The 40,552-nt window shown below is 45.5% G+C and carries 42 protein-coding genes, 1 pseudogene and 1 CRISPR repeat array; of the genes and pseudogenes, 21 read left to right on the top strand and 22 right to left on the bottom strand.

Features of this window, described 5'->3' with window-relative positions:
* Positions 1 to 282 precede the first annotated feature (282 nt).
* From PN466_RS08660 to PN466_RS08645, 4 genes are all read right to left on the bottom strand, one after another.
* Positions 283 to 1,311 carry a hypothetical protein gene (locus PN466_RS08660; RefSeq protein ID WP_271938731.1) on the bottom strand — a complete coding sequence of 343 codons (1,029 nt, stop codon included), beginning with the start codon at positions 1,309 to 1,311 and terminating at the stop codon, positions 283 to 285.
* 310 nt (positions 1,312 to 1,621) lie between these two features.
* The gene (locus PN466_RS08655; RefSeq protein ID WP_271938728.1) at positions 1,622 to 2,209 is read right to left on the bottom strand and encodes a hypothetical protein; all 588 of its coding nucleotides are present in this window, start codon (positions 2,207 to 2,209) and stop codon (positions 1,622 to 1,624) included.
* A gap of 220 nt (positions 2,210 to 2,429) precedes the next feature.
* Entirely contained in the window at positions 2,430 to 3,308 is an 879-nt protein-coding gene (locus PN466_RS08650; RefSeq protein ID WP_271938726.1) for an RICIN domain-containing protein, read from the bottom strand.
* A 37-nt stretch (positions 3,309 to 3,345) separates the two neighbouring features.
* The gene (locus PN466_RS08645) at positions 3,346 to 3,714 is read right to left on the bottom strand and encodes a hypothetical protein (protein WP_271938723.1); all 369 of its coding nucleotides are present in this window, start codon (positions 3,712 to 3,714) and stop codon (positions 3,346 to 3,348) included.
* Between the two features lie 68 nt (positions 3,715 to 3,782).
* On the opposite strand from PN466_RS08645, the gene PN466_RS08640 reads away from it, so the two are divergent.
* Positions 3,783 to 7,502, top strand: coding sequence for a WD40 domain-containing protein (locus tag PN466_RS08640; protein WP_271938721.1), 3,720 nt, complete (start codon positions 3,783 to 3,785; stop codon positions 7,500 to 7,502).
* A gap of 59 nt (positions 7,503 to 7,561) precedes the next feature.
* Here the strand turns inward: PN466_RS08640 and proC are convergent, their stop codons facing one another.
* The 6 genes from proC to PN466_RS08610 all read right to left on the bottom strand — a co-directional run bounded on the left by proC (position 7,562) and on the right by PN466_RS08610 (position 11,671).
* The gene (proC, locus tag PN466_RS08635; RefSeq protein WP_390889983.1) at positions 7,562 to 8,359 is read right to left on the bottom strand and encodes a pyrroline-5-carboxylate reductase; all 798 of its coding nucleotides are present in this window, start codon (positions 8,357 to 8,359) and stop codon (positions 7,562 to 7,564) included.
* A gap of 130 nt (positions 8,360 to 8,489) precedes the next feature.
* Positions 8,490 to 9,080 carry a cell division protein SepF gene (locus PN466_RS08630; protein ID WP_271938718.1) on the bottom strand — a complete coding sequence of 197 codons (591 nt, stop codon included), beginning with the start codon at positions 9,078 to 9,080 and terminating at the stop codon, positions 8,490 to 8,492.
* 40 nt (positions 9,081 to 9,120) lie between these two features.
* The gene (locus PN466_RS08625; RefSeq protein WP_271938717.1) at positions 9,121 to 9,267 is read right to left on the bottom strand and encodes a hypothetical protein; all 147 of its coding nucleotides are present in this window, start codon (positions 9,265 to 9,267) and stop codon (positions 9,121 to 9,123) included.
* 177 nt (positions 9,268 to 9,444) lie between these two features.
* Positions 9,445 to 10,125, bottom strand: a complete 681-nt coding sequence (locus PN466_RS08620) for a YggS family pyridoxal phosphate-dependent enzyme (RefSeq protein ID WP_271938716.1) — start codon at positions 10,123 to 10,125, stop codon at positions 9,445 to 9,447.
* Positions 10,122 to 10,391 carry a transcriptional coactivator PipX gene (gene pipX / locus PN466_RS08615; protein ID WP_271938714.1) on the bottom strand — a complete coding sequence of 90 codons (270 nt, stop codon included), beginning with the start codon at positions 10,389 to 10,391 and terminating at the stop codon, positions 10,122 to 10,124. Before pipX ends, PN466_RS08620 begins: the two co-directional genes overlap by 4 nt.
* Before the next feature lie 389 nt (positions 10,392 to 10,780).
* Positions 10,781 to 11,671 (bottom strand): energy-coupling factor transporter transmembrane component T family protein, encoded by an 891-nt coding sequence (locus PN466_RS08610; protein WP_271938712.1) that lies wholly within the window; start codon positions 11,669 to 11,671, stop codon positions 10,781 to 10,783.
* Positions 11,672 to 12,003: 332 nt separating this feature from the next.
* Here PN466_RS08610 and PN466_RS08605 point away from each other — a divergent pair, with 332 nt between their 5' ends.
* The 6 genes and pseudogenes from PN466_RS08605 (at position 12,004) to PN466_RS08580 (ending at position 13,780) form a co-directional block, all read left to right on the top strand.
* Positions 12,004 to 12,291, top strand: a complete 288-nt coding sequence (locus PN466_RS08605; protein WP_271938711.1) for a hypothetical protein — start codon at positions 12,004 to 12,006, stop codon at positions 12,289 to 12,291.
* Positions 12,288 to 12,515: pseudogene (locus tag PN466_RS08600) on the top strand (Uma2 family endonuclease); the annotation flags it as partial. The gene PN466_RS08605 and the pseudogene PN466_RS08600, both read left to right, overlap by 4 nt.
* A gap of 222 nt (positions 12,516 to 12,737) precedes the next feature.
* Positions 12,738 to 13,064, top strand: a complete 327-nt coding sequence (locus PN466_RS08595; protein WP_271938709.1) for a DUF6883 domain-containing protein — start codon at positions 12,738 to 12,740, stop codon at positions 13,062 to 13,064.
* A gap of 4 nt (positions 13,065 to 13,068) precedes the next feature.
* Positions 13,069 to 13,317 (top strand): DUF4926 domain-containing protein, encoded by a 249-nt coding sequence (locus PN466_RS08590; RefSeq protein ID WP_271938707.1) that lies wholly within the window; start codon positions 13,069 to 13,071, stop codon positions 13,315 to 13,317.
* Complete coding sequence (locus tag PN466_RS08585; RefSeq protein WP_271938705.1) at positions 13,314 to 13,523, top strand: hypothetical protein; 210 nt, start codon at positions 13,314 to 13,316, stop codon at positions 13,521 to 13,523. The genes PN466_RS08590 and PN466_RS08585 overlap by 4 nt, the downstream gene beginning before the upstream one ends.
* Positions 13,484 to 13,780: a hypothetical protein gene (locus PN466_RS08580; protein WP_271938703.1), complete on the top strand. Its 297-nt coding sequence runs from the start codon at positions 13,484 to 13,486 to the stop codon at positions 13,778 to 13,780. Before PN466_RS08585 ends, PN466_RS08580 begins: the two co-directional genes overlap by 40 nt.
* 91 nt (positions 13,781 to 13,871) lie before the next feature.
* On the opposite strand, the gene der is transcribed toward PN466_RS08580, so the two are convergent.
* The 3 genes from der to PN466_RS08565 form a co-directional block, all read right to left on the bottom strand.
* A complete protein-coding gene (gene der / locus PN466_RS08575; RefSeq protein WP_271938700.1) occupies positions 13,872 to 15,233 on the bottom strand; it encodes a ribosome biogenesis GTPase Der in 1,362 nt (453 codons plus the stop codon).
* 107 nt (positions 15,234 to 15,340) lie between these two features.
* On the bottom strand, positions 15,341 to 15,685 hold the full coding sequence (locus PN466_RS08570) for an element excision factor XisI family protein (RefSeq protein WP_271938698.1): 345 nt from the start codon (positions 15,683 to 15,685) through the stop codon (positions 15,341 to 15,343).
* Positions 15,673 to 16,086, bottom strand: coding sequence for an element excision factor XisH family protein (locus PN466_RS08565; RefSeq protein WP_271938696.1), 414 nt, complete (start codon positions 16,084 to 16,086; stop codon positions 15,673 to 15,675). The genes PN466_RS08570 and PN466_RS08565 overlap by 13 nt, the downstream gene beginning before the upstream one ends.
* 48 nt (positions 16,087 to 16,134) lie before the next feature.
* On the opposite strand from PN466_RS08565, the gene PN466_RS08560 reads away from it, so the two are divergent.
* Entirely contained in the window at positions 16,135 to 17,352 is a 1,218-nt protein-coding gene (locus PN466_RS08560; RefSeq protein ID WP_271938693.1) for a NupC/NupG family nucleoside CNT transporter, read from the top strand.
* 464 nt (positions 17,353 to 17,816) lie between these two features.
* The gene (gene phnD, locus PN466_RS08555; RefSeq protein WP_271938692.1) at positions 17,817 to 18,854 is read left to right on the top strand and encodes a phosphate/phosphite/phosphonate ABC transporter substrate-binding protein; all 1,038 of its coding nucleotides are present in this window, start codon (positions 17,817 to 17,819) and stop codon (positions 18,852 to 18,854) included.
* Between the two features lie 59 nt (positions 18,855 to 18,913).
* Here the strand turns inward: phnD and PN466_RS08550 are convergent, their stop codons facing one another.
* The gene (locus tag PN466_RS08550; RefSeq protein WP_271938690.1) at positions 18,914 to 22,468 is read right to left on the bottom strand and encodes a Calx-beta domain-containing protein; all 3,555 of its coding nucleotides are present in this window, start codon (positions 22,466 to 22,468) and stop codon (positions 18,914 to 18,916) included.
* Positions 22,469 to 22,686: 218 nt separating this feature from the next.
* On the bottom strand, positions 22,687 to 23,796 hold the full coding sequence (locus tag PN466_RS08545; RefSeq protein ID WP_271938688.1) for a TIGR03032 family protein: 1,110 nt from the start codon (positions 23,794 to 23,796) through the stop codon (positions 22,687 to 22,689).
* 104 nt (positions 23,797 to 23,900) lie between these two features.
* On the opposite strand from PN466_RS08545, the gene PN466_RS08540 reads away from it, so the two are divergent.
* Positions 23,901 to 25,475, top strand: a complete 1,575-nt coding sequence (locus tag PN466_RS08540; RefSeq protein WP_271938685.1) for a B12-binding domain-containing radical SAM protein — start codon at positions 23,901 to 23,903, stop codon at positions 25,473 to 25,475.
* A gap of 380 nt (positions 25,476 to 25,855) precedes the next feature.
* On the opposite strand, the gene PN466_RS08535 is transcribed toward PN466_RS08540, so the two are convergent.
* The 3 genes from PN466_RS08535 to PN466_RS08525 all read right to left on the bottom strand — a co-directional run bounded on the left by PN466_RS08535 (position 25,856) and on the right by PN466_RS08525 (position 29,974).
* Entirely contained in the window at positions 25,856 to 27,328 is a 1,473-nt protein-coding gene (locus PN466_RS08535) for a carotenoid oxygenase family protein (protein WP_271938683.1), read from the bottom strand.
* A gap of 100 nt (positions 27,329 to 27,428) precedes the next feature.
* The gene (locus PN466_RS08530) at positions 27,429 to 27,716 is read right to left on the bottom strand and encodes a DUF2470 domain-containing protein (protein WP_271938682.1); all 288 of its coding nucleotides are present in this window, start codon (positions 27,714 to 27,716) and stop codon (positions 27,429 to 27,431) included.
* 145 nt (positions 27,717 to 27,861) lie between these two features.
* Positions 27,862 to 28,627: a CRISPR direct-repeat array (repeat unit 37 nt; unit sequence GTTTCAATCCCTAATAGGGATTTAGGTCGATTTCAAC).
* 318 nt (positions 28,628 to 28,945) lie between these two features.
* Positions 28,946 to 29,974 carry a hypothetical protein gene (locus PN466_RS08525; RefSeq protein WP_313898562.1) on the bottom strand — a complete coding sequence of 343 codons (1,029 nt, stop codon included), beginning with the start codon at positions 29,972 to 29,974 and terminating at the stop codon, positions 28,946 to 28,948.
* A 111-nt stretch (positions 29,975 to 30,085) separates the two neighbouring features.
* Between PN466_RS08525 and PN466_RS08520 the strand changes: the two genes are divergently transcribed.
* The 4 genes from PN466_RS08520 (at position 30,086) to PN466_RS08505 (ending at position 32,660) form a co-directional block, all read left to right on the top strand.
* Positions 30,086 to 31,027 (top strand): hypothetical protein, encoded by a 942-nt coding sequence (locus PN466_RS08520; RefSeq protein ID WP_271938678.1) that lies wholly within the window; start codon positions 30,086 to 30,088, stop codon positions 31,025 to 31,027.
* 62 nt (positions 31,028 to 31,089) lie between these two features.
* Positions 31,090 to 31,320 (top strand): hypothetical protein, encoded by a 231-nt coding sequence (locus PN466_RS08515; protein ID WP_271938675.1) that lies wholly within the window; start codon positions 31,090 to 31,092, stop codon positions 31,318 to 31,320.
* 105 nt (positions 31,321 to 31,425) lie between these two features.
* Positions 31,426 to 32,004: a Uma2 family endonuclease gene (locus PN466_RS08510; RefSeq protein WP_271938674.1), complete on the top strand. Its 579-nt coding sequence runs from the start codon at positions 31,426 to 31,428 to the stop codon at positions 32,002 to 32,004.
* A 29-nt stretch (positions 32,005 to 32,033) separates the two neighbouring features.
* Entirely contained in the window at positions 32,034 to 32,660 is a 627-nt protein-coding gene (locus PN466_RS08505) for a hypothetical protein (protein ID WP_271938672.1), read from the top strand.
* A gap of 18 nt (positions 32,661 to 32,678) precedes the next feature.
* Here PN466_RS08505 and PN466_RS08500 read toward each other — a convergent pair whose 3' ends face one another.
* Positions 32,679 to 34,208 (bottom strand): DUF3084 domain-containing protein, encoded by a 1,530-nt coding sequence (locus tag PN466_RS08500; RefSeq protein ID WP_271938670.1) that lies wholly within the window; start codon positions 34,206 to 34,208, stop codon positions 32,679 to 32,681.
* Between the two features lie 94 nt (positions 34,209 to 34,302).
* The gene (gene ntcA, locus PN466_RS08495; RefSeq protein WP_271938669.1) at positions 34,303 to 34,974 is read right to left on the bottom strand and encodes a global nitrogen regulator NtcA; all 672 of its coding nucleotides are present in this window, start codon (positions 34,972 to 34,974) and stop codon (positions 34,303 to 34,305) included.
* Between the two features lie 339 nt (positions 34,975 to 35,313).
* Here ntcA and fabI point away from each other — a divergent pair, with 339 nt between their 5' ends.
* From fabI to petG, 7 genes are all read left to right on the top strand, one after another.
* A complete protein-coding gene (gene fabI / locus PN466_RS08490) occupies positions 35,314 to 36,090 on the top strand; it encodes an enoyl-ACP reductase FabI (protein ID WP_271938667.1) in 777 nt (258 codons plus the stop codon).
* A gap of 194 nt (positions 36,091 to 36,284) precedes the next feature.
* Positions 36,285 to 37,013, top strand: coding sequence for a tRNA-dependent cyclodipeptide synthase (locus PN466_RS08485; protein ID WP_271938665.1), 729 nt, complete (start codon positions 36,285 to 36,287; stop codon positions 37,011 to 37,013).
* Between the two features lie 68 nt (positions 37,014 to 37,081).
* Complete coding sequence (locus PN466_RS08480) at positions 37,082 to 37,567, top strand: TerB family tellurite resistance protein (protein WP_271938663.1); 486 nt, start codon at positions 37,082 to 37,084, stop codon at positions 37,565 to 37,567.
* 22 nt (positions 37,568 to 37,589) lie between these two features.
* A complete protein-coding gene (gene hisB, locus PN466_RS08475) occupies positions 37,590 to 38,195 on the top strand; it encodes an imidazoleglycerol-phosphate dehydratase HisB (protein WP_271938661.1) in 606 nt (201 codons plus the stop codon).
* Between the two features lie 101 nt (positions 38,196 to 38,296).
* A complete protein-coding gene (locus PN466_RS08470; protein WP_271938660.1) occupies positions 38,297 to 38,560 on the top strand; it encodes a hypothetical protein in 264 nt (87 codons plus the stop codon).
* Positions 38,561 to 38,568: 8 nt separating this feature from the next.
* Positions 38,569 to 39,732 (top strand): murein transglycosylase A, encoded by a 1,164-nt coding sequence (mltA, locus tag PN466_RS08465; protein ID WP_271938659.1) that lies wholly within the window; start codon positions 38,569 to 38,571, stop codon positions 39,730 to 39,732.
* 52 nt (positions 39,733 to 39,784) lie between these two features.
* A complete protein-coding gene (gene petG, locus PN466_RS08460) occupies positions 39,785 to 39,895 on the top strand; it encodes a cytochrome b6-f complex subunit V (protein ID WP_271938657.1) in 111 nt (36 codons plus the stop codon).
* A 107-nt stretch (positions 39,896 to 40,002) separates the two neighbouring features.
* Here petG and PN466_RS08455 read toward each other — a convergent pair whose 3' ends face one another.
* Positions 40,003 to 40,365, bottom strand: a complete 363-nt coding sequence (locus PN466_RS08455) for a SpoIIAA family protein (protein WP_271938655.1) — start codon at positions 40,363 to 40,365, stop codon at positions 40,003 to 40,005.
* 65 nt (positions 40,366 to 40,430) lie between these two features.
* Positions 40,431 to 40,552, bottom strand: a 122-nt coding sequence (locus PN466_RS08450; protein ID WP_271938734.1) for a transposase, incomplete at its 5' end; no start/stop codon positions are given.

Raw genomic sequence — 40,552 nt, 5'->3', positions numbered from 1 at the left:
TCGATCAGCTAGAAGAAGTGTTGTACCAGCGCTGCCAAACCTTATTGAAACAGCCAGAATTAATTGGAGGGTTAACCGATTTTTACGGGTGGAGTGAACTCACTGCTATATCACAACTTATTCAACGGACTTGATATTAGAGGATTGGTTGGCAACCTTGCCATGATGCGATCGCACCTGCACAGTCAAGAAAAAGACCGCATCCTGATGGGTTCAGAATGCGATCTCGTGTCTCCAATTCAATTTCTGCTGCTAGACTCAAGTCAATTGGCGATCATCTCTTCATTCAATCCAATCAACGTCTACATCAAAGTTGACCGTATAACATCCATCGGGACAACTGCTTCTGATACTGTGGCTACCCGCTCCCCAATTTCTACTACCAGCAAATCTGGCGTTCACTTCCCCTAATGGATCGTCTTCATCAATCCAACCGGCATCTCTATCAACGCCATTCACAAAAATACTCAGAGTATCTTCTTTTGATAAAGTGGTTTGAAACTGCTTATTAACGGAATAGCTGCTTCCTGTACTCGCATTAGAATTGCTCCAAGTTTGCGTCTGACTGTTCACTCGAAAGGTAAAGTCAACTTCTGCTGAACCTGCTGGATCGGCATCATCTTCAATATAAACCGATCGGAAATTTACGGTTACTCTCGCTTGAGTTGGTTCAGCACGGGTATGAATGACGTGGATGCTATAGATGTCTTGGTTATTATTCTTGAGAATAATGCGATCGATGACTTTTAGTAAATTTCCTGAAATTCCATTCTGACCTAAATTAATCGATACATCAAACTGACCTCCAGCTAGTTCCCGATTAATCACTTTCAGAGAATCAGGATTATCTATATTTGCCTCTCTAGCAGCACTAGCATTCAACTCTGCAATAATCTGTAAACGGTTAGGATCGAGATAATAGCCATAAAATTCAATGGAAGCAGTTTGGGGCTGGTTTCCCTTTAATTGGATTTCTCCAGGTACGGCATTACAAATCACTGGTGTTGGTGCGGGAATAGTACGAGCAGACACTCCCAGAGATTGGGCTAACTCATTTCTTTTTTGGAGGATTTTTTTCTGAACTTCATATCCAGTATACTCATTAATGAATGTCGCATTACAGCGCATTTCTGCACCCGCAGCATTAATGGTGTTTTCCGCAAAATCCGTCAGTTCGCCACTAATGGTTTCTTGAGTTGAGGCTTGTAAATCTTGCACAACTTTACGCCAATTAGCTGATTCATTTTCCAGACTGTTAATGGCGCGATCGAATTCAGCTAGAGTGTTGTTAATTGGATTGCTGACTCCCATACAAGAAGACACCAGCAGAGGGAGGATACAAATTGTACTTGATCTTGAGATTAATCGCAAAAACTTTAGTGTTCTCATGATTTTGGGAAGCGAACTAAATCTTGATTTTTAATGACTTACTTTTTTAACATCTAAACACACATCACTTGATAAATTTGTTAATATCTTCTGGAGTTTTGAAGCGATCGCCCTCCGGACACCCAGAAAGGCGATCGCGTGTCTCCAATTCAATTTAACGGGCTTTTTGTAGGATTTGCTAAATCTGAGAGTTGGAAGTGCAGTTCAACAAAAAATCACATAATTCAATATTTTATTCAACATAAATAGGAATATCAAAGTCACCTTGTTGGAATTCTACAACCCTTCCTCCAAATCCAATTTTACAAATAAGACGAGATCTAGAGCCAGATTTAATTTGCGTTAATTCCCCTACGTGATAACCATTCAAGTGATAAACACCACATGCACTTTTGCCGCGATGGATAGGTACCCATCTTAGTTTTCTATTACCGACTTGATTTTGGAGTTGTCTTATTCCTGCTGTATCACGCCGCCAAAAAACTTGATGGTCTTCATCAATTGCAACGCGATAATGAGATGTTCGTTCTTCTGAACCATTCAATGGATAATTGCAATATCCATCATGTAGCTTGCCGACAAAAAAGTGTGTTGAAAAATGTCCTGAATAAGATTGGTTGCCTCTGGGTATATAGTTTCTCATTATAGATCCAAAACAGAGTTTTACGCCGTAGTAATTGACAAGATTACCCGTAGGTAGATTGTTGACAGAAGCATCTCTTGCCTGTAATTTAGCTTGAGCCGGTTTCGGTAGCAAGAATGAACTTAGTAGCAAGGGTAAAACAATCAATAATTTGTGCAAAAAATTTGGCTTTTGCATGAGTTGATAATGTGGATTATTGTGTACAAAAGATTATTTTGGTTGTCGAGATCGCCTCCTCGACACCCAGAAAGGCGATCGCATTTCTTCAGTTCTTTCACTGAGATCGGCTACTTGAAGTCCTAGGAGCTTTGGCGAACAGCAAACTGCTTCTTTTTAGAGAACTGTTGGTATTCAATGAAGCCGAAGGTCGTTAAGAGTTGCTTGAACCCGAAGATCTTTAACGAGAAACAAATTCCCATCGCTGATCGCTCCGACCTCCACCAGACTCACCAGACAATTCACACCTAGTTAGTTGGACATTTGTACCGTTATTTACTCCAGGCGATCCAGCAACATCAATGCATCTACCTGAGACCATGTTTCGGAGATAACCTCCTCGTAAAAGTTCCCAGCGTTGATCTGTCCGAGCGCCACCAGCATAACCAGAAAACTCACAGAGACCTAATGCAATATTAGCTCCGTTGTGAGTTCCTGGTGCGCCAACTACATCTAGGCAGTGCCCTGAATTTTTTTCAATTAAGTATCCTCGTGAGTTTAATACCCAAACATGATCGTCTTGTTGAGGATTATCGTATGAACAATCCCATATTTGGGCATTACTACCAGCATTACCACCAAGTCTTGCTGGACCAGCATCTCCTGGACGACCTGCAATATCCAAACATCTACCGGATAATTTATTGCGCAGAAATCCTTCAGTGGATTGAGAAGGTCTACTAGAACTTTGAGAGCGCTCTACTCGTTCTACTATGGGTTCAATAAAGCGACGATTAGCCCTAACAAAACAAGGAGAACCATCTCGCGCCTCAACCAGTAGCCAAGGTAATCCTCTTCCATCGTTACGAATAGAAGGAGAACCAATTGTTCTCCTAAGAACAGCGCCTGGCCGTTTAACCTCTAGAACAACAAACCTAGTTCCCGGACGAGATCGGCAGTTTAGACCCTCTGAATCTACAACCCGCCAGCGATCTGCTTCTCTTACATAGGTATAGTCACCATTTTTATCGGGTCTAGGTATTGAAGGAGCAGCGAGTACAATGCTAGAAGAAATAGCAATTGTAGAAAACAAACTTATGCCTAGTAATTTCTTCAACATTTCAAATATCACCTCTAGAAAAAATTAACGTATGAAATTACCGTCCTTGTAAGACTTGCTGAATCTGCTGGTAGGCTTCGGTATTGCCTTGTTTTTGGAACAAACTGGCGGCAGTTTGCAGATCGGAAACAGCACCGGATTTATCACCCAATTGAGCGCGAGCTACACCTCGACCCGCATAGGCTTCAGCATATTCCGAGTACATTTCAATCGCCTGATTAAAATGATTCATTGCTCCTTGAAAATCTTGTTCCTCTAGAGCAGATTCTCCGGCAGTGTAAGACGTTTCTGCCAGCATTTTCATCACATCTCCCATTAGCTGCTGAAGCTCTGGTGCCTCCTCCAATTGAGTGAAGTCCAGTTCCTTGGTTGAGGTTTGTGCTACTTGGTAATTTCCTGTCGCCAAAGAGCTATCAGCGCGAACGATTTCAGGAATGATTCCAGTTACAGATTTTCCACTATAAGCCGGAGTTGGTGAATATTCCCTACCTGAACAACTTCCAGAGTATTAGTGCCGAGGCGTTTGAGGAAAAATGCGATCGCCTCTCCACCCAAGAAAAACCCGTATTGCAGCAGTTCCTCCAGAACCAAACGGATGAAGAAATTGCCGCCTTCCTGGACAAAAATCCCGGAACCATTCGCAAACAGATCCGCAACATCTATCACAAATTCGGCATTCGCGGTAATAGCACGACCCAACGATATTACCTGATCTCCATCTTCTTCACATGCAAACCGGAATTAGTCAAGATACCTCCCCTAACCCACCCAGATGTAGGGGCGGGTTCTGTAGGTATGGGTTCTGTAAGGGCGGGTTCACAAAGATCTGGGTGGGAAAGCGAAAATGTTGGTGAACCCGCCCCTACCTGGGAAACCGAAAATATGGGTGAAATTGTCCCTACTAACAAACAAGACTGGGGAGAAGCGCCCGATGTGTCCATTTTTCACGGACGCAATGATGAATTGGAGACTCTGAAACAATGGATGATTCGAGATCGCTGTCGGGTGGTTGTCCTCTTGGGAATTGGTGGAATTGGGAAAACGGCGCTCTCGGTGAAACTCGCTCAGGAAGTCGCTGGGGACTTTGAAGCGATTATTTGGCGCTCCTTGCGGGAAGCTCCCCCCCTGAGCGAGATGCTCGACGAGATTAACCAGGTGTTAAGCCATGAAGCCGACAACCCAGGGGAATTACCGATCCATCGCCGCATTACCCAACTGATTGATTATCTCAAGGAACATCGTTGCGCGATCGTGTTTGATAATGTGGAAGCAATTTTGCAACCGCAGACGACATCGGGACGCTATCGCCCAGGGTATGAGGATTATGGCGACTTCCTGACGCGGTTGGGGGAAACGTACCATCAAGGGTGCTTAATGCTCACCAGTCGGGAAAAACCGAAGACAATCAATGCGCTGCAAGGAACAAAATTGCCGGTGAGGGTGTGGAAAGTGCAGGGGTTGGATGAGGATGCGGTTGCCGAGATTCTGAAGGAAAAGGGTTTAGACGCAAGCGCAGAAATTGATCGCCAACTCACCGAGTCGTGTAATGGTAATCCCCTGGTGCTGAAACTGATTGCCACTCGCATTCAAGAGCTGTATGGGGGCAATGTGGCAGACTACTTAAACCGTGGGGAGGCGATCGCCATTGGGGATGTCTGCGAAGTCCTCGATCGCCAATGGCAGCGCCTCTCCCTGGCAGAACAGCATATCCTCTATTGGTTAGCCATCAACCGGGAACCCGTCACCCCAGAAACCCTGCAAGAAGACATGATGGCGCAACCTCTACAGCCTGATCGCCAGCAAACGATTGAGATTCTATACTCTTTAGTGGGGCGATCGCTGATTGAATCCATTTCCAGCAGCCTTACCCCCATCACCACCACCCTGCAAAACGTAGTGATGGAATATCTCACCAACCGCTTCATCCAAGAAATCTCCACCGAACTGCACACCGGAAACCTCAACCTCTTCAACAGCCACGCCCTGATCAAAGCCACCGCCAAAGACTACGTGCGCGAAAGCCAAATCCGCCTCATTCTCCAACCCATTGCCGATCGCCTCCTAACCCTCATCGATCCCCAAAATCCCCACCCTTGGGTCGAACACTTTTTACACAAATTGCGAAATTCCGCCCCATCCCCCAACCCCAAATTCCTCGGATATGCCGCTGGCAACCTGATCAACCTCCTCTGTCAACTGAATATTAATCTCTCCCATACCAACTTTTCCCAACTCCCCATCCGCCAAGCCTACCTCAAAGGACGCAGCCTCAACCACACCGACTTTAGCCGATGTTACTTTATCGGTTCCGTATTTACCGATATCTTCGGCCCCGTCTTCTGTCTCGCCGTTAGCCCTAAGGAACGATTAGTCGCCATTGGCGATGGCTACGGGGCAATTCGCCTCTGGGGATTCGATGACAGTCAGCCCTTTTTAACCCTTCAAGCTCATCAAGGTTGGGTGCGCTCCATTGCCTTCAGTCCCGATGGTAACCTTTTAGCCAGTGGAAGCGCTGACCAAACCGTAAAACTCTGGAATCTGGCCAATGGAAACTGTTTAGCCACCTTACAAGACCATCAGGAAACCGTGCGCTCGGTCGTCTTCAGTCCCGACGGTCAACGTCTGGCAACAGGAGCCGCCGATCGCCTGGTAAAAATCTGGAGCCTTGAAAACTTAGACACTCCCCAATGTCTGCATACGTTAACCGGTCATACAGAAGGGGTGTATTGCGTAGCCTTTAGTCCCCATAGTGAACGGATTGCCAGTAGCAGTAATGACATGACCATCCGCCTGTGGGATCTAGAAACCGGTGAAGTGCAAGTTTTGCCCGGTCACGACAACTGGGTCTGGTCAGTGGCGTTTAGCCCCAATGGTCATCTTTTAGCTAGCAGCAGTGATGATTGTACTGTTAAGCTTTGGGAGGTGGACACGGGGGAGTGCCTGCAAACGCTACACCGACATCAGAATGGGGTGCATTCCGTAGCCTTCAGTCCCAATGGTAATCTTTTAGCCAGTGGCAGTGATGATAAGACCATCGTCGTGTGGGATGTGGGTACGGGGGAAATGTTGAATGTTTTATACGGTCATAACAATTGGATTTGGGACGTGGTCTTTAATCCCCACGATGGGGGGAAAACCCTAGCGAGTAGCAGCGTAAATAATTTTGTGAAATTATGGGATGTGAGGACAGGAAAGTGTCAAAAAACTTGGCAGGGATATACCAATTGGATGTGGGGAGTTGCCTTGAGTCCCGACGGGAAACAATTAGCGAGTGGCAGTCTCGATCGCCGGGTACGACTCTGGTGCGTGGAAACCGGAAAATGCCTGAAAACTTTGGAAGGTCACACTTCTACGGTACAGTCGGTTGATTTTAGTCCAGATGGTCAGGTTGTCGCCAGTTCGAGCGGCGATCGCACGGTAAAGTTATGGGAGGCAAGTACTGGGGAGATACTCCGGACGCTAACCGGTCATGAAGATGCTATTTGGTGCGTTCGCTTTAGTCCAGATGGCACCTTGGTCGCCACAGGAAGCGGCGACCAAACGGCTAAGGTTTGGAGTGTTAGTACGGGTGAGTGTTTGTATACGTTTACAGACCATACTCGTCCGACTCGCACAGTGGCGTTCAGTGGTAATGGGGAACTCCTGGCGACGGGAAGCGACGATATGAGCATTTGTCTCTGGAATCTGCAAACGGGGGAATGCGTGAGAATTTTAACGGGTCATCAGGATTGGGTGGGTTCGCTAGCTACGAGTTTGCAAGGCTCAATTTTAGCCAGTGGGAGTGATGATACTACGGTACGGCTCTGGAATATGGAAACGGGAGAGTGTTTGCACACTATACCGGCTCATTATCATTGGGTTCATGCGTTGACAATGAGCCACAACGGGGAGATTGTAGCCAGTGGAAGTAGCGATCGCACCATCAAAATCTGGAATACGAGTACGGGGGACTGCTTGCATACCTTAACTGGACATAACGAAGGGGTGCGATCGATTTCCTTAAGTGCCGATGCTCAAATCTTAGCCAGTGGGAGCGAAGATGAGACCATTAAACTCTGGGATGTTTATCAGGGAGCATTGATCAAAACCCTGCGGGTCGAACCTCCCTATGCAGAGATGAATATTTCTGAAATTGAAGGCTTAACTCAAGCAGCGATCTCCACCCTCAAGGCCAATGGAGCGATTGTAATATAGCGCTTCGCGCTGGGTAATCGGTAATCGGTAATAGAGGATCTCCATCTCCCCATCTCCCTCTATCGTCCCAGATCTTGGGAACGCTCATAGGACGCTAAAACGGCCTCCATTAAAGCCGATCGCAGGCCGCCTAACTCCAGTTGCCGGACTCCGGCGATCGTGGTTCCTCCAGGACTGGTCACCCGATCCTTAAGTTCTCCGGGATGTAAATTGGTTTCTTGGAGCATCCGTGCTGTCCCGAAAACCGTTTGTACAGCTAGTTTCGTCGCGATCGCCCTTGGCAGTCCGGCGGCTACTCCACCATCTGATAACGCCTCAATAGTCAAGGCTACAAAGGCGGGCCCGGAACCCGAAAGTCCAGTTACTGCATCCATCAAGGTTTCCGGCACTTCTACCACTTCCCCCACGGCTGATAATAGGATTTTGGTCTGCTCTAACTGAGCGGGGGTGATGTGGGAACCCGAGGCGATCGCACTCATCCCCGCGCCCACCGTGGCCGGAGCATTGGGCATAACACGAATAACACCCGTATCCAGAAACGCCGCTTCCAGGCGACTTATGGGAACTCCAGCCAAAATAGAAACCAACAACGGCATTTTTACCCCGGACAACTCCGTAGCGATTTTGTCAAACACTTGGGGTTTAATGGCTAACAGCACCATCTCCGTTGCTTCTGTCACCGCCCGATTATTATCCGTCACCTGCACTCCATAACGCTCTACTAACTCCTGACGGCGATCGGATCTCGGTTCACTCACCAGTACCTGACTTCCTAAATAAATCTTCTCCGCTAAAATACGGGATAAAATAGCCTCCGCCATTACCCCGCCCCCAATAATACCCAGTTGCACCATAATTCCTAATTTATCTATTGTCCATTATTTTTATCAACGGAGTGGGGAGTCGGCAGTCGGCAGTCGGCAGTCGGAAAAACCCGTTTTGTCTCTTGCCTTTTGCCTCTTGCCGCTTGCCTCTTGCCTCTTACTCCTAAGCCATTTGAGCTGGGTTATCCGTCCAATTCGGAGAAGGCGATGATGCGGTCGGACGAACGGGACGGACTTGAGACTGGGGGTTGTTTTGCATCCCAGCAATTTGCGTTTTTACACTCACACAGCTTGGTGTGAATAAGAAAATGCTCTCACCAATTCGTTCTTGGTGACCATCGATCGCATAGGTTCCACCCGCCACAAAATCCACCGCACGTTGGGCCTGATCCGGGTCCATCATCGTTAAATTCAAGACCACTGATTTTCTTTCCCGCAAAGCTTGGATCGCTTGAGGCATTTCTTCAAATGAGCGGGGTTCCATAACCACCACTTCGGACATAGAATTGGCTGCTCCAGGCATCCCAATCACATTATTCATCGGTGCTGCTCCTGGTATTTGTGGATCGATGCCCATTTCTGGGCGTTCCCGCAACCGTCTTCTCGGTTGAGGTACTTCCTCGACTTCGGGTTGGGGATTGTCTTCTTTATAGATGTTCTGATACTCTTGAGCATCTAACTCATCATCATACCCGTAATCATATACAGGCTCATTCAGACCTACAAAGTCTCTGAGTTTGGAAAATAAATTCATGGTTAATAGAACCTCCTTAGCCTGGTACTGAGATCTTCAATTACCCACCATGCAGTCTAGCAAGAAAGCTTCCATTTTCTTGCATCAATTGCAAATTGATGGATCTAGTCTGCTTCTTTCCACAGAATTGGGCGACTTTTCCACAGCCAGCGATCGCTCCAACGTTACCCCCTAGAGTCTTAGTCACTCTAAACTTCCTTGTATCCACAGTCTGAGCAAAGATCGAGTATTCGGAGGTTAGAGCGGTTTCCATGAAGGTGAGGGAATACTGACAATGGGTTGAATGGGGGCGACTTTTAAGGGGAAAACGGTTTTCCTAATGACCAATGACCGATTACCGCGCGGAGCGCTATATTGAGATTTTCTAGGGATTTCGTTGCCCAAAGAGGGTCGTTCCCAGACGGATTAGGGTTGCTCCTGCTTGGATCGCCAGAGGATAATCTGCTGACATGCCCATGGATAGGTGGTGCATTTGAAGATTCGACCAATCTTGCTGCTTAATTTTATCAGCTAATTCTGCGGTTTGTTGGAAAACTTCATAAGTCTGTTCTGAATTGAGTCCCAAGGGAGGAATACACATTAGTCCTTGAATATCCAAGCGATCGCACCGATCAAGAACTGGCAAGTCGTTGAGCAGTTCTGGGACACTCCAACCAAATTTTTGCGGATCGGGGACAATTTTCACTTGCAGACAAATTTTCGGTTTCGTCTCTAAGTTCTCGGCTAACTCGTTAAGCTGTTGGGCGAGTTTTAGGGAATCTACCGAATGAATCCAGGGAAAGTTAGCGATCGCCTTTTTCGCCTTGTTACTTTGTAAATGGCCAATCAAGTGCCACGTAATATCTGTTAAATCCTTCAGTTCTTCCTGTTTCTGAAGACTTTCTGGGATGCGACTTTCACCAAAATCACGGATTCCTGCTCTGTACGCTTCCCGAATTCGTTCACTCCCAACCGTTTTGCTCACCGCAATTAGACGCACCCGATCCGGAAGAGTTGAGCGAATTTGATCGATCCGATTCGCCATGGAGTTCTGTAAATCAGTCATTGGAATGTTCGCTTATGAACCACCATTAACTCATCATAAAGGGAAAGTTTACCTTCCCGCCGCAGTGATCGCAGACGATTCTCTAACACGATCCGAGCTTCTCCTCGCGTTACCGACTCAAATTTGAGTCCCTCTGGACTGGCGATCACGATAAAAAATAATCGTTGGGCATACAGGGTGGTAAAGAGTTCTTTACGATCCTCTATTACACAAACCCTAAACAACAAACCAAATGTAGGATGACTCAGATAAATTTCGCCAGACATTCACATTAACACTGGGATAAAAAATTTGGGGATAACTGCTCAAACCGTTCGCCTTGAACAAAAGAATAGCAATTTTCAACTACTTTACCAGAAAATTGGGTTTAAAGCCCCGTCCTTTGAGGACGGCTTTTTGATAGAATAGTGGAAACAGGCAGGGCATTGTCTGTTGGGCTAGATAGTGTAAGACGGGCTATGCCTGCATCTGTTGCTTGAATCCAGAATCCCCTCGCCTTTAGGCACGGGAGTATGTCAATCTACCAAAAGATGGTCACTTATAGCGCTTTGCTTCCTTTATGAGGCAGGACTTACGCATTCGGGCTATATCTGTAGAGGGGATTCATGAATCCCCCCTATACCCACCCTAACTGCTACTCCCCACTCCCCATGCTTTAGCCCATTTGTCCCCAGACTAGACGAGCTACCCATAACCCTACCAAACTGATTAGGGCAACTCCATCCCAGATATGCCATTGGAACTGATACCATTCTACTTTATGCTCATTGGGTTGGGTAAAGCCTCGCACTTCCATCGCGCTGGCAATTTGAGCTGCTCTGAGCAGCAGGTTTTCTAGCAATCGTTCTACCACCATTAACCAGACTTGCGAAGATCGCTTTAATCCCAATTTCTTCCAATTAATGGCGCGAGTATTAATAGAGCGGATTAAATTTTGCACTTCTTCCAGGACTAAGGCGATAAACCGCAGGGAAAGCGTCAGGGTTAGAGTGATTTCCGTTACCGGAACTCCCCAGCGTTTAAGGGGAGACATCCAGGTTTCCAGGGCAGCCGTCACCTCTTCTGGCGCGGTAGTGAGCAGAAAAAGACCCGTACTATAAATAACGGTAAAGATTAATGTTCCTAAGCGTAATCCCAGATCGAGAGATAAACGGGTGATGATTAACTGGCTAAATCCCAGATTAAGGGTAAGCAGAGTATAGCGATAGGAGGTCGGTTGTGCGAAAGAGTCCTCAATAGCAGGTAACCGGGGTTGATGGACAACGGTTAATCCATCAGGCGCAACAATGGTAATTAAGACGATCAGAGTCCCCAGCATCAGTAACCATCCCAGTTGTTGCTTCAGTACGCGCAGGGGAATCGAGGTCGTGAGGGTAATGGCAATCAGAAAACCCACCAGAATGAGACGAAAGGGGGTACTTGCAAGGACTGGGATCGCCAAAAAACTCAACAACCAGATCAGTTTAATCCTGGGATCGAGGCGATGGAGCCAAGTCGTGGGGTTTTCGAGATAGAGACCAATAGGGAGCGATCGCAGTAAATCCATGTTGGCATACAGTGATGAATAGCGAGTAGGATGCGTTGATAGCTTATCCTACTATGGTTTGATCGATTGCCTCAGTAAGTCTTCAGTAAGTCTTCAGTCGCCGATCGTCGCAGACTGCCAATTTTACCATTCGCGATCGCCATCGATAAAGAAACCGGGTTTCTCCCTACCTTGAGAACCTGAACCAAGATCCTGATAGAAACCCAGTTTCTAATTCCACGCGATCGCTATTACTCCTCATTCTACTGGTAATAGAACCTTGATATCTTGGCCATTTTGGGCAATGTCAAGCAGATAGAAGCGATCGCGATTCATAAATTACCTGATAATGGTTGAGAATTTCTCGACGACCAAGCCAATTGCGATCGCCTTCAACTGCTTTTCAGAGATTAACGGCCAACCGTACCTTGCCAACTCTGCGATATCTTTTTAGGGTAGCGATCGCCAAAGAAGCCTACAAGTGGTGTACAATAAACCTAAAAAACATGAATCTAGAACTATATCAAGAAATGGCTTTAATCCAAGACATTCCAGAATATGAAATGTATCAAGGAGATATTGCCACCCCGATCGATTTTATTCCCCACTCTACCCTTCCTAACGATAGGGGAACACTATGACTATTACTCTTCTACAAGTCAAGAATTTATCTAAATTTCTCAAGTGCCCGGAAACTAAACCTGCGAGCGAATATATCAATGGAGAGATTATCCAAAAACCGATGCCAAAAGGGAAACATAGTCGATTACAACTGAGGTTGTGCAACGCAATTAATGAACAAGCAGAACCGGACAAAATTGCTTATGCTTTTCCTGAATTGCGGTGTTCGTTTAGAGATCGCTCTCCCGAATGGCTCACAGGTAGCGATCGCCCCCAAACCCTAGCCGGACTTGAGTTAGACTTAACCATAGAGCAGATTTTCGGCTGGTTGAAACTCAATTAAAAAGGCGATCGCAGCCCTCACCCCCAACCCGCTCTCACGGGAGAGGGGGCTAACAAAGTATAGCGATCGCCACCAACAAGAAACCGGGTTTGTGCCTACCTTGAGAACCTGAACCAAAGAGCGATGAAGATACCAGAAGATGCAATCATTCCCGATCCTAAATTAACCCAATATCTCTTGATCTTGAAACAGAGAAATGACAAATCCAAGTATTTAGCCCAAGGAGGATTTTACTTAGAAAACTGGCAAGATTTAAAAACTGCCATTCAAAACTTCATTAAAGAAAATGAAGCCAAGGAAGATATTACCGATGAATACGGTACATATTATAAAGTTATCGGTGAACTAGAAGGAGTAAATTATTGTAAATTACTGGTGGTTACCATTTGGCTAAAACGAGCCATTGATAGTCAATTTTATTTTGTCACTCTAAAACCTTATCGAGAATAAAGCCATGAATCTAGAACTCTATCAAGAAATTGCCTTAATCCAAGACGTTCCCAAATATGAAATGTATCAAGGAGATATCGCCACCCTGATCGATTTTATTCCCCACCCCGACGGCGGAGAAACCGGTTGTATCCTGGAAGTTTTCAACGCAGTGGGTGAATCGATCAAAGTGATCACAGTTCCCATCTCTGCGATAAAATCCTTAACCAGAAACGATATTTTAACCACTCGTTCACTACTCACAGCATCATGATTCAGTATAGCGATCGCCCCAACTCTAGGGTAGACAAGGCGATCGCCCTCAACAAAGAAACCGAGTTTCTCCCTACCTTGAGAACATTAGCCAAGATCCTGATAGAAACCCGGTTTCTGGCTCCACGCGATCGCTCTTATCTGCTTGATGGATTAGCCATGGAAAAGTGCAACACCAAAGCCATGTACCACAACCCTATTCCCTAATTCCCTATTCCCTCACCTTCTGCAAGAAGTCTATTGAAACCCCAACCTCCCCCGCTCAAGCCGTCGTCACTGAAGTCAGAGAAAATATGGCGCAAGTCTGGTTAGGAGGCGTTGATTTACGGAAAGTGAATCCATCCATGGTATTGACTGGTATTGATGGCAAAGGAAAAGTAAGGGTAAGATCTCGTAATGGCTTAGTCGCTCAAACCAATATTGAGGAAGAGGTACAAGAAGGGGCACTCTTGGAGGTTCGATGAACAATAGACCTCTTGCATAAATGGGCAGCAAATGAACAGGAATGCATTAATCCTGTATTCTTATCCCTATTCCCTAGCGCACAACGCTATCTTAAACTCGGATGGCTCGGTTGGCTCCTGTTGCTTCCAACTCACGGGCTTTTTTGCCTCGCCAAAAGAGACGAATGGGTGTACCGGTAAATCCCAGTTGTTTGCGAATTTGCCCTTCTATATAGCGACGGTAGTTTTCTCCCAACCGTTTGGGATCGTTGACAAAAATACTAAAGCTTGGCGGTTGGCTACTGACTTGCGTGCCATAGTAAATTTTGCCCTGTTTCCCTTGCCGGTTGGTGGGGGGAGTGTGCCAACTGATGGCTTCTTGCAGGACTTCATTAACAACAGAAGTGGAAACACGGCGTTTATGTTCGCTGACGGCATTATCGACTAACTTCAGAATTTTGGGAACCCGTTGTCCCGTCAGAGCGCTGACGAAAATCATTTCTGACCAGTCAATGAAGTAGAGGCGATCGCGCACCTGTTGTTCGTAGTGCAAAATGGTATAGCTGTCTTTTTCCACCTGATCCCATTTGTTCACCACAATCACACAAGCGCGGCCATCTTCAGTAATGCGGTTCGCCAATTTTTGGTCTTGTTCGGTAACGCCATCGATCGCATCAATGACCAGCAATACCACATCAGAGCGGCGAATGGCTTTAAAAGCACGATTGATCCCGAAAAATTCAGGCCCGTATTCCACATTTTTCTTCTTGCGAATGCCAGCAGTATCAATCAAGCGGTAGGTTTTGCTCTCATGTTCGACTACGGTATCAATAGCATCCCTAGTGGTTCCGGAAATGGGGCTAACAATCGCCCGTTTTTCCCCTAAAAAGGCATTGAGTAAACTCGATTTACCCACATTGGGACGACCAACAATGGCGATTTTGGTTTCTGTGGATTCTTCCCAGTTTTCCATCACCGGTAAGTGAGGCAGTAAAGCATCCAGAAGATCCCCCGTTCCATTGCCGTGAATGGCGGAAATAGCATAGGGTTCGCCTAGTCCTAATTCCCAAAATTGGGCGGCTTGAATCAGTCCCTGATCTGGAGATTCACATTTATTCACCGCTAAAATAACGGGGATCGATTGTTGATGCAACCATTGGGCAATTTCCAGATCTCCAGGGGTAGGCCCAGTTTGACCATCGACGAGGAAAATGGCGGCGCTAGATTCAGCTAAAGCTAATAGAGCTTGTTCGCGAATTAGGGGCAAGAATTCGGTATCGTCATGGAAGAGTAGTCCCCCGGTATCGACGACTTGAAAATCGCGATCGCGCCAATAGCAGTAACGATAGGTGCGATCGCGGGTAATTCCCGGTTCATCAAACACAATCGATTCTTGTCTTTTGGCTAACCGATTAACCAAGGTAGATTTGCCGACATTGGGACGGCCGATAATGGCAACGATAGGCAGTTTCATAGGTGCAGTATTTAGGAGTTAGAAATATGTTTAGAGATTTAAGCCAAGCATTCTATTATATATCATTTAGATCGAAGTCAATTGAAAATTGCCCCCATGACGGATACTTACACCCCCCGCAGGTCGTTGGGAATAGCGATCGCCTCTCTGGTTGGAGGAGAGCAAAAGGCAGGAACCAGGACTTCTTCAGGAATTCCTTGCTCAACTAAATCTTCAGCAAAGTATTCTACATTATTCTGTTCGAGATGAACTAACCCATCAATGATACGTAGGTGAGCCAGAATACCGTGAATGCGGCGATCTCCATTCCAACCCACACTCATCAGCAGATAGTTGTCCGTTTCTTCGTCGCAAATAGCGATGGTTTCGTCAATATCCCTTGATTTCGACCATTCCAGATGTTCGGCTAAAACGGTACGAATAATATGACGATAGTTCTCTAGTCGATCCATTGCTCGATCTCCTCCAAATCTGGATTAAATACAATGAGACGAATCTTTTCATCTTCAATTAGATTCTGGATAATGGTCTTCTGAAAGAGTTGTTGATAGATGGTTGAGCTAATAGCCAGATAAGGCTGGCGGGTAGATCTACTTCTTTGTAAAATAGAACGATACAAAACATATTGTCCAATTGCTTTTTCCAGTTCTGAAATCTGCCCAATATTGCCAAAGACTTTAATTTCAACAGCAAGATTAATGGACTGGCGATCGCTTGCTCGTTTTTCAGCGCCGAGGTCGGGATAAACTCGGTGTTCAAGATCCCCTAGAATAAGCGGATCGTGAGTAATTGTCCTGCCCTCTTTGATTAGAGCATTTCTGACAATATCATGATAGCGATCGCGACGGGGCATAGTAACTAGCGTTTAATATTTACTATAAAGTAAATAGGCTCTTCAGTAATGGAACGTGTTATTTCTGTATTGGGACTCGGTTTTTTTGTCGCCTTTGCCTATGGCATCTCGGTTAACCGTCCGGCAGTGCGCTGGCGAGTCGTAGCTATGGGATTGGGTTTACAGTTTGTTTTAGCGGTGCTGATTCTAAAGGTTCCGTTCGGCTTGGCTCTGTTCCGCTTTTTAGGCGATCGCATCCAGACGTTTTTAGAATTTTCGGATGTGGGGTCTGAGTTTGTGTTTTCGTCCCAGTTGGTGAACAATGAGGTATATATTTTTGCCTTTCGGGTGTTGCCGACGGTAATTTTCTTTTCGGCCTTTATTAGTGTGCTTTACTACTATGGAATTTTACCGCGCATGGTACAGGCGATCGCTCGGTTCATGCAATATACCCTGAAAACTTCGGGATCGGAAACGTTGAGCGCAGCCGCCAATATTTTTGTCGGTTCGACAGAAGCGCCTTTGCTGATTAAACCCTATGTCTCGACAACTACGATGTCTGAACTTCATGCGATTATGACGAGTGGGTTTGCGACGGTGGCAGGAGGGGTTTTAGTCGCTTATATTTCCTTTGGCATTGCTCCGGAGCATCTGATTACTGCATCGGTGATGTCTGCTCCCGCAGCGTTGGCGATCTCGAAGCTGATGTATCCAGAAACCGAAAGTTCTCCCACAATGGGAACGGTATCTATCCAGGTGGAACAAACCTCGGTCAATGCCATTGATGCTCTTTCTACAGGCGCTTCTGAGGGAATGAAGTTAGCCCTAAATATTGCGGCGATGCTGATCGCGTTTTTGGGTATCCTGGCGTTTATCAATGCTGTATTGGCTTGGATGGGCGGATTTATCGGTTTACCGACGTTATCCTTAGAAGGGATTTTTGGCGTAATCTTTGCGCCTGTGGCTTGGTTGATGGGGGTTCCTTGGGCAGATTGTTTAGTGGTGGGGGAGCTATTGGGAAAGAAGACGATCCTGACTGAGTTTATCGCTTATGTAGATTTGAGTGAGTTGATTGCGAATCAACAAATTTCCGATCGCACTGCGGCGATCGCCACATATGCTCTCTGCGGCTTTTCTAATCTGGGGGCGATCGGCATTCAGTTGGGAGGCATTGGGGCGATCGCTCCCTCTCGGCAATCCGATCTCGCTCAGTTGGGTTTGCGAGCTATGATTGGCGGATTTCTCGCCTGTTGTATGACTGCTTGTATTGCTGGAGTTTTACTCTAATCGTTATTTGTTCTTTAAAATGGGCGAAGGTCTAACCGGAGGCGGCTAGACCTAAACTAAGTATTCTTGAGAAACTCTAATTTTCAGGGTTTTGCGAGTTAAGAAAATGGACAAGTACAATTAACTTACTAAGGTTTTCATACTTCACAGTCACACCTTTCGGGCTTTCCCATAACCCTGTCTTTCCGGACTTCAGGTTTGGCTTAACCGCTGACTGTGCAGGGGGTTTGCCACTAGGGTGAAGGGCTATGTTCAACTGTGACTGGACTCTAGAGGACAGACACCAATTCTAGAACCCAAATTTAATGCTTTAATTGCTTGCTTTGGTGTCTATATTGTTTACAATAGCATAGTTTTTTCAGAGTTCCAGCATTGTTTACACAAATTTAGGACTCTTTACAGAGTGCAATATTCATCAACAAGAGATTAAGTATAATGGCTGATTTTTCCAGGATGTTTTAACCATGAACTCAACTCAAAGAATAGGAATTAACCCAGTTTCCCTACTGCTCATCGGTGGCGCACTTCTGCTCAATTTGACAGGATGCGGCTCATCTCAAGGGACTCCAGAAGAGACGGCACAAACCACTCAAGAAGAATGCGATCGCCCCAAACAGATGGATGGGCAATATTGCGATCGCAATCAAGATCTAGTTGCCGATCCCCCAGACAACCCTGATGAATGGATTAATCCAGACACCCTCATCTTTGCCTATTTGCCGATTCCCAATCCAGACCAATACGAATCCGTTTGGACTGAATTTATGGCCCATCTATCGGAAATCACTGGCAAACCCGTCCAATTCCTCGCTCTAGAGTCAAAAGCCGATCAAATTCAAGCCTTAAAAGACGGTCAACTCCATATTGCCGGATTTAGCACTAGCACTGTCCCCATTGCCGTCAATCAAGCTGGCTTTACCCCCTTTGCCATGATGGCCGCTTCTGATGGCACATTTGGCTATGAAATGGAAATTATCACTCATATCTCCAGCCCTCTCGATAGCCTAGAAAACCTATCAGACCGCCAGTTAGCCTTTACGGATGCTAATTCCTATTCAGGATATATTTTACCCCGTGCCCTCCTAGAAGCCGGTTATAACCTCAAAGCTGATCGAGACTACAAAGCTGTATTTTCTGGATCTCAAGAAAAATCTATCGTCGGAGTACAAAACCAAACCTATGAAGCAGCCGCCATTGCCAATGATGTCCTGCAACTGATGTGCAATCGTCAGGAAGCCGACTGTAGTCAATTCCGCTCCCTTTACCAATCCCAAACCTTTCCCAATGCAGCTTATGGCTATGCCCACAATTTAGATCCAGAACTGGTGGGGGCGATCGACAATGCCTTTTTAACCTTTAACTGGTCAGGAACGGGCTTAGAGCGCGAATTTAGTGCTACAGGAGAAGAAAAATTTATCCCCATCGACTATCAAATTGATTGGAGTCAGATCCGTACTATCCAGGAGGCTCAAGGAGTCGATTACCAAGTGCCTTCCGACTAAATAGACTCAAGAGTAGGGGCTTGCATATTTATTTATCGCCCCTACAAAATCAATACATCTTAAACCACGCCAATATTAACCGGGACAAAGTCATTCACAGAGAAAGCTGTCGGTGGTGTATTGGCCACAATACCCAAAATTTGACCGGATGGATTGATCCGAATGACCGTATTGCCAGCCACATTTTGCACTAACAAATTCTGAGCTGTTAAACCACCGGTTAAACCAATACGATCCACCCCAATTTGAAAATCGACAATAAAATCAGCTTGTTGAATTTGATTAACGGCCGTACTGGTGCGCAAAACAAATATATCTGCACCGGAATCACCCGAAAGCACGTCTGCACCAAAATCCCCGCTCAGGGTATCATTTCCGTCGCCACCATTGACGGTATCATTATTCTGTCCACCATAGAGGAGATCATTGCCTAAGTCACCAAAGAGTTGATCTGCCCCTTGGTTCCCATAAACAATATCGTCATTCTGACCACCCCGAACAATATCATTGCCTTGACCACCATAGAGTAGGTCATTGCCTTGATTACCATTAATGCCATCATTGCCTTGATTGCCATTAATGCCATCATTTCCCGATCCACCAGAGATCATATCATTCCCTTGCAAACCAGAAACTTGGTCATTGCCAGCTCCTGCATTAATTACATCATTCCCTGCCGTACCAAAGATGTTGTTATTTCCTGAATCGCCAGGAGTAGGAGTGGGAGTGGGAGTTGGGGTGGGAGTGGTATCGTTATCAGCGATCGCCGCTGTCACACTGGCCAGAGTAATATTATTAAAACTCGCATCTGTGCTAGTGCTGGTATGACGAATCGTACTACTATGATTCCCTTCCACTGCCGTATCATCGACTGCTCTTAAAGTTGCTGTTTGTGGTGTATTCCAGTTTGCAGGAGTAAAGGTAAACGTCGTTGGATTGACCGTCGATTGATTATCGGGTGTTGCTGTAATGGTGACATTGGCAGACGGTTGTTGAGTTAAAACCAAGGTATAACTGTCCGTTGCCCCTCCTTCGGTTAAATTCGTGCTTCCTCCAGATTCTACAAAGCTCACTGAACCAGGAGAAGGAGATCCAGTGTCATTATCCGTAATGGTAGCGGTAACGGTTGGTACAGGGGAATTATTATAACCTGGATCGTTTGGAGCATTGACCGTATGGCTAATGGTACTACTGTGATTTCCCTCAGTCATATTATCATCGACTGCTGTAAGAGTAACGGTTTGGGCGATATTCCAACTGTTAGGAGTAAAGATAACCGTTGACGGTGCTGCTGTGGATTGATTATCTGGAGTAATACCAACAATAACATTACCAATCGGTTGGCGACTCAGACGTAGGGTATAAGTATCCGTATTGCCGCCTTCTGCGATCGCTGTACTTCCCCCAGTTTCCTCTACAATAACCCGTCCCACTTCCGCATTTGTCACGGAGACATCACTCGGATCGATACGGTTGTAGTTCGTATCCGTACTGGTAGCTGCTGCCAGCAGAACCTGATAAGACACATCACCATCGTCAATATTATCGGGAACTCCGGTAACGGTAACGGTTTGCGCGGTATCCCAATTGCTTGGTGTAAACACCAGGTTTTGGGGCGCAACCGTTCCTTCTGTGGTATCACTACTGCTAACCGGAATGGTCACATCTGCCGTTGGCTGGGTATTGAGCACGACTGAAAATTGGGCTGTGCCTCCGGCTTCCGTTGTCGTCAGTCCGGTGGTTGGATTAACCGTAATACCAACCGTGTCGTTATCTACATTAGTGGCAGTAACTTGGGAAGGAGAGAGGGTATTGTAATTTGTATCGCTACTGCTGGCACTGACGGCAATCGTATAATCAATATTACCATCAGCAATTTGATCGTTAACTCCAGTAAGAGTAACCGCTTGAGTGACATTCCAGTTTTGTGAAGTAAAGGTTAATGTGGCTGGAGAAACCGTCCCTTCACTGGTGTCATTACTGGTTAGATTAACGGTCACATCAGCGGTGGGTTGGGTATTGAGAGAGACATTGAAATTAGCCGTTCCCCCCGCTTCGGTGGTGGTTAATCCGGTTTGAGGTTCGAGCTTCAAACCGGGAATATCATCATCTAAGATCTCTAAAACTGTAGTACTCTGCGAACCAAGTTCGGCATTACTGAGGTTATCCAGGTTAAAATTAATGGTTTCTGTGGATTCCGTTTCTGAGTCTTGTTGAATGGTAACGGGAACGGTTTTGGTGGTTTCATTCCGATTAAAAGTGACAGTGAGGGGGAAGTTACTATTGTTATAATCTCCATTTGCTCCTCCAGTGGCTGTTCCTCCAGTAATATTAACCTGCACTTGGGAAGTAACATCTAAGTTGCCACTGCGGTTGAGGGTAATTTCGCCATTAACCAGAGTGCCATCTTCATTGACTTGATAGGTTGCTTCTGAGAATTCAATCAGGGTATTGGAGAGATAGCGTTGGGCGTAGATTCCTGTGGCATCGCCATCTTGGACTTCACTTTCCCAGGCGATCGCCAGTCGCCCATTATCAGACACTGCGATCGCGGGATTGTTCTGATCGTTGGTCGTCTCGGTATTGACTTGAAATTCCGCCCCTTGCGGTTGTCCTTGAGAATTATACTGCCGAGCGTAAACCCCGTCTCCATTGCCATCTTGCCCAGCACTTTCCCAGGTAATAAAAAAGCCACCACTATTCTCCATGGTGACTTCGGGCGATTTTTGCTGCCCCGTGGTAAAGGTATTAACCTGAAATTCCGCGCCTACTGCTGCACCATTACTATCGTAGCGTTGGGCATAAACCCCTTCCTGGCTTCCATCTTGACTGGCACTTTCCCATACAATGACAAATGCCCCATTATCATTCATGGATACTGAAGGACTACGCTGATCGTCAGCAGTAAAGGTATTAACTCTAAATTCTCCTCCCACAGCGCTGCCATTACTGTCATAGCGTTGGGCATAAATACCAGCACCGCTACCATCTTGCCCGTTACTTTGCCAAGTAATAATAAAATTGCCATTGGCATTCATGGCTACTGAAGGGAAAGCTTGAGAGCCATTGGTCGTAGTATTAACTCTGAATTCTGAACCGGCTACAGTTCCATCGCTATTGTAGCGTTGGGCATAAACACCACCTTCGCTCCCATCCTGGCCATTGCTTGTCCAAGACACGACAAAGCTACCATTGGCACTCATCCCCAAGCTAGGAGCAGACTGGTTATCATTGGTTGTGGTATTAACCTGAAATTCATTCCCTTGAGGGGAGCCAGCACTATTGTAGCGTTGGGCATAGATTCCGTAGCTACTGCCATCTTGTCCACCGCTCGTCCAGGCGATCGCAAAATCCCCATCGGAGTCAATCCCAATCGTTGGCTCATATTGAAAGTTATCCGTAAAGGTGTTCACTCTAAATTCGCCACCCTGAGCTACTCCCGCACTGTTGTAGCGTTGAGCATATACGCCAGATTGATCATCTCCTGGCTGGAAGTAGCTTGTCCAGGTCACGACGAAATCACCATCGCTGTCTATGGCGATCGTTGGAAGTTGTTGAACGCGTGCTGTTGTCGTATTAACTTGGAATTCTGAACCAACCGGATTAACAGCCATTAGTTTTCTCTCCTAGGGGAATATAAGGGTAAATGCAAGGATGATGAGGTAATCTATTTGGAGTCAATATTATCAATTGATTTCTCTTTTGGAGAACCTCACCACAGAGTTTAATCATTACAGGTGAGAGGATTTTGAGATTTTATCAAATGAGCATTTATCTCGCGTCAGCGATCGCTCACAGGATTGCCTCTTCCCCTAAAGTACCCAAACTTGCGCTATCGCGGATCGCTATACTCTCCCCTTTCCGAAGAAGGACGCAACCAATAGGCAAAGTCAGGAGCACTAAAGGCTTGGCGAGTCGCTGGTTTTTCCAAATTTAACAGGGTGGGTCGATTGACTCCAGTAAGAACTTGGATATCATACAATTCTTGAGCGCCACTGGAAAAGGTTAAGCGGCCCATCGATTTTCCAGTTTTCAAGTCAATGAGCGCTACACCACAGACTAAACTCGGAAATCGAGTTTGCAGGGGCAAACCACCAAAAATAGCGGTTTCTCGAATTTGCGATAAGGCGACTAATGCCGTGTTTTCCACAAAGGCTAAACCGCGACCAAAGCCCGGTAAAGCACACACGATATCATAAGTGTGGGTTTTGGGATCGATACGCCACAGTTCCCCAGTGCCAGAGTTGAGCGTCCACAAATAACCCTGATACCATCGTGGAGAATGGGGCATGGATAGACCCTCAAGGATGATTTCGTTGCTTTCTACGTCTAGAATAATGCCGCCTGTAGCTTTATGGGGTCGCCATCCTCCCACGGTATTACTTTTACCTAGAGCCGTGACATATTTGGGTTTTCCGTTAACCATGGCTAGGCCATTGAGGTGACATCGATCTTCGGGTGCAAGTTCAGTGATAAACGGGGGTTGCCATCGGGGAACAAAGCTAAATTCATGACTGAGGGTGGCTAGAGTGGAAAATCGGGTATTGACGATCCAAATTTCATCTTGGCCAAAACTGAGGTCATGGATATTTAGGTCTCCCGTCCAATAGCTAACGCGAGGTAGATAGAGGCTATCATAGCGACCGGGTTGATGCTCGAGGTAGTCGGTTGCCAGGGTGGGGGAGTTCGCACAGATAATCACTTGATGACGGGTGGCGATCGCCAAACGGTTACCAGATACAGCTAACCCCATGGGTTTATCAAACTGGCGTAATAATAAATTAATCTGCTGTCCATTCCATCCGATCGCCGCTACGCTACCGGCTTGATAGGTGCTTAAAATGAGACTATGATTAGCCTTGGAGAGCCATTCAATAAATCCTGGATCGGCATGACAGGCGATCCGATTTTGGGGAGAAGCCAGTTGGGGTTCAAGAGTCATAGCGCTGTTTGATCGGAGTTTCCAAGGGCGATCGGATGGAATCTTAATTTTCTTGTTATAACTAAGCTGTAGTCGTTATTTTTGGTGTGAGGGCAGCATACAGCGTGAAGGTCTTATTAATTTATCCCCTATTTCCACAAACCTTTTGGTCTTATGATACCCTCTTGGACTTAGTAGACCTCAAAGTGTTGTTTCCTCCATTAGGACTGATTACTGTAGCCAGTATTTTACCGCAAGAGTGGGAATTCAAATTATGCGATCGCAACGTGCGTCCCGTCACCGAAGCAGAATGGGAATGGGCCGATCTCGTGATCCTCTCCGCCATGATCGTTCAAAAACAAGACATCATTGACCAAATTCAAGAAGCCAAACAACGCGGAAAATTAGTAGCGGTTGGCGGTCCTTATCCGACCTCAGTACCGGGTGAACTGCAAGCTTCCGGAGCTGATTTTCTTGTCTTAGATGAAGGAGAAATCACCCTTCCTTTACTCGTCGAAGCCTTAGAAAGAGGCGAAACTAGCGGCATCTTTAGAGCCACCGAAAAACCCGATGTAACCATCACCCCCATTCCCCGATACGATCTACTCGAATTGGATGCCTATGACTCCATGTCTGTGCAATTTTCCCGTGGCTGTCCCTTTCAATGCGAATTCTGCGATATTATTACCCTCTATGGTCGCAAACCCCGCACCAAATCACCTCAGCAACTCTTAAAAGAACTCGACTATTTATATGAATTGGGTTGGCGCAGAGGCGTGTTTATGGTCGATGACAACTTCATTGGTAATAAACGCAATGTTAAATTACTGCTCAAAGAACTCAAAGTTTGGCAAGCAGAACATGACTATCCCTTCCGTTTTAACACCGAAGCCTCCGTTGATTTAGCGCAAGATACAGAATTAATGGATTTAATGTGCGAGTGTTATTTTGATGCGGTCTTTTTAGGCATCGAAACCCCTGATGAAGACAGTTTGACCTTAACTAAAAAATTTCAAAATACACGAGGCTCTCTATCAGAGGCTGTTGAGACAATTACTCGTCATGGTTTGCGCCCCATGGCAGGCTTTATTATTGGTTTCGATGGAGAGAAAAAAGGAGCCGCCGATCGCATTATTCGCTTTGTTGAACAAGCGGCGATTCCTACAGCCATGTTTGGCATGTTACAAGCCTTACCCACAACAGCGTTATGGGATCGGTTAGAAAAAGAAGGACGGCTCTTTTATGATGGGAAGCAGGATGTAAATCAACGGAATTTAATGAATTTTATTCCCACGCGTCCCATTGAAGAAATTGCCCAGGAATTTGTGGAAGCCTTTTGGAACTTATACGATCCTGAAGTGTTTTTAGATCGCACCTATCGCTGTTTCCTCAAATTAGGAGCGCCTAAAGCTACGCCTCCAGGAAAAGTTCCGAATTGGAAGGATGTGCGCGCTCTAAGTATTATTATTTGGCGACAAGGATTTCAACGGAAAACGCGTTGGAAATTCTGGCATCACTTATTTTCAATCCTGCGCCATAATCCTGCTGTTTTAGAGCATTACTTAATTGTTTGCGCCCATATAGAACACTTTATGGTTTATCGCACTATTGTCCGAGATGATATCGATCAGCAGTTACAAGAGTTTAAGAAAAAAGAGAGGCAACTTTCACAAATACCCTCTACACCACTGGGAATATAGCGCGAAGCTCTAGGCAATAGGAAATAGAAAATGTCCTAATACCATTTCTCTTTAAGATTGCCATTAATCGATCCTTGGGAGGCAAGGGGCTGGGGGCCCCTTGTTAAAGCGCATCATCATAGAGAAATGGGATAACTCTCCCGTTCTCTGCTATAAAAGATAGGGCTGTTTAATTTGCCTTTCTTTAATCCTTGGTTGTAAAGGGAGCAACAAGAGAGCGTGACTAAATCAAACTGAATTTAGAGTTGAGTCAATTAAAACTGAGACACTCTAAGAGAGTCTACAAGAACGGTATATGTAGGGGCAAAAGTTTTTTCGCCCCTACAAAAACATCTCACTGTTATTTGAATTGACTATGAGACGTGACTTATACCCCTGAATCAACTGATTCCGAGTTGTTGGTTGGGTATCCAACTTCCATGTAACCCATAGGGAATATGATGTTGTAGATGGAGTCGCGCGATTGGCTCTTGTTCTAGGTTTTCTGCATCTAAGATAATAATATCAGAGCGATGGTTTTGGCTTTGGTAAACAACGGAAATAATCCAACCTTTATCTTCAACATCCGATCCAGGTTGAGGAATAAAGATGGGTTCACTGACAAAACCATGGGGAGCTGCACTCCAAAATTGTGTTTCTCCGGACTGGTTATCCCGTTTGAGAACCCCTTGTAAAGGAGCGCTACCCCGATTTTGATGTGCGGCTCCTAGATAAACATAGCGATGGGATTGACCTACCCACTGGGGATGAATCTGGGGAAACTCACAACACCGAGATTCTAAGAGTTGGCGATCACCTCTTTTTTTGGTCAAGTCTAGTCGAAAACGCCATAATTGGCTAGGCGCAAGTCGATTAAAGTCTGTATACCGAAAATCACTGCCAGGCTCAACTTCTGGAAAGGATTCATAGCCGATTGAGTCTAGGATAATTTGGTTCTTTTCTTCAAAGGCATTGACGTGGTGAAACACAAACCCAGAGTCAATTTCTATCATTTTCATCCGTTGATTTCCTTGGCGTGGAATCACCCATGCCTTGGTTACATTATGGCGATCGAAGTCAATACATTCTCCAGGGCCAAGCAGTCCGAATAAGAAGGGAAAGGGATTAAAGGATACTGGATTTTGTAAAAATAGATAATATTGAGGCGTAATGGCGAAATCATGGATGAAGCAGAATCCAGGAATCTCGTGGGTACTTTGCCGTAGGGGTTGACCCTTAAGGTTGAATTCCCAGATGGTTAGTTGACTGTTTAAACCGGGTTGAATGGAGAAGTTGACTAAACAGGGGTTACTGCGATCGCCATACGGGTCGATTTTGGGATGGGCGGAAAAGGCTTGACCGGTTTTTAAAAGACCGTCAAGATCGTCTAATTCTAACGTCTCTAAGGTCTGGGGATCGAGACGGTGGGGTTGTCCTCCTTCCCAGAGAGCTAAAAGGCGATCCGCCCAATAAATAATATGGGTATTGGCTAAGTTTTTGAGCCGCAAGTCAAACAGGTTGGCGAACCATCCACCGGGTTTTTGGGTTCCGAAGACACCGCGATATAGGGGTTTACCGGCTTTTTGTTCTTCGATATATCCTTGGGTACGCACATAGCGATTACGATAATGTGCGCGCCCTCCCTTAAAGGCGATCGCATTCACCATACCGTCTCCATCAAAGGGATGGGCGATCGGATATCCACCAATATCTAATAATCCGGGGCCATTGCGTAGCAGGGTTCCTTCTAACTGTTGGGGGATCTCGCCTTCTATGTCTTCGATCCAATAGTCGTATTCATGGGGTTGAGATTGATAACCTTGGCTCCACTGTTGGCGATCGTAGGATAAAGGTGGGCTAGAATCGAGTCGCATAATCCGATTTGAGAGGAGAAATGATACAAAACTTTACAAATTCTATCATTTTCTCCACAAAATGGGGGGTTGGTTGGGTCATCGAGTGAGCGAACTCAACTTAAGCAGAAGGCTTTTGTCGTGCTTGTTTCACCATTGCGATTAAGGTTTGGTGAGCATCCTCAGAGTCCACCAATTGATGATCGAAGGTAATCCGCAAGGAAACTGGCTGTCCTTCCACCTGAGCGGTGATATCCATTCCGTCAGGGTCGATCGCCTCCATTTTAGCGCTGCTGGCTAAAGGCATTTCGCCAAATGTTTGGGCGTATAGGGCGATCGCATCGCCATGATCTTCATTCATATGCTTGCAAATGCGATCGCTCACTTGAGCTGTAATTACGTCAGACATCAGTTTCAATTCCTCATCGGGATTTTGCTTCCAACCTCTTATCAAGTCTAATGGGTTGAGCGAGTATGTTTCAATCCCTAATAGGATTTAGGTCGATTTCAACTATCAAGGTGTTCCTGATATTTCTATGTCCCAAATAATGTTGGTTTCAATCCCTAATAGGGATTTAGGTCGATTTCAACATGGGTTGTGGAACTTTGAAATGGAAATAAAATTTAATGTTTCAATCCCTAATAGGGATTTAGGTCGATTTCAACCAAGAATTTCACCGAGCGCTCCGAAAGGAGAATTTCCCGTTTCAATCCCTAATAGGGATTTAGGTCGATTTCAACAACATATCAATGGTGATGAAAAGGTGTCCATACGCGTTTCAATCCCTAATAGGGATTTAGGTCGATTTCAACCTTCTAGGAATTCATCCGGAAAATCTGGTGCCGGGTTTCAATCCCTAATAGGGATTTAGGTCGATTTCAACTCCCAATCAACCTCCCATTTGATTCTGAATGTTTCGTTTCAATCCCTAATAGGGATTTAGGTCGATTTCAACAGGGGTTGGGCTTTGCCCGCATTTGACTTATCATAATCTGTTTCAATCCCTAATAGGGATTTAGGTCGATTTCAACGTGGGTTTGCTGTTCGCTTCGGCTGGTGGGGGCAGTTTCAATCCCTAATAGGGATTTAGGTCGATTTCAACTTCTTCATAAGCATGAGGATAAAAGCTTGTTAGTGTTTCAATCCCTAATAGGGATTTAGGTCGATTTCAACTCTTGATTTGACATCATTAAATCTCTTATGGCAAGAGTTTCAATCCCTAATAGGGATTTAGGTCGATTTCAACTAATGGGAGGCGCTTAACCTCACTTTGTCTACCTGAGTTTCAATCCCTAATAGGGATTTAGGTCGATTTCAACTGCTGGCTCCTGAGACCCTTACTGTATTCAGTTTTCAAGGTGCATTTCCGACGCTCACCTCTAATCATAGATCTCCCGGCACTAAAAAGCAAGTAGAAATCGCTGAAACCCTTACCCTGTCTGGTCCGACGCACCCTCGACAATTAAAAACGCTCTAAAGCAGACTGGGTAAGCAATCCAGCAATTTTGAACTCAGGGGTGATTTTCACACCCTCCCAGCGTCGGATTTTGAGCGAAATCGAGAAGGGATAATAATTGGTAATCTATAAACGGTTTTTCTCTTAAAAATCCCCATTCTCCTATTCTCCCATTTCTGGCTCACCACTGAGGCCAACTCTCGACCGGTTGAGTAGACTCTACTCGATGCATTCCCGCAGCCGCAAATCGGGCAAATGTGGCATTGGCTTGTTCCGTAAAATCGACTGCTCCAGGGACAACGACGGGAGAGGTACAATCTTCCAAGAGATAGACTTTTTGCGCCCACTGGGGATCGCGGGCTAAGATTTCTGTGAGTAAGTCAGAAACTGTCCACGCGACGCAATGACTTTTGGCTTGACCGGCAATAATCAGGCGATCGAAACTGAAGAGGGTATTGAGAAAGGACTCATTTTTAGAAGCAATTTCTTCCCCATTCACCCCCGTTAATACCTCCGCACGCAACACCGAATAATTCTCGGTTAAGGGATGATTGCCCTTTAAATCGAACAAGGTTTGGCTATGGCGCACCAAATTATGGAAAAAAATCGCCTCTTCCACCGAAGAAACTAAGGCATGGCCAATGCCTCCTAACATGGAATGATAGGGCCAAACTGTAAGCGGATATTTGCCCTCATCGCTGAGAGTTTGCACATAATGCAAGGCATAGGCTTGTAGAGCTTCTCGATCGCCGCCCATAATAGACTGAGCGACAGCCGGATTCGCTTTCCAATGCCCTTCCTGAACCGCTTCTAAGGTAATGTTAGTCACCGCAGGGGTAGGATGCTCTCCAGTTTCATCGATCCAAAAGAGAGGATGGAAGATTTGCATCGCTGTGTGAGTATCGAGAGTAGGAGCGATCGCCGTCAGAGTTCCCAAGTTGCGATAAATAAACTCACACAAGCGTTGATTATCTTCCACCGCACCCTTTCCTGATGCACCGCCAACAAATAACTCAAACTCTGGTAAACAAAAGGTATTTTGTACATCGATCGCCAAGAGGCAAACCCGCAGGCGATCGTCAGATGCTGGCAGAATACCCTGCTCTTGCGCCCAATATCTCGCCCGATCTGCCCGTTCCTGATAAGGGACTCGCCAAACTTCAGAGACTTTATCAGGGTCAAAAAAAGTAGGAATAGGATATTCAACCACGCTCAAAACTCCCAAAACTTAACACCAACTTGATTAAAATTTGGCACTGATCCCCAAATTCTCTTAAAATTCAGCTACACCCTCAAGAGATCTCTAGACCAGAATCCTCATATGACTGATTTCAGTTTAACCGGACTGCTCAGACTTGAACATTTCCCAAACCCGATCGCTTTTATTCCCTTACAACTGGGTATGATTGGCCTGGTGACCAGTTTGGGATTTGTGCTTTCTGCACTGATGTACTTTAAAGCCTATCGCATCGGTCGAGTACCGGTACTGATTAAACCCCAAGGTCGTTCCCAAAAACCGATTGATTTTTTCTGGTATCCGTATAAAGGCACGCCGAAATATAGTCAAGCCTATCAACAAGTTTATTGGGGATCATTTTGTCTAGTTTCTTCCTTAATGTTACTGGTAGCAGCCGTTTCTCCTACGGCCTATGTGGGAGTGGCGATCCTGGTAATGATTGGGTGTATCGCTACTTTTATTAGCTTTGTACTCTTAAGTTCCGATTTAGCAGAAGTTGTCCTTTGGTCTACTGCCTTAGTTGCTCTACCCTTAGTCTTTATTCTCGTACAGTCTATAACTGGGCCCTCCGGTTTAGCCACATTAGCGGCTTTTATTTCCGGTGGATTAATCAGTATTCCTTTTTCTACCGCAGTCATGAAACGAGTGCGATCGCATCCTCGATTTTGGTGTAGCAGTTGTAAACGACCTTTGCAAACCCTGCACCCTCAAGATCTATTTGCCTATTTAACCGGATCGGAAAAACTAGCTCAAAAACAGGATCGGGTGATATTTGAAGGTCTGGAATGCCCCTGCTGTAGCGATCCCACGGTTTATTCTGGCATTCATATTCGCGCCTATATCAAACCCCATCAACCCTCTTTACCCCTGCTTCCTCCCGCTCCCTCTACTGATCCGGGATGGAAAATTTTACTCAATCGGCTTCAGTACCAGGTGCAAGCTTGGGTGCGATCGCAACTTCCGCCCCCTGCTGCTGCTGTCAAGGGGAGGGCGATCGCCACATCCTCTCGCAAGATCAATTCTTAACCTCAGTTGGGCTGAAAAATTCTATATAATAGATTGCAGTTATTTGATGATAAAAAGTTGAGGTGATTGATGACTATAAAAGTTTTTACTTTGGAAGTCCAACATCGTTAGATTATCCTCCTTTATTTGAATTAATGGCTAAGTATAAAGACCGTCCAATGGATTTGGCCGATGCTACGTTAGTGGTAACTACTGAGTCTGTTAAGAGTCAGATAATTTTAACTTTTGATTCTGATTTTTTCTTTTGTTTGATCGATGACAAAGAACCTTTTGAGGTTATCAATTTTTCCTAAGTGCCAGGGTGCGATCGCGCTCTTTTTTTGAGTGCGATTACACCTCTGCATCTTTTCGATTTTCTTCTTTTTTACCTACTTATACAAGATGTCTAATTTATTGATATGATTACCTCAGAACCCATTACCTTAAACCTAAAAGCAGTTCACTTAAGCGATGAACAATTCTATCAACTCTGCCAAACCAACGCACAATATCAACTCGAACAAACCGCCCAAGGAGAATTAGTAATTATGCCCCCTGTTGGAGCTATCAGTGGCAACCGAGAATCCGATTTAAATGCTGATGTTGTGATTTGGAACCGTCAAACTAAACTGGGGAAAGTCTTTAGCTCCTCCACGGTTTTTGTCTTACCCAATGGTGGCAAACGCTCCCCTGATGTCGCTTGGATAGCCAATCAGCGCTGGGAAACCTTAACCTTAGAAGAACAAGAAAAATTCGCTCCCATCTGCCCTGATTTTGTCATAGAATTGCGCTCGCGAAGCGATTCTTTGACTCAACTGCAAAAGAAAATGCAGGAATACTTAGATGCTGGCTTAAAACTGGGTTGGCTCATCGACCCTCAAAACCAACAAGTCGAAATCTATCGCCCCAATCAACCGATAGAAACAGTTCAATTACCCACTACGCTATCAGGAGAAACAGTTTTACCCGGATTCACCCTAGAATTAGCCCCATTCTAAACCCTAAGTTCTGGACTTTTCGTTATATCATGTCTTATCGTGAATTTACCTTAGCAAAAGTAAAACAAGATTTTGGCTTAACCACATTCGAGCAAAGCAATATTTTTGCCGAATCTCCAGAATTGACAGCGAGCGATCTACTGATTGATATTTTAACTTATAATCAGCCGATCGCCTTGGGCAGTAATAGCGAAAAAGCCCGTTCTGAATTAATTATTTCACCCATATTAGTCGATCTACGCCGGCAGCTCAAGGAGAAAATCAATCTGTTTTCTGGAGTTGATTTCACCGTGGATGACACACGAGGTCTTAATGGTATTTGCGACTTTATTATTACCCAATCTCCAGAGCTTCTAATTGTGACAGCACCCGTTATTATTGTGGTGGAAGCGAAGAAAGAAAATATTAATGCGGGTTTAGGTCAATGTGCGGCAGCAATGGTAGCTGCTCAAATATTTAATGCTAGTCATGAACTAGAGCTTGAAAATCCAGATCATCAGATAAGCACCATTTACGGTGCAGTAACGACGGGGAGTATTTGGCAATTCCTGAAATTAGATGCCAACATCTTGAGTATTGATGTAAGTGAATATTATCTCAAAGATGTGAATAAAATTTTGGGTATTTTAGCAAGTGGTATTGCAGATAGGGGTTGAGTGCGATCGCCTCTTTCTCTACGGAGATGCTGGTGAAGAAGTACGAAACACTTCTTCATTATCGGCAAAAGCCACTAAATCAATCCGCAGCGGGCCTGCGGTATAAGTCGTTTCCGAGGCGATCGCCTGAATTGTGATCCGCGTCGCGTTCTCTTGAATTTTCTGCACAAAATCTATCAACGTCTCTGGTGAGCCATCTCCCACTTGTAAGCGGCTTTCTAAAATCCCACCTCGACGAGCCCGAAAGCGACAAGACTCAATCAAAATTCCGATTTGTTCCAGTAATTCTTCTTCACTCATCGTTGCACCATTTGCTATTCCTGTGGCAATTACTTCTCCCGCTTCAAAAACCACTTGGTTTAACGCCACATCTGCAAAAAATTCCACATTCGATTCCCCGCGAATATAGTTGCCTGCGGATAACAACCTGACCACATATTCTTGACCATCGGAAATTTGTTCTTGTAACCGTTCAACTTGTTCTGGAGTCACTTGAATAACCTGCTCATTCAACTCTCCTGTTCCCGGTTTCACCTGTTCTCTGGCAAATTGATTGGCAATTTCCAATAACCGATTGACTGCTTGCACGGAACCTCGATCCTCAAGCACTTCTAGCACCGCAGAAGCCAGAATTTGTCCTCGAAGTAAGGCTAAATTCCCTTGTCGTAAATCTTGGTAATCTTGGTAATATTGCTCAAAAATTCTCACTTGTCGCTCTAAGTATTTTTGTTGTTTTTCCAGTTCCTTTAATCGCACCTCCCGCTCTTCAATCACTTGATTGCGATCTTGAATTTCCTTATTTTGATTCTCAATTTCCCGATCGCGCTCGGCAATTAGCTCATTGCGATCCGCAATTTCTGCATCCCGTTGAGCAATTTGAGACCGAACCTCATCACGCTGACGAATGAGTTCTTGCCGCTCTTCCCTTAATTGCTCTAATTCCGACCGTAGAGTTTCGGTTTGAACTGTTACTTTTTGTAGTCGATCTTGGGCGAGTTGAAATTTACCCATGATTTCCTGCAACTGGCCTTGAGTTTGCTCAAAATTATCTTGAATGTCTCGTAACTGGCCTTGGGTTTGCTCAAAGTTATTTTGAACTTCTTTTAACTGAGCTTGGGTTTTTTTGAGATTGTCTTCTGTTGCCAACTTCTGAGTAATAACGGTCTGCAAACTGGCATTGAGATTATCTAAATTTTGCTCTACCAATTCCCGTTCTGCTCGTGCCTGAGCTAAGTCAATTTCAATTTGTGCCTTTTGAGCTTCAGTAGACTGGAGGTCTCGACGGGCTTGACGGAGTTTACGCTGGGTTTCATCATACTCAAAAATGCCTCGGCGCAAGGGCTGACTCATGGCAAACAGAATCCCTAGGGTAGACCCGGAAATCAAGGTACCCGTAACAATCGTGACTAAAATGGCAGTTTGTCGGGGGCGAAGATTAAACAAACTTAACCTGGCTTTACCCACTTTTGTACCTAGGCGATCGCCCAGGGTAGCGAGTAAACCCCCTAAAAATAAAATCGAGACAATCAGAATAATGCCAATAGTCATGGGTAGCTAGAAACGATCCAAGATCCAGATATAGCCTAGCCCATTGTTGTCAAAGCGATCGCCCAAAACACTAGAATTCATCCCTGAGTAGAATTTAAGCAAACTGTTGACTCAAAACTACCGGATTATGTACCGTAATCTTCTTCTTATGGATAGAAATCATTTTTTCGGCCCGTAAATCACCAAGCAAACGGGTTACTGTTACTCGCGTAGAACCGATCGCCTCGGCGATCGCTTGGTGAGACAGCTTCAGATCGATGGTAATCCCATCCTCCGCAGGAATGCCAAAATCTCGGCACAAAATCAACAAAAAACTCACCAGTCGCGATCCCATATCCCGGTGGGCCAAAGTCTCAATCATCATCTCCGTTTGTAAAATCCGAGAAGAAAGACCTTGTAGCATCACCATCGACAGATCTGGATTTTGTCGAATCGTCTTCTCTACCCGATCGATAGGCAGGGAAAGCAATTCCACTGGAGTAAACGCCACAGCATGGTAAAACCGATCTGAGCGATGGCCCGTAATCAAGGACAACACCCCAAAGACACTATTTTCCCGGAGCAGAGCCACGGTAATTTCTTCTCCAGCTTCATAAACCCTAGAGAGCTTAACCGCCCCTTTGAGCAGAAAATAAACCCGCTCGGCTGGATCGCCCGGAAAAAAGATCGTTTTACCACGCTCAAAGCTTTCCACCACTGGGGGAAAACCACCGCCACTGATTTGGCGAAACATAGCCGCTAAGGGTTTGTCATCACTGAGTATCATATTGCCTTACTTCTAATGTGTGACTGTGCGATCGCGATAGCATTGCGGAGCAATCTCGCTCTCCAACCAAGTGATCTGGTGAGCAGTCTATCACCTTCCACTACTGGCCTTAAAAGAAATTTAACGGAGTTTTTAACTCAAGGTGCTCTCTTCGTCAGGGATAGATAGGTATGAGTTTAACGAATCTGCGCCGGTTCGTGGAAAATTCGACGCAAAAAAATCTCTTCAACCGAGATCGGGTCGTCAGTCTGTATGAGATGATGCCAATAGACCCGACAAAGGAGCATTCTGCGCCTTGGTGGGGTATCTCAGCTAGATTTTATCGACGATCAAACTATTATGCTCAACTTAACTGGAAAAAACGCGCTGATTTTGGGAGTTGCCAATAACCGCTCCATCGCTTGGGGAATTACCCAACAACTGCATCAAGCTGGAGCTAACTTAGGAATTACCTATTTGCCTGACGAAAAAGACCGCTACCGTAAAAAAGTTGAAGATGTAGTTTCGCCCCTCAACCCCAGTCTATTTATGCCCTGTGATGTACAGAATGACGATCAGGTGGCCGAGATGTTCGAGACAGTGAAAAAGGAATGGGGACATCTGGATATTCTGATTCATTCTTTAGCATTTGCGGGTAAAGACGAACTGAGTGGAGAGTTTAGCGACACGACACGCTCTGGTTTTCTCAAAGCGCTGGAAATTAGTACCTATTCTTTAACTCAGTTATGCGCTCAGGCTAAGTCCTGTATGGCTGAAGGGGGTTCCATTGTCACCCTGAGTTATTTGGGAGGAGTGAAGGTGATCCCCAATTACAATGTCATGGGTATCGCCAAATCCGGTTTAGAAATGAGTGTGCGCTATTTGGCTGCTGAGTTAGGACCCCAAAATATTCGCGTCAATGCCATTTCTTCTGGCCCCATTCGCACCTTAGCCTCTTCAGCCGTTGGCGGAATTTTGGATATGATTAAGCATGTAGAACAAACGGCTCCCCTCCGACGCACGGTGACGCAAACGGAAGTTGGAAATACTGCCGCCTTTCTCTGTAGCGATCTCGCCAGTGGTATTACCGGACAGATTATTTATGTAGATGCCGGATATGAAGTCATGGGCATGTGATCCCTGTCAATAGTTGACATTTAGTCAATGTGCGTAGGTTGAGTTCGCTGCGCTACAGACCAACGAACCCAACTTACACACAGCGAAAAGGTTGTACATTCTCAGAAATAGCAGCCACAAAAGGAGAATCGAGATCGATGATTTACGAGTGAATCTAAGAATAAACCCCTTTAGAAATTGAGAGAAAGATGGAAATGAGCGATCGCAAAGCCTATCGAGCTAAAGTAGATAGTGTTTTTCCTCCTTCAGCAAGAAGCCGTTTTGAGCAATTGGATTCTTGTTTTTTGGGAGTCAGTCTTGAGAATAAAAATTTTACGCCAGAAAAGCTCAAGGCTGTAATTGAGTGGGTCTCCAGGAGATTTCGCTACTGTGCTGTCTTAGTTGGAGATAGCATTCATCGGATCACGTTGGAAACCACAAAGTCACTTGAGCCAGATATCGCACTGATGGAAGCGTTAGAAATGGGGCGTGCGTTTATTCAGGACAATGAACATCTTTTCTATGCTTTTCAAGAACAGACTCAATTTACATTTGAGACTTGTAGCCAAATTCAGACCTCAGAAAATTATATACAGTTTTATAAGCTTCTTCAAACTTGTTTTGAAAGTAATGCGAGTTTTCGTTCATCTGTTGAAGAATTTTCACGTAAGTATTATAGAAGGAAAAGCAACGATCGAGACCAAGCATTAATCAAGTACAAGATCGTTCAATCTTGCGAATATTTTTTAGAGGAATTTGCTGTATTTGCTTGCTTGAATAAGCGGGGTTATTCAGTTATGGTATACCCAGGGGCGTTTAGCACACTGATTGAAATTGTTAACGGAGAATATCCAGGGCTTTTTGACGAAATTAAAACATTAACTTTAGCTTCTCTTCATTTTAAGACTCGATCGAAAATGCCAACCAATGTTGAGAAATATTAAAGCAGATAGAAAAATATTCTCTATCATGATAGCGTTAAACAGCAATTCTAAACTGAAGATAACGGAGAATGAAAATGGGAAAAATGCTTGAACCGAGTCAATACGCTCGGCGTAGATACAAGATAAGCCAACCCGTTGATATGGACGTGGCTTTAAACTATAGCTGTGCTTTGATGGCGATCGCTGGATCGGATGGTGAACTAGCGGAGGCAGAACTTCAATGGTATCTTGATGAACAAACCATACTGACCGATGAACCCCAAGAATATCTTGAAGCTCTCCGCAATTTAGATTGGAAAAGCGCTAATATTGAAGAACTGTTGAGCGGAATAAGTTATGGTTTTCCTATGAACTTCCGCCGCTCGATGTTGTACCAAGCCATCAAAATGTCTCGGGCCGATGGAGTTTACCACGAGCAAGAAAAAGGAGCAGTGGCTAAAGCAGCAGAGATCTTAGGAATTGAGCGCAGTGTAGTCGTTACTCTAGAATCTTTAGCCGAGATAGAAGAGTCAGCAGAGCGACTACGTTTGGCTGTATTTGAAACAGATGTTTAATTGAATAAGGAGATGGGATGAAATGACTGATAATGCAACCCATCGCGCGGCTTCGGTTCATCGAGTAACTGGGGAAACGGATGTTACGGTATGGTTAGATTTGGATGGTCAAGGAAAATGTAGCGCCAAAACCGGAATCCCATTTCTAGACCATATGCTGCATCAAATTTCATCCCATGGACTGATTGACATAGAAGTAGAAGCTCAGGGAGACTGGGAGATTGACGATCATCATACCAATGAAGATGTAGGCATTACCCTCGGTCAAGCCTTGGCAAAAGCATTAGGAGATCGCAAGGGGATCGTCCGCTTTGGTCATTTTATTGCCCCTCTCGATGAAGCCCTCGTTCAAGTTGCCCTTGACTTTTCGGGACGACCCCATCTGAGTTACGGTTTATCTCTTCCCACAGAACGAGTGGGAACCTATGACACCCAACTGGTGCGCGAGTTCTTTGTTGCGGTGGTCAACCATTCCCAAATGACGCTCCATATCCGTCAACTCGATGGCATCAACTCCCATCATATTATTGAAGCGACCTTTAAGGCTTTTGCCCGTTCCATGAGAATGGCTCTGGAAATCGATCCTCGGCGAGCGAGTACAATTCCCAGCTCTAAGGGCGTATTGTAGTCGGAAGGGACTATTATTCATTCACCGATCGCCAAATCGTGATTTTAGTGCGATCGCGTCTCATAATAGTGTCTGGTGAGTTATTTTGAAATCCTACAATCATGCCTAGAACTCCAGATGAATATGCCGTCCATTTACTCATGAGTGGAGGACACCGAGAAGTGGTACGCTTTCCGACCATTAAAGACTTTCAGAAGTGGTACGCTGCCGAAGTAGTGCAGAAAAGAGACAGTGATGAGTTTGTCAGTGTACCCATGAAAACGACAGAAGGGGAATACATGGTCATTCGACCTAATAGCATCCTAGCAATCCGGGTAGAACCGGTGTATACCAGCAGTATAGATCGAACTCCTATGGATGATTAACACTCTCTATGAAACCCCTCGTCACCTCCCTAATTTTAGCGGCTGGACTCAGTTGGATGCCTCCACTTTGGGGGCAAACTCCCTTACCCTCCCCTGCGGGTGATGTATTAGAAGTCACCCAGAGCGTAGAGAGTAATCTAGGTTGGGACGATCGCCTGTTTGGCCCTTCTGGAGATAAGAGAGCGCTCTTGAGGGCCATTGATTATAGTTTGCAGTATTTGCAAACCCCCAAGGCGATCGAAGACTATACAAAATTAAACCATCCAGACATTACCCGCGATCGCGTTCGTCGGTCTTTGATTCGCTTTCGCCAGCTTCTGGTAGCTTCCCGCAGCGAGGCAGAACTCCAGAGAGCAGTGAAGCGCGAGTTTACCTGGTATCAGTCCGTGGGCAATGATGGCCAAGGAACCGTCGGGTTTACCGGCTATTTTGAACCCACCTACGCTGGAAGTCTCACCCGAACCGCCGAATATCGGTATCCCCTTTATGCTCGTCCCAGTGACTTTGAAGACTGGAGTAAACCCCATCCTACTCGTGGCCAACTCGAAGGAGAAAATGGCCTAGGGTGGCAAAGTCCCCTGAGAGGAACAGAAATTGTTTGGCTTGGCGATCGCCTGGAAGCCTTTTTAGTCCATGTTCAGGGTTCTGCCCAGATCCAACTCCCCAATGGCCAGGTCATGACCGTCGGGTATGCTGGGAAAACCGATCATCCCTATACCAGTATTGGCAAAGAATTGGTGAATGCCGGCATATTTTCCCTAGAGTCGTTGACGCTACCGAAACTCATCGACTATTTCCACCAGTTCCCCGAACAGATGAACGAGTATTTACCCCGCAATCAAAGTTTTATCTTTTTTAAGGAAACCCAGGGACAAGCGGCGACTGGGAATTTAAGCGTTCCGGTAACGGCTTGGCGATCTATTGCCACCGATAAATCGATTATGCCTCCAGGCGCTCTAGCTCTCATTCATGCGCCCCTTCCCGAACCCAATGCACTCGGACAGCTAGAACCCACTCTAGTGAGTCGGTTTGTCCTCGATCAAGATACCGGAAGTGCCATTAAAGGAGCTGGACGGGTGGATGTATTTATGGGGACAGGACGCGAAGCCGGCGATCGGGCTGGGTTAACCAACTCCAACGGAGAGCTTTATTACCTGCTCCTGAAGCGATAGGATAGAAAACACACCGTTATCATCACACTCTTAACAAGGAGAACATAAACCCATGGTAGAACCCCTAATTTCCGGTATCGTGCTGGGCTTAATTCCCATTACTCTCGCTGGTTTATTTGTAGCTGCCTATCTCCAATACAAACGAGGCAATCAACTCGGTTAGATCCAGATAAGCGTAATAGACATCTCCTAAAACCCCGGTAGGGTTACAGCCTAATTTTAGGAGATGTCTAATAAATAGGGCATTGTAGCCACCTTTGAGCTGACTTATCACTCCTTGAGAATCCACTGACGTGCTTGTTCTTGTTCTGACCAACCAAAACAGACCACTTCTAAGGAAGGAAATAAGCGGCGAGCTAAAGGCAGTAAAGAATTAATCCACTTAGCATCACAAACCACAGCTTTTTTATCAAAATCCTTAAAGTGATTAAAACCAATTTTCAAATCTTCTAGCAAGGCATCAGGGGTAATCCATCCCAATTGCTTGACTTCCACATAGGCTTGTAAATGGGGAGAGTGTTGCAGTTTCTCTTCAATCGCTTGACTAATTTTCTCGATGTCCTCGCGCTCAATCTTGCCTTCAATGCTCATCGCAACGACTGAAGGATGATCCAAAGCAATTAACGTAAGCATCAGCAGGTTCCTCCCATGCTGGTTCTCTTCCTCGAGTATAGCAACTTTGACCCAAAAATTGGGTTTCAAGCCCCGCCCTTTAGCTTCGCTGTGGGCGGCTTTTCTCCTTGTTGTTGAATGTATTGCTTAATCTTTTCTATCGGCGCACCTCCACAAGAAATAGCAAAATAACTCGGAGACCAAAGAT

This window comes from Roseofilum reptotaenium CS-1145 (assembly GCF_028330985.1).
Classification (GTDB): Bacteria; Cyanobacteriota; Cyanobacteriia; order Cyanobacteriales; family Desertifilaceae; genus Roseofilum; species Roseofilum reptotaenium.
The sequence above is the reverse complement of the archived record's forward strand: the minus strand, read 5'-3'. Positions and strand labels throughout refer to the sequence as shown.

What these genes read in the sequence shown, in the direction of transcription:
- PN466_RS08660 (WP_271938731.1), bottom strand. Translation starts at nt 1,311, where the DNA reads ATGGGAGTCAGCAATCCAATTAACAACACTCTAGCTGAATTCGATCGC.
- PN466_RS08655 (WP_271938728.1), bottom strand. Translation starts at nt 2,209, where the DNA reads ATGCAAAAGCCAAATTTTTTGCACAAATTATTGATTGTTTTACCCTTG.
- PN466_RS08650 (WP_271938726.1), bottom strand. Translation starts at nt 3,308, where the DNA reads ATGTTGAAGAAATTACTAGGCATAAGTTTGTTTTCTACAATTGCTATT.
- PN466_RS08630 (WP_271938718.1), bottom strand. Translation starts at nt 9,080, where the DNA reads ATGAATTTATTTTCCAAACTCAGAGACTTTGTAGGTCTGAATGAGCCT.
- PN466_RS08620 (WP_271938716.1), bottom strand. Translation starts at nt 10,125, where the DNA reads ATGACTGATTTACAGAACTCCATGGCGAATCGGATCGATCAAATTCGC.
- pipX (WP_271938714.1), bottom strand. Translation starts at nt 10,391, where the DNA reads ATGTCTGGCGAAATTTATCTGAGTCATCCTACATTTGGTTTGTTGTTT.
- PN466_RS08610 (WP_271938712.1), bottom strand. Translation starts at nt 11,671, where the DNA reads ATGGATTTACTGCGATCGCTCCCTATTGGTCTCTATCTCGAAAACCCC.
- PN466_RS08595 (WP_271938709.1), top strand. Translation starts at nt 12,738, where the DNA reads ATGAAGATACCAGAAGATGCAATCATTCCCGATCCTAAATTAACCCAA.
- PN466_RS08590 (WP_271938707.1), top strand. Translation starts at nt 13,069, where the DNA reads ATGAATCTAGAACTCTATCAAGAAATTGCCTTAATCCAAGACGTTCCC.
- PN466_RS08585 (WP_271938705.1), top strand. Translation starts at nt 13,314, where the DNA reads ATGATTCAGTATAGCGATCGCCCCAACTCTAGGGTAGACAAGGCGATC.
- der (WP_271938700.1), bottom strand. Translation starts at nt 15,233, where the DNA reads ATGAAACTGCCTATCGTTGCCATTATCGGCCGTCCCAATGTCGGCAAA.
- PN466_RS08570 (WP_271938698.1), bottom strand. Translation starts at nt 15,685, where the DNA reads ATGGATCGACTAGAGAACTATCGTCATATTATTCGTACCGTTTTAGCC.
- PN466_RS08565 (WP_271938696.1), bottom strand. Translation starts at nt 16,086, where the DNA reads ATGCCCCGTCGCGATCGCTATCATGATATTGTCAGAAATGCTCTAATC.
- PN466_RS08560 (WP_271938693.1), top strand. Translation starts at nt 16,135, where the DNA reads ATGGAACGTGTTATTTCTGTATTGGGACTCGGTTTTTTTGTCGCCTTT.
- phnD (WP_271938692.1), top strand. Translation starts at nt 17,817, where the DNA reads ATGAACTCAACTCAAAGAATAGGAATTAACCCAGTTTCCCTACTGCTC.
- PN466_RS08550 (WP_271938690.1), bottom strand. Translation starts at nt 22,468, where the DNA reads ATGGCTGTTAATCCGGTTGGTTCAGAATTCCAAGTTAATACGACAACA.
- PN466_RS08545 (WP_271938688.1), bottom strand. Translation starts at nt 23,796, where the DNA reads ATGACTCTTGAACCCCAACTGGCTTCTCCCCAAAATCGGATCGCCTGT.
- PN466_RS08535 (WP_271938683.1), bottom strand. Translation starts at nt 27,328, where the DNA reads ATGCGACTCGATTCTAGCCCACCTTTATCCTACGATCGCCAACAGTGG.
- PN466_RS08530 (WP_271938682.1), bottom strand. Translation starts at nt 27,716, where the DNA reads ATGTCTGACGTAATTACAGCTCAAGTGAGCGATCGCATTTGCAAGCAT.
- PN466_RS08520 (WP_271938678.1), top strand. Translation starts at nt 30,086, where the DNA reads ATGACTGATTTCAGTTTAACCGGACTGCTCAGACTTGAACATTTCCCA.
- PN466_RS08510 (WP_271938674.1), top strand. Translation starts at nt 31,426, where the DNA reads ATGATTACCTCAGAACCCATTACCTTAAACCTAAAAGCAGTTCACTTA.
- PN466_RS08505 (WP_271938672.1), top strand. Translation starts at nt 32,034, where the DNA reads ATGTCTTATCGTGAATTTACCTTAGCAAAAGTAAAACAAGATTTTGGC.
- PN466_RS08500 (WP_271938670.1), bottom strand. Translation starts at nt 34,208, where the DNA reads ATGACTATTGGCATTATTCTGATTGTCTCGATTTTATTTTTAGGGGGT.
- ntcA (WP_271938669.1), bottom strand. Translation starts at nt 34,974, where the DNA reads ATGATACTCAGTGATGACAAACCCTTAGCGGCTATGTTTCGCCAAATC.
- fabI (WP_271938667.1), top strand. Translation starts at nt 35,314, where the DNA reads ATGCTCAACTTAACTGGAAAAAACGCGCTGATTTTGGGAGTTGCCAAT.
- PN466_RS08485 (WP_271938665.1), top strand. Translation starts at nt 36,285, where the DNA reads ATGAGCGATCGCAAAGCCTATCGAGCTAAAGTAGATAGTGTTTTTCCT.
- PN466_RS08480 (WP_271938663.1), top strand. Translation starts at nt 37,082, where the DNA reads ATGAAAATGGGAAAAATGCTTGAACCGAGTCAATACGCTCGGCGTAGA.
- hisB (WP_271938661.1), top strand. Translation starts at nt 37,590, where the DNA reads ATGACTGATAATGCAACCCATCGCGCGGCTTCGGTTCATCGAGTAACT.
- PN466_RS08470 (WP_271938660.1), top strand. Translation starts at nt 38,297, where the DNA reads ATGCCTAGAACTCCAGATGAATATGCCGTCCATTTACTCATGAGTGGA.
- mltA (WP_271938659.1), top strand. Translation starts at nt 38,569, where the DNA reads ATGAAACCCCTCGTCACCTCCCTAATTTTAGCGGCTGGACTCAGTTGG.
- petG (WP_271938657.1), top strand. Translation starts at nt 39,785, where the DNA reads ATGGTAGAACCCCTAATTTCCGGTATCGTGCTGGGCTTAATTCCCATT.
- PN466_RS08455 (WP_271938655.1), bottom strand. Translation starts at nt 40,365, where the DNA reads ATGCTTACGTTAATTGCTTTGGATCATCCTTCAGTCGTTGCGATGAGC.